Here is a 56827-nt window from a genome sequence, read left to right on the forward strand (position 1 = left end):
GCAGGAAGACCGCGCCCCACCAGAAGTGCGCGATCAGCACGCCGCCGAGCACCGGCCCGCCGATCAGGCCGACCATGGCCACCGCGCTCCAGGCGGCGATGGCCTTCGGCCGCTCGTCGGCGTCGAAGACGGTGATCAGGATGGACAGCGTGCTCGGCATGACCAGTGCGCCGCCGACGCCCATCAGGACGCGCCCGGCGATCAACTGACCGGGACTGTCGGCGACGGCCGCGACCAGCGAGGCCGCGCCGAACAGTGCCAGTCCGACGATCATCACCTTCCGCCGCCCGTAGCGGTCGGAGAGGCTGCCCGAGGTGAGCAGCAGGCCGGCGAAGACCAGGATGTACGAGTCGATGATCCACTGGATGTCCTGCGCCCGGGCCTTGAGGTCCTCCGCGATCGGCGGGATGGAGACCGTGAGGACCATGTTGTCGATCACCAGCACCAGGCTGCTGAGACAGAGCACGACCAGGATGAGCCAGCGCCGCGGATTCCGTTCCACCGCGTTTCCCCCTTCGAACTTCACGTACGGCGCGTGCGCCACGTACGTCACGAACTCCTCGGGCCTCGCGGGCATCGCGAACCCCGGGATCTGCATCGGCGCGCAGGCCGTGGCCGCGCGGGTGGTCGTCCGCCGTTCGGCCGGAGCCGTGCGGAAGTCGGCGCGGGCACACCGTCCGCCGTCCCCACAGGTTCGGTGTGCGCCGCTCCGAACACTGTACGGAGCCCGCACAGTGTTCGCAACGCCGTACAGTGTGCGGAGCCACTTATGCTGAACCCGACGGAGCCCGGACGGGCGATCGCAGGTGAGCACCAGTGACGAGGAGGGCCGGATGGCGGCCAAGCCGGAGGACGGTACGTCGGGCATCCCGACGCTGTGGACCCGACCGCAGCGACCCCGCCGGGACCAGCCGGCCCTCAGCCGCGAGCAGATCGTGACCGCGGCCCTCACCCTCCTGGACAGCGACGGCATCGAAGCGCTGAGCATGCGCAAGCTCGGTGCCCGCCTCAACGCCGGCGCCACCTCGCTGTACACCTACGTCGCCAACAAGGACGAGCTGCTCGCGCTCGCCGTCGACCAGGTCTTCGCCGAACTCCCTCTACCGGAGCCGACCGGCGCCGACCGCATCGGCGACGCCGGCGGTGACCCGAAGGTCTGGCGCACGGCCATCGAGGAGGTCGCCGAGGGAGTGCGCGCGGCCATCCTGTGCCACCCCTGGATGGTGTCGGTGATCGGCGACGTCGGGATGGTCTACTTCGGCCCCAGCTGGATGCGGCTGTCCGAGGCGTTCCTGGCGCTGCTGGAGGACTCAGGACTCGACCTCGTCGACGCCAACGAGGCGATGGGCGTCGTCATCGGCTACACCATCGGCGCGGCCACCGTCGAGGCCGCCTGGCTGAGCGCGCTGGCCAAGCGGGGTCGGGAGGAGCAGGAGTGGATGGACCAGCTCCTGCCCGCCGTCATCGAGGCCACCAAGGACCACCCACGACTGCACCGGCTGTACACCACGCAGGTCGACCAGGAGATCGAGGCGGGCCGGGACTCCTCCTTCCTCAGCGGCGTCCGGCTGATCCTGGACGGGATCGAGGCCGCGTGGGCGGCCCGGTCCACCGACCGCGAGGGCCGGGCCTGACAGCCGGAGCCCGAGGAGAAGAACCCGGGAAAGGGCCGGGAAGGACCGGAAACAAGACCCGGGCGTCGAACCCGGCCACCGGAGGCGATCCCCAACCCCCTCCGGATCACCGCTCGTTGAGCGCCTGCACCTCCGCGTACCCCGGCACCGCCCCGACCGGCCCGCCCGAGGCGACCGCGCCGGCCGCCGCCACCGCCGCCGCCAGCGCGGCGCGGTACAGCAGCGACCCGAGGCTGACCCGGGCCACCCCGAGCGAGGCCAGCTCGGCGAGGCCCGGACCGGCCGGCGTCCAGAGGATGTTCAGCGGGACGGCGAGGGCGCCGACCACGCGGCCGATCACCGCCGGATCGGCCAGCCCGGGGACGAACACGCCGTCCGCGCCCGCTCGCCGGTACGCCTCCAGACGCCGGAGGGTTTCCGGCTCGGGGTCGTCCTGCGCACACCAGTAGGTGTCCGTACGGGCGTTCACGAACAGCTCCGGCACGGCCGCCTTCACCGCCGCGACCTTCGCCGCGTGGACGGCGGCCGGCGCCAGGGTGCCGTCCGCCCGGCCGTCCTCCAGGTTGATCCCGACCGCCCCGGCCTTGGCCAACTCCACTGCCAGTGCGGCGACTTCGTCCGGGTCGTCACTGAAGCCGGACTCCGCGTCGACGCTGAGCAGGAAGCCGCCGCGGCCGAGCCGCCGCGCCAGCCGTACGGTCTCCGCCCGGGTGGCTGCCGCGCCGTCGGGCAGCCCCGCCGCGGCCGCCACGCCCAGGCTGGTGGTGCCGATCGCGGCGTGGCCGGCCTCGGCGAGGGCGGCGGCCGAGGCGTGGTCCCAGGCGTTGGGGAGCAGCAGCGGCCGTCCGGGGCGGTGGTGCAGAGCGGCGAAGGGGGTCATGGTGGGGCCTCCGTGATTCATCTGTCCTCCGGGGTTCGTCTGCTCGTACGGGCCGCACAGGCTCCTGCGCGATCCGCGATCCGCCATCCCGTGCTCACGCACTCACATGCTCATGCACTGCTTCTGCGCCACCGGCGCCGGCGGCCGGAGGTCCCCCACCGAGTCCGCGTAGTACCCGGACCCCGCGACGTGGCGGACGATCCGCCGGAAGCTCCAGCCCGTACCCGGCGAGTCGTCCAGGTACGCCTCCGGCAGCGCGGCCACCCGACGGGACCAGATCCCGGCCAGCCGGGTCAGCCGGCTGCGGGCCTCGTCCAGGTCGGCGGCGGTGAACGGGGCGAGGTCGGCCGGGGTGGTGACGCTTGAGGCGTGCCAGTGGTCGGGGTCGGTCGGCTCGCCGGACAGCCTGGCGTCCCACTCCGCGAGGTGGTCGAGGAGGTGGTCGGTGACCCGCCGAACCGCCTTGTGCGGCGTGTAGGTGCGTCCGTCGGCGTTGACGACCGGACGGCCGTCCCAGGCGGTCCAGGTGGCTGCCAGGGCGAGTACGTGGTCGACCATCTCCGGTACCAGTACGGCGAGTTCGGCCTTCCCGGCGCCCCTCCCGGCCTCCGCGCCGCGGTCCGCCGGCTCCACGGCCACCGCATCGCGGTCCACCGGCTCCGGCTCCGGCGCGGGGTCCGCGGGATCGGAGGCCCCGAACAGGATGCCCTCGGCGATGACCAGCGCGTGCGAACGCCCCGGGCAGAGGCGGGGCGGCGCGCCGAACCCGAGCGCGACGCCCTCCGGCGCCTGCGCCTGTGCGGCCGCGATGTCCAGCACGACGTGCGTCCCCGCCGGTACGGCGGCCCCGCCGACCTCGGTCGCCCGGGCGGCGAGGCGGCGCATCACCCGCACCGGCGGGTCCTCGCGCAGCGCGCCGGTCGGTCCGAGCCCGTTCCGGCGGGCGTGCTCGACCAGCGCGGCGGTGGCGTCGCAGGCCTGGACGAGCAGGCCGATCCGGTTGGCGGCCGTCTCTTCGTCCGGGTCGCCCATCGCGGGCAGCAGCCGGGCCACCGCCGCGTCCGCCGCCGGGTCGTCCTGCGCGTCCGCGAAGTACGACCGGGCGACCGTCGCGACGTCCCGCGCCACGGCCTCCGGGTCCGCCAGGCCGAGCGCCGCCGCCAGCACCCGGACCACCCGCAGCCGCACGTCGGGCTCGAAGCCGGCCGCTGCGGCCACCCGCAGCGCGGCGGGGTCCAGCCGCTCCAGGTCGGCCAGCACCAGCGCCCGGCGCCGGGCGTGCGTCCCGCCCGAGCTGAACCGGGCGACGGCGGCCCGCAGCCGGGCCACCCCGGCCGGCCCGCCGGGGGCGACGGGCGCGGCCGGCAGCGGCACCAGCGCCGGGTCGGCCAGGGCCGCCGTGACGTCGTCGTAGCGGGAGAAGGTCGTGGTCGCGCGGTCGGAGACGGCTGTCGGTTCGCTCATGCCGTCATCGTGGCCCCGGGTCGTTTCGGCCCCGGCCGAAACGTGCCGGAGCGACCATGGAGCCATGCCCCCGCAACCGCAAGCACGACCGCACCCTCAGCCGCACCCGCAGCCACAGCCAGAACCGCGCCCCGCCCGTTCCCCGGCTCCCCGCCCGGCCCGGCGCGCCGACCACGGCGGCGCGGCGATCTCGGCCCTCGCGGCCCTGCTCGCCGACCCCACCCGCGCCGCCTTCTGCTCCGCACTCCTCGACGGGCGCGCCTGGACGTCCGGCGAACTGGCCCGGCACGCGCGCGTCGCGCCGTCCACGGCCAGCGAGCACCTGTCCCGGCTGATCGCGGGCGGCCTGCTGGCCGAGGAGCGGCAGGGCCGGCACCGCTACGTCCGGCTGGCCACGCCCGCCGTGGCCACCCTGATCGAGGACCTGACCTCCTTCGCCGAGGGGGCCGGCGGCAACGGCTCGCCCGCGCCCCGCACCCTGGGCGAGGCGACCCGACTCAGCGCCGAGGCCCGCGCCCGGACCTGCTACGACCACCTGGCCGGCCGCCTCGGCGTGGCCGTCGCCGACGCCCTGCTCACCCGCGGCCTGGTCGCCGACGAGTCCGGCCTCGCCGTCACCGAGCGCGGCCGGGACTGGCTGGCCGCGCAGGCGATCGAGCTGCCGCCGCGCGCGGGCCGGCGCGGCGGACGCCCGGTGGTGCGTGGCTGCCTGGACTGGACGGAGCGCCGCAGCCACCTCGGCGGGGCTCTGGGCGCGGCGCTCTGCCGGACCGCCCTGGACCGGGCCTGGGTGGAGCGGATCGGCTCCGGCCGGGCCCTGCGGGTCACCCCGGACGGCAGCCGGGCACTGCGCGACCTGCTCGGCGTGGAGATGCCCTGACGGCCTTCCGAGCGGCGGCCCCGCGCGCGGCCCGGGCCGTCTCCGGCGGCCTCGCCCGGCCTGCCCTCACCCCATCGACTTCGCCCCGTCCAACGACTCCCGGATGATGTCCGCGTGCCCGGCGTGCTGGGAGGTCTCGGCGATCAGGTGCAGCAGCACCCGCCGGACCGACCAGGTCGCGCCCGGCTCGAACCACGGCGCCGGCGGCAGCGGGTGGGCCAGGTCGAGGTCGGGCAGGGTCCTGACCAGTTCGTCCGTCCCGCGCGCCACCCGCTCGTACTCGGCGAGCAGCCCGGCCAGCGTCTCGCCCTCCACCATCCGGAACTGGGCTGCCCACTCCTCGGCGGCGCCGGACCCGCCCGGGTCCCCGTCCCCGGCCCGCATCGCCTCCGCGCCGCCGGTCATGAACCGCACCCAGCGCGCCTCGACCGCCGCCACGTGCTTGATCAGGCCGCCGAGGCACAGTGCGCTGACCGTGGTCCGCTCGGCCGCCTGCGCGTCGGTGAGGTCGCGGACGGTGCGCCGCAGCAGACCGCGGTGCTTGTCGAGCGTCTCGACGAGTTCCTCGCGCTCGCTCATCGGACGCACCCCGACGGCCGCGCGCCCCACGGGCGCTGCCCGGACCGGCGCGTCCCCATCAGGCCTCCACCGTGCCGGGCGTCTCGCCGACGGTCCGTCCGAGGTCGATCAGCCCGAAGGCCGCGCCTTGCGGGTCACCGACCGCCGAGAACCGGCCGAACGGGCTGTCCATCGGCCCGAAGTACACCTTGCCGCCGCGCGCCGTCAGCCGCTCGATCGCGGCGTCGACGTCGTCCACGGCGAAGTAGACGCTGACGTACGAGGGGGCCTCGGGCGGCAGGAAGTCGCCTTCCGCTCCCATCCGGCCCAGTACCGGCCGGTCGCCGACCTGGAACATCCGGTAGTCGAACTCCTCGGAGTCCATCTTCCGCACACCGTACGGAAAGACCGCCGGGAAGAAGGCGTCCGCCTTCGCGGGCTCGCGGGTCACCACTTCGGCCCAGCTGTACGCGCCGGGCTCGCCCTGCTTCTCGAAGCCCTCGTGCCGCCCGGCCTGCCAGACGCCGAACACGACTCCGCCCGGGTCCTTGGCGATCACCATCGTGCCGAAGTCGCCGACCTGCATCGGCCCCATGACCACCTCGCCGCCGTTGGCGCGGATCCGCGCGGCGGTCGCGCCGGCGTCCGGCGAGGCGAGGTACAGGCACCAGGCGGACTGCGCCTGCTGGCCGGGCATCGGCGGAACGACCGCGGCGACCGCCTTGCCGTCCGAGTACGCCTGTGTGTAGTTCCCGAACTCCGACGAGCTCTCGCCGAAGGTCCAGCCCAGCACGTCGCCGTAGAAGGCCTTCGCGCCCTCCAGGTCGGTGAACATCGCGTCGGCCCAACAGGGTGTGCCCTCAGGTAGCGCAGCCATGTCTCTGCCCTCGTGTGCGGCGAATGCGCGCACCGGAAGGCGCACGCCGGCCCCCGACTCGCCAGCCTAGCCACGACGCGGCGCACCCGCGCGGGATGGCCCGCACGGGTGCGCCGGACGCCCACCGTCAGCCGCGACGACCCCGACCGCCGCGACTGCGACCGCACCGACCGCCGCGACCGCCCCGACCGCCCTGACCGCTCAGTGCTCCGTCACCGCCCCGCTCAGCGGCGGCCGCAGCGAGGCCGTGCCCAGGCCGGTCGGCCCGAGCGGCACCGGTACCGACGGCACTGCGGCCGCCCGCCGCGCCCGCGTCGCAGCGGCCAGGTCCCGCTCCGCGCCGTAGTGCCGGCGCAGGTCGTCCTCGCCGTACCGGCGGCAGCCCTCGTGCCAGTTCAGGACGCCGGCGAGCCAGTTCTCCAGTTCCTTCACGTATCCGTCGAGGACCTCGCGCACCTCTCCGTCCAGCCCGAAGTCCTCGTACATGACCGGGAGTTCCTTCTGCGCGACGTGCTGGAACTGACTCAGGCGCGAGTGCATGAGGTCGTCGACGATCCGGACCGCCGCCGCGTAGTCGCAGGCGAAGAAGTTCTGCACCACCAGGACGACGTTGTGCAGCTCGCCCTCGTACTCGATCTCCTTCTGGTACGAGAACACGTCGTTCACCATGGCCCCGTAGTCCATGGCGGAGTTCTCCAGCGCCCGCATCGAGCCGTGCCGGTACACCTCCGGCGGCACCTTCCGGCCGTGGCCGAGCCGGCACAGGCTCGCGGTGAGGTCGGAGCCGAAGGTCGCGCGGCGCATCTCCAGGTAGTCCACCGGGTCCGGGACGCGGTTCTGGATCAGGTTGGCGATCTCCCAGACCCAACTCGCCGTCATGACCTCGACGGACGAGCGGAACCGGCTCCTCGCCTCGACGCTCATCGGTGCGGCGGTGCGCTCCCAGATGTCGGCGAGGCCGCGCTCCAGCGCGTTGGCCGGCTCCGGCGCCGGGCTGCCGTCCACCGGCATGAACAGCCCCAGCCGCTCGGTGGCGCGCTTGGCGCCGGCCAGGTCGCGGGTGCGGCCGAAGACCGCCGGGTAGTAGTCGTCGGCCCAGGTGCCCCAAGCCAACCAGGCCGAGCCGATGTCGAGTTGTTCGGCGGTGGCGTCCGGGTGGAGGCCGGCCGCGCAGAGCGCGAGGTCGTAGTCGCGCATCGACGCGGCGTCCCAAATGCCCGATCCGGGCACCACCGGGTCCGCCGCCAACAGGCCCATCCGCTCGGCCCACTCGACCACGCGTTCCCGGGCGCCGTCCAGGTGCGGGCTCAGCGACAGGGTGAACGGCAGCTTGAAATCGGGCAGTCGGGACGGGCCGACGGCCCGGAACGGCACGTGCCCGTGCGAGCGCGCCCGCCGTCCGGCCGGGCCGGCCGCGTCCTTCGCCGCGCGCGCCGCCGTGTCGCCGCCCGCACCGCCCCCGGCCTCCACGGCCTCCACGGCCCTCACGGCCCCGCTGCGCAGGACGTCCAGCGCCGAGGTGCCGATCCCGCCGATCGCGTACTGGTCCCACCGGTTGCCGGAGCCCGGCAGCCCGGGCAGGCCCGGCAACGCACCGCCCGACCCCGGCGCCACCTCGCCGGCCGAACCGGCCGACGCCCCACCGCCGTTCATGTAGCGACTGGAACGCATGTGCCACTCGTGCCCGCCGGACTGCCAGTCCTGCAGGCCCTTGACGTACGCCAAGACCTTCGCTTCACCCTCCGGGTCCAGCCCGGTCTCCGCGAACAGCACCGGCAGTTCGGTGAACACGGTGTTCTCGAACTGCTGGAGCCGGGAGGTGAGCAGGTCGTTGACGGCCTCGGCGGCTTCCTGCGTGGTGCACTCCAGGAAGCGTTCCAGCACCAGGATGCCGTTGCTCAGCTCGCCCTCGTCCTCCACCTCGCGCTGGTACGAGAAGATGTCGTTGCGCAGGTGCACGCCGTCGGAGAAGGCGTCCATCAGCACCCGCAGCGCGCGCGAGCCGGAGACCTCCTTCGGCACCTCGGCGTCGGCGGCGTACTCGACCAGTTGCGCGGACCAGGGCGCCCCGCCGACCTTGCGGCGCATCTCGATGTACTCGACCGGGTTGGCCACCCGACCCGCGTCGATGTTGGAGAGCTCCCAGAGCGACTCGTCGAGCAGGTTGCGGGTGCTCTCGGCGAACCGGGCCCGCCAGTCCTCGCCCATCGCCGGCACGGTGCGCCGCCACAGGTCGGCCAGGCCCGCCTCGACCGGGTTCTCCGGCTCGGGCACCGCGGCGGCCGGGTCGGCCGGCATGAACAACGGCAGCCGGTCCAGGTGCGCCTTGCCCGCCTCCCGGTCGTTGGTGCGCTTGTACATGTCCAGGAAGTGGTCGTCGAAGAAGAAGACCCAGACGTACCAGTCGGTGACCAGCGACAGCACCTCGGCGGAGGCGTCCGGGTGGGTGTAGGCACAGAGCAGCCCGTAGTCGTGGGCCTCCAGGTCGGCCTGGTCCCAGATGCCGGAACCCTCCAACATGCCCATCTCCCGGGCCCAGCCGGTGGAATGGGTCCGCGCCTCGTCCAGGTGTGGGTTGAGGCGTGCCGGGTGCGGCACGTAGAAGGACGGCAGTTCGAACGGCTGGGTCACGGCGGGCGAGCCTTTCTGGACGCGTCGGTTGGACCAAGAATGACCCGCGACCCGGACGCCACACCGGCACAACAGGAACAGTCATATGAGATGACCAAACCGCTCGAACCCAAGCTCGAACCACCGCCCGAGCGACCGGCCAGCCCTGGATCGTACGTACGGTCTGACCCCCACCGCCCCACCCACCCCACCGGAACCACCCGCCCGGCCGAGCGCGCCCACGCCTTCGCGCGCACCCCGCCCCGCCGCGCACCACCCTTCACCACCCCAACCAACACAACACCCGGCCGCCCACCGCTCCGCCCTACTCCCCAGCCTCGTGCTCACCCCTCACCGTCGTTCCGTTCACAGCAGAGCCGTTCACTGGACCGTCGGGCTTCGTGAAGCGCATGCCCGGCCCGCCGGCACGTTCCTCCTCCGGTCCCGGCTGATCGGGCACAACCCCGTCCTCACTCAACAACTTCTCCCGGATCAACCGGGCGTACGCCGGCCGGTCCGCCGCCTCGGTAACGGACGCCACCCGATGCGTGTAGACCTCCCTCGCATCGGAACCCAGCTCCAACCCGACATCGTCCAGCAGCTGCTCCAGCGGTCCGATCACCGACGGGCCCTTGATCGGCCCGGCCGGCCCAGGCGGCGTCCTGGGTCCGAACGGCCCCTCACCGAACCCACCGTTCTCTTCATCGTCGTCCGGGGCCGGGCCCACCCCCGGTACCAGGTGCTCGTACAGGTCGCTGACGGGCACGTCATTGGCCGCCGCAGAGAGCTGGGCAAGCGGCCCGATCATGTCGACGGCCGCCTCGACCTGCTCGTCGTGGCGAGCCAGCCACCAAACGACTGCGCTGCCGGTCGATTTCAGGACATCGTCGCCCAGGTACGCCCGCTTGCTCTGCTCATAGCGCCGCTCGTGTTCCCAGACCTCCTCGGTCTTCCGAACCTCGGACAGCTTGCCCAGCCGGTTGCGATCGTCCTCCGACAGCCTGAGTTCGACCCGCCCGCCCATGGCCTCCACCAGCCCGGACCGGTCCTGGGCCTGCGTCCCGAGCACACCGTTCAAGCGGTGCTGGACCAGGTCGAGCCGCCCCGGCACCTCCCGCTCGGTCACCGACCGGGCACGGTCCAGCACCGTCTCGACCGCCAGGCCGGCCGGATCTGCGTGCACCAGTCCGGTCGCGTTTCGGATCGGACGCCACCACACCGTCGCCGAGAAGTGGAAGTCGTAGTCCGGCACCAGGCTCGGCAACGCCACACCGCTCACCCGGGTCTTCTCCCACGGCGGCTCGTCCGACGGCATCGCCGGAGCCCTCATTGATGCCAGGAGGAGGGCCAGCGACACGGCAACCGCCGTCGGAACCGCCCACAGCCAGACCGGCCACCTGGCGGAGACCCCGAGCAACACGGTCGCCAACCCGGCTGCCAGGGCCAAGCCGACCAGTGGCAGCTTTCCTGTGCCCTTCACAGTCCTCTCCCCCCAATCGCACCAATGAGCGGTTCGACTGCCTGTGCGCGGTCGATCTCCCGGCAGAAACGCGTCGCGACCTCGGCCCGACTCGTGCACCCCGGGCGATCGTCAGAGTCCTTCGCCCACGCGTGAGCAAGCAGGTAGTAGCGATTGAGAGCACCGGTGCAGCCGTCGGCAGCGTCGGTGAGGATCCTCATCAGCCGTTCACCCCCGTCCGGCTTCCAGCGCGCGGCCGACAGCCAGCTCCTGACCCCCGGCTCCCAGTCCTTGGACGATGCGGCTGCTGCCAGCACCCCTCGCCAACCCCGGACGGCCTCCGTGCTCGGCACCCAGTCGGGCAACGGATCGACCAGCTGCAGCAGGATGCCGATGTCGGATCGCACCGGCACTCTCCGCTCCAGCCCGTTGCACAGTCGGTCAAGCAGCCTCAGGTAGAGCCGCTTGTCCCTGCCGACCAGTTCGAGCAATGCGTCCCAGGCGTAGCGCGCGCCCTCTTCGAAGGGCCTCCGGCCGAGGTGGTGCAAGCGAACGAGTGCCTGGTCAGGGTGGTGCGGGGCCATGGCGTCAGCACAGGTGCGCGCCAGGACCTGCACCAGATTCGGCGTCAGCTTCGGCCCGGTCGACCAGTCATAGATCCTCCTTCGAAGCGCCGCACCATGCTCCTCACTCGTGAGCCCGTGCCCCAACACCTGAATCGCATCGGGCAACAACCTGGCTTCCTGCGTCCACGCCTCCACCAACTCTGACAGCACGTGGACATCGCCCACCTTCAGAGCCTGTTCAGTGAACCGGCCGACCAGTCGTCGGCGATCGAGTGCGCCCAGCCACGCCGGCTCCGTGATCACATCTCTGACCCAGTCTCCGAACGCCCTTCTCAGGTCCGGGTAATAGAGCCAGAAGTGGGCACGGACGGCGGCGCCGTACGAGAAGGCCTCGAAGCGGATCTTCTCGTTCCTCACGTCCACCCGGATGTCGCGGAGGCGGTGGGTCAGGTCATCGCGGTCGAGTCGAGGCCGTTCGTCCTCCGGGTGCCCGAGTGTCGCCAACAGCAGATCGCAGGTCTGGGAGACCGCCGGAGCCGACGCCTCCTCCAGCATTGCTGCGGCGAACAACAGCGCCCGCTGGCGTCCATCGGTGATCCCGGCAATCTGCTCAGCAACCTCCGCACCGCGCTTCCGCAAGGCCGCAAGCGCCTTCTCCGCCCAGGTGCCGAAGTCGCCGCCTTCCGGCCGGGCCTCGACAACCAGCTCCGACAGTTGCTGCAACTCCCGCATGGGGGAGCCGTCGAAGAACTGGCTGAGGACCGATTGGCGCAGCTCCGTGCGCGTGGTGTAGATGCCCGCAATCCTCAAGTGCCTGGTCAGCACGCCTGCACCGTCGGGGCGCCCGATCGACACCAGGAGCTGACGGAAGTCCGACCGCAGAAGGTGCCTGTGCTCCCAGGGAAGAACGACAACAAGCCGGGCACGGGAGATCCTCACCTTCTCCCAGAATGTCGCGAGGAAGGCCTGGACCTCGGCGAAATCCCGCTCCGAGGCCGCGGACAGATCGAAGAGGACCCGCTCACCGCCCACCAGCCTGGCCGGCTCGTACTTCACGTCGTCGAGCGAGACCTCGCGAAACCCATCGGTTCTGCCACCTGAGTGGTGCAGCAAGGCGAAGGCAGCGGCACGCCGTCCGGATCCCGAAGATCCCGAGATCAGAACGACTGAGCCAGGATCGTCGAGTCGCTCCGCCGCGTCGCCGTAGCCAGGCGGGCCGACGAACCTCCGCTTCAGCCAAAGTCGCTGGTCAAGCGCAACCCTTTGCGGGTCGCCGCCCGCACGGACCAGCCGCTCGCCTTCGCCCATGTGGTAGTTGATGTTGTACTGCGGACCGCTACCGGTGTGCATCTGCCCCTGAGCGTTACCGACCCATGTCGCATCTCCGTGGTCGCTCACGGTCGCCGACTCTCGCTCTCACCGCGTCCGCCGAAGTCGTTGTTGACGGTTCCGCGTTCGACGTAACTGTTGCCGTCCCCGTGAAACTCGACACCACCGCTGCGGACAGTGGTGTTCTGGGTACCGCTGCCGGTGTGCACTGGTCCGCTCGCGTTGTTGATGAACGTTCCGACATCGCGCCCGACGTTGCCGATTCCTCCGCTCTGGTCGTGCCGGTAGTCCCCGGCCTGCACCACGCTGCCGTTCACCCGCCCGACCTCGTTGTGCGTCTCACGCACTCCCTGCTCCTTCGTGATTCGCCGCTCCGCCTCGGCAAGTCGGGGAATCGCTTCGGCCAAGTCGTCACCGAGGCGCTGGAGACCGGATTCCGCGTCGCGGCTGTCATAGCGTCGGTACTGGCAGTCCGCCAGCTCGGCGATCTCGGAGGGGAGGTCGCGCCGGTCCAACCGCGTCATACGACCGACGAGGACGGGGACGACCAGAGCACCACCCTCGAAGGCCTCCGCGATCTCCCTTCGGGTCCAGTCCTCCGGGTCGTCCAGGGCGCGGCGTCCATCCGCGGTTCGGGCGTCAGCCCACCGCGAACCGATCACGGCGAGGAGCACGCTGCTGCGGCGGACGGCGGTGAGCAGTTCCTGCGGGAAGGGACGACCGATCGGAATCGACTTACTGGCTCGGAATACCTGCTCGGTGCCGAAGCGGCGGGAGAGCTCCCGCTCGATCAGAGTGGCACTCGCTTCCTCGTCGCTGGTTCGGTAGTTGACGAAGATCTCGGGCATGACGAAATCACCTCTCCGGTTCATGTGGGACGACGGAAACCAAGGACAGGCCGAGGCATCGGATGGTCTACGGGTGCAGTGCCCTGGCCAGGAGGGGCTGAAGGTCATTCACGGGCTTGCCGGCACGGAACCGGTGCAGCTCACGGGCGAGCCTCCGAACATCAGATCGGATGGTGGCCGACCGTAGGACAGGGAGCGTCGGCAGTAGCTCTGCGGCGAGTTCGCAGGCGTACTCCGGCTCGCCTGCAGCCGCGTGTGCGAGAGCACGCCGGAAGCCGTAACGGGCCCGGCTACGGACGGCCCGAACAGGGATCCGCAGATACTCGCGGTCGAGCACCTCGGCGGCCTCCGCCGGACGTCCGAGGTCGTAGAGGCACCACCCGGTGACCACGGCCACCGGGTCGGTCAGGTTGGTCGTGCCGAGAACGGGGGCACCGCCACCGTTCTCGGCATCGGCCCTGGCCAGAAGCCCCCGGGCGCGGTCAAGGCTGCGGAGGCACGCAGCACGGTCTCCGGCGAGTGCGTGCCCCTGCGCTTCCCGCTGTGCCGCGAGTCCCCGGATTCGCGGCGGCAATGAACCGTCCTGGGCCGGCTCGACCAGTTGCACGGTTTGGGTCGCGTCACCCGCGTACAAGGCGATCAGGGCCCGCCTGACCAGTGCGTACGAGGCCAGGTCGCGATCTTCTCCGGCCTGCGCGAGCTCGACCGCGCGGGCGGTCCACGAGAGGGCCGAGGAGTTGTCGTCGGCCTCCTGAGCCATCCAGCCCGCGTACTCCGCGTACCGGGCTGCCAATGCGAGCAATCGGCCGCGGTTCACCACGTCTGCCTGGACTGCGAGCTCGCAGAGGGTGTGGGTCTGGACCGAGAGCAACGGAAGCAACGCGGCCGGATCGGCGATCTGGCCGAGCTGCCGCATCTGGTCGAACTGGCCCCGGAAGATCTCGACCGGAGTGCCCCCCGCTACAGCTGCCGCCGGGACGGCCGACGGCAGGGCAACCGCGAGACTTCCGCTGAGCAGGGACGTGGCCCCGGCAGCGAGCAGCTGTCTCCGACCCATGGCCTCGGACGGACGGGCGGTCCCGCCGTCGGCCGGGAGCAGTGGCGTTTCATCGCCGCTGGTATCGCTCTCCGCAGGGCAGCCACCTCGTAGCAAGGCAGTCGGAGTTCGATTCGGCAGGAACCGTTCCAGTTCGCCCTCGGCGCCGAGCTGGGCGTCGCAACGTCGGGCCAGCTCGGCCGGAGGCGCCTTGTGCCCACGTTCGATCTTGCTCAAGTGCCCCTTGCTGTAGCTGAGCAGCTCGGCGAGCCGCGTGAGGGTCAAGCCGGCGGCAATCCGCCGCCTGCGAAGCTCCGGCCCGAACTCGCCTGGCCACATTTCGGACGTGCCCATGCCAACCCCCGTCTGGATTCGGCCACCCAAGCGCCTGCCGCGTCGCGATCCGGAAGCGGTCACCCCGCGCTTCCGCCTGGAATCTTGGCATGCGATCAAGCCGACCAAACGAGGTTCCACCGGGTTTCCCGTTTCCTCTTTTCGCCTCGAATGACCATGCGGACAAAACGAGTTGGCGACATGTCCACGCATTGGAACGACACGAACGAACGCCCAGACACCGGGGGCAACCCGCGATCGGTCCGCCCGCGCGACCCTCCGCGACCTCAGGCGGCCAGTCCCAGGGCCAGCGACGCCGCCGCCGGGGCCAGGTAGACCAGGGGGAAGGGGATGTGGGCGTACGCCCGCGCACGGACGACGGTGACGACGGCGCCGAGGAAGTAGAGGATCACGCCGACGGCGGCCGCGTAGCCGACGGCGGGGACGGCGAGGCCGACCAGGAGGCCGAGGGCGCCGGCCGCCTTGGCGACGCCCAGCCAGGTCCACCAGGCGCGCGGGACGCCGTAGTCGGCGAGGGGCTTGACCACGTACTCGGCGCCGGCGAAGACCGAGTAGGCCGAGAAGCCGACCATGAGGGCGGCGAGGACGGTGACGACGGTGTGGGCGACGGACATTGAAGTGCTCCCCATTCGAAGGCTGTTCGGTTCGACACCTCTCCGACCCGGCGCCCGCGACGGATGTGACACTCGCGGGCAAAAAATATCCCGCGCCACGCCCGGAATGCCCAACAACCGCTCCGCCAACGAACAAAGCAGCTGCGGCAAGGCCTGGCACACCAAGACTTCCACCGCTACGGGCGTGTTGACTGCCTCCCCCCAGGTCGCGTCCACCAGACTGGGCGCCGACCCGACGTCAACTCCGAGGAGGGCAAGCCCATGAACGTCACCGTGCGGCTCGCACAGCAGCCCGAGGCCGACGAACTGCTCGGACGGAGTGCGCTGGCCGCGCTCGTCGGCATGCTGCTGGACCAACAGGTGCCGATGGAGTGGGCGTTCACCGGCCCGCTGACCATCGCCCAGCGCCTCGACCGGGACGACCTGGACGCCCACGAGATCGCCACCTACAACCCGGAGGAGTTCGTCGCGCTCCTCTCCGTCAAGCCCGCCGTCCACCGCTACCCCGCGGCGATGGCCAAACGGGTCCAGCAGCTCTGCCAGTTCCTCGTCGCGCAGTACGACGGCGACGCCGCCGCACTGTGGAAGAACGTCCGCACCGGCAAGGAACTGCTCAGCCGCCTCAACGCCCTGCCCGGCTTCGGCAAGCAGAAGTCGCAGATCTTCCTCGCCCTGCTCGGGAAGCAGTACGGCGTCCGCCCCGAGGGCTGGCGCGAGGCCGCCGGCGCGTACGGCGAGGAGGGTGCGCACCGCTCGGTCGCCGACATCACGGGCCCCGAATCCCTGACCCTGGTGAGGGAGTTCAAGCAGGAGGTGAAGCGCGCCGCGAAGGAGGCCAAGGCCGCCGCCAAGCCCCGCACCACCACTCGGACGACGGTCGCACCGGCCCCGACCGGCGCCCGCTGAGAACCGGTCGTCCCGCCCCGCGAGGCGGCGCTCCCCGGCACGACCGCAACCGCCCCGGCCCCGCCGAGCGTGTCCGCCCGGTTCGCCCCCGACGGGCGCCTGATCACCGTGCCCCGCACGGCGGCCCGCCGGGAGAGCTCCTGGCCCACCGCGCCGACACCCTCGTCGAACCCGGCCGCGGCTCCACCGGGGCCGAGGTCACCGCCGTGCTGCACACCGGGCACGACGACGCCCCGCCCTGCACCGCTCCCCGGTCGAGGCCGGCCACCTCGCAAGTCCCCGGGACGGCGGCGGCTACCGGCCGGTCCCCGAGCGCCGGTACGCGTACCGCCCGCGGATCCGCCGGACGAAGTACCGCCCGTGGCTCTCCGCGGCCAACAGCTCGCGGTGCACCCGGGCCGGTACGTCCGCGTACACGTACAGCCGTCCACCGGCGAACTCCAGCTCCAGGAGCCGCGCCGCCCGGTCGTAGCCGACCGAGCGCAGCACCGAGGAGTCCACCGCCGTACGGTCCATCGCCCTCCAGTGTGCGGCGGGGGCCCCGGTCGCGCAGTGCGACCGGGGCCCCCGCCGGGCACCCTGCGTCCGACCGGTCCGTACGAGCCGGCCCGGTCGGACCCGTCCCGTCAGACCAGGACGGACTCCGGCTCCGGCGCCGCGTCCTCGGTGGCGGCCCCGACCGCCGCGCCGCGCTTCCGCGGCAGCGCGAACATCAGCAGGAACACCGCCAGCAGCACCCCCGCAACCCACCACAGCGCGTGCACGAAGGCCCCGCCGAACGCCGTCCCGACCGCCTCGGGCGCGACCACGTCGTCCATCGCCCCGAAGAAGGCCACCGAGACCAGCCCGAGTCCGAGCGCGTTCCCCACCTGCTGCACGGTGTTGATCAGCCCGGAGGCCGAACCGGCGTGCTCGCGCGGCACCTCCGCCAGCACCGCGTCCGTGATCGGCGCGACGATCAGTCCCATCCCGAGGCCCATCACGACCAGCGGCAGCGCCATCTGCCAGGGCGAGATCGCCGTCCCGTACCGGTCGGCCTCCCAGACGTAGGTGAGCACGCCCGCCGCCATCACCAGCGCGCCGGTCTGCAGCACCTTGCGCCCGAACCGCGGCACCAGCTTCTGCACCGAGAGCCCGGCCGCCGTGGAGACCGCGATCGAGAACGGGATGCCGGTCGCGCCGGCCTTGAGCGGGCTCCAGCCCAGGCCCACCTGCATGTAGAGCGTCCAGACCAGGAAGAAGATGCCGAGCGCCACGCCGAAGGCCAGCTGCACGCAGATGCCGGCCGCGAATGACTTCACCCGGAACAGCGCCAGCTCGACCAGCGGCGAGCCGTCCCGCCGCGTCTTGACCTTCTCGTAGGCCACGAACAGGGCGAACACCGGCAGGCTCCCGGCCATCGACAGGTACCCCCAGAGCGGCCAGCCGGCCTCCCGCCCGTGCGTCAGCGGGTAGATCAGCATCAGCAGGCCGAGGCTGGCCAGGAGCACGCCCACCAGGTCGAGCTTCAGGGCCTGGTCGGCCTTCGACTCGTCGATGAAGCGGCGGCCGAGCAGCAGGCCGGCGATGCCGACCGGCAGGTTGATCAGGAAGATCGGCCGCCAGGCCAGGCCGAACACGTCCCACTCGGTCAGCAGCGCACCGATCATCGGACCGGAGACGGCGCCCAGGCCGACCACCGCGCCGAACATGCCGAACACCTTGCCGCGCTCCTCCGCCGGGAAGGTCGCGTGGATGATCGACAGCACCTGCGGCACCATCAGGGCCGCCGTCCCGCCCTGCAGCAGCCGGGTCGCGACCAGCATCTCCGGCCCGGAGGCCAGCCCGCAGAGCGCGGACGCCACGGTGAAGCCGCCGATCCCGATCAGGAACAGCCGCTTGCGGCCGTGGATGTCGCCCAGCCGCCCGCCGGTGATCAGCCCGATCGCGAAGGCCAGCGCGTACCCGCCGGTGACCCACTGCACGGCGCTGAAGGACGCGCCGGTGTCCGCCTGGATGCTGGGGATGGCGATGTTGACGATGGTGACGTCCACCAGGTCCATGAAGGAGGCCACCATCACGATCGCCAGCGCGATCCACCTCCGCCGGTCGGCTCCTGCCGCGCTCATTCCGTACTCCTCGACTGCTCGCACTTCCCGCTTCTCGACGTCCCCGACGGTAAGGGGCATGTAGGTCAGATACTGTCCCAGTTCATCCGGCATGCTGGTCGGCATGACCGACACCCCCGCCCGCCTGCTCGGCCTGCTGTCCCTGCTCCAGACCCCGCGGGAGTGGCCCGGCAGCGAGCTCGCCGAGCGACTGGGCGTCAGCCCCCGGACGATCCGGCGCGACATCGACCGGCTGCGCGACCTCGGCTACCCGGTGCAGGCCACCATGGGCGCGGTCGGCGGCTACCGGCTGGTCGCGGGCACCGCGATGCCACCGCTGCTGCTGGACGACGAGGAGGCCGTGGCCATCGCGGTCGGGCTGCGGGCGGGCGCCGGGCACGCGGTGGTCGGCATCGAGGAGGCCTCGGTCCGGGCCCTCGGCAAACTGCTCCAGGTACTGCCCGGCCGGCTCCGGCACCGGGTCGGCGCGCTCAACACCGCGACCGTGCCGCTGCTCACCGGGGACGGCCCGACCGTCGACCCGGAGGACCTCACCCTGCTCGCCGGCGCCGTCACCAACCACGAACGGGTGCGCTTCGCCTACCGCTCCTACGACGGCACCGGCACCAGGCGACTCGTCGAACCCGAGCGGCTGGTCTCGGTCGGCCGCCGCTGGTACCTCGTCGGCTACGACCTGGACCGCGCGGACTGGCGGCTGTTCCGGGTCGACCGGCTGAGTGAGCCCTTCGCCACCGGCGCCCGCTTCACCCCGCGCCCGCTGCCCGCCGAGGACGCCGCCGCGTACGTGGCGGGCAAGCTGCGCCGCCCCTCGCCGAGCGGCACCGTGGTCGCCACCGTGCACGCCCCGGCCGAACTGGTCCGGCAGCGCTTCAAACCGGGCGACTCCGAGATCGAACCGCTCGACGAACACAGCTGCCGGCTGCGCTCGCGCTCCGACTCGCTGGAGTGGACGGCGATGCGGCTGCTGTCACTGGACCGCGCCTTCGAGGTGCACGAGCCGCCGCAGCTGCGCGAGCACCTCCGGCGGCTGGCCGCGCGCGCCGCCCACGCGGCGGGCCCGGCCGACTGACCCCCGGCCCCGGCCGGCAGCCCCGCCCCGGCCGCCCCGAACCCGGACCCGGACCCGGCCCCGGCCCCATGCCCCGACCGGGTACCGGCCGCTGCCCGGCCGAAAACCGCAGCACGCCGTCCCGGCCGTACGCCCGCCCTCGGTCGAGCTCCCCGAGGGCGCTGACCCGCTCCCGGCGGACCACCCGGCAACCGTCGCCGCCCTCCCGCTCGCACCGGACCGCACCGGACCGGACCGGACCGGCTCGCCGTCGGGCTACCGGAGGACGGCCGGTTCCCCGTCCGGCCCGATGCCGGTACCGGACCTCAGACCCCGTACTCGGCGGTCAGCAGCGCGCGGCCGAGGGTGTGGAAGGTGAGGTGGAAGCCGATCTGCGCCGCCGGGGTGTCGGCGGTGACGTCCAGCTTCTCCACGTCCAGGGCGTGCACGGCGAAGACGTAGCGGTGCGGGGCACCGGGCGGCGGGGCGGCGCCGTCGTACTTGGTGCCCGGGAAGTCGTTGCGGCCGTGGAAGGAGGCCGCGCCCGGCAGGTCGTCGTCCGAGGAGCCGGCGCCGCGCGGCAGTCCGGCGGTGTCGGCGGGCAGGCCGAGGGCGAGCCAGTGCCACCAGCCGGAGCCGGTGGGCGCGTCCGGGTCGTAGCAGGTCACGGCGATGCTCCTGGTGCCCTCCGGCAGGCCCGACCAGGCCAGCTGCGGCGAGAGGTTGCCGCCGGCGTGGATGAACTCCGCGGCCAGCGTGCCGCCTTCGGCGATGTCCTGGCTGCTCAGTTCGAAGGACGGCACCTGCGGCAGGAACTCGTACGGCAGCGGCGGACGCTTGCTCATGGGTGGTCACCTCTCGCGACGGGAATGACACCGGTCACTGTAATGGGGTGCACGTCCGATCCCGGCGCCCCTACAGTCGTGGTCATGGCCTCGAACGACCGCAGCCCCGCGACGACCGCGCTCGACCCCGCCACGATGATCGCGGACGCCCGTCGCGCGCTCTTCACCATGGTCGGGGTCCTGGCGGCGATCTGGCTGATCCAGCTGGTGAACTGGATGGACGACTACGACCTCGGCCGGCGGTTCGGGGTCGTCCCGCAGGACGTGAGCCGGCTGCCGAACATCGTCACCGCGCCCTTCCTGCACTGGAACTGGGCCCACCTGGAGGCCAACTCGGGCCCGCTGTTCGTCTTCGGCTTCCTGGCGGCCTACCGCGGCGTCAGGAAGTTCCTCGGTCTGACCCTGCTGGTCGCACTGACCAGCGAGCTGACGGCCTGGGTCTTCGACAGCCCGCACTCGGTCGGCGCCGGGGCCAGCGGCGTGGTGTTCGGCTACTTCGGCTACGTGGTGCTGCGCGGGGTCTTCGACCGCAACCTGATCGACACCCTGATCGGCGTCGTCCTCGGCGCCTCCTTCGCCTACATGGTCACCGCCGCGCTGCCGGGCGTCGCCCCGGGGATCAGCTGGTCCGCGCACCTCGGCGGTCTGATCGGCGGCCTGGCCGGCGCCTGGATCTTCCGCAGCCGCACCCCGCGCCCGGGCGCCCCGGCCGAGCGGGGGGCGGTGCCCGCGCCCTCCGCCGGGCCGAGGGCCGCCGCCGGTAGCACCGCCAAAACGGCCACTGCCGACCCGGGCAGCCCCAACGCCGCCCTGCTCAAGGAGCTGGACGACCTGGGCCTGTAGCCCGCTCGGACCGCCAGGTATAGACCAATCCCACCCCTGCGGCTAGCGTGAACGGCGCACCAGCCCCCAGCCCCGGAGCCGCACCGTGGAGTCGTCCGTCCTCGCCTTCGCCACCGACCTGCTCGACGAGGGCCCCGACACCTTCTTCGGCAACCTCACCGACCGCGCCGGGGTCGGCGGCGTCACCCTCGCCTCCGTCTACCACGAGGCCCGCGACGTCTTCCCGCACAACCCCCACCGGGTGGTCCGCCATCTGGAGCCGGGCGCGGCGTACTTCCGCCCCGACCCGGCGGCCTGGCGGGGCCGGCGCCTGGTGCCCGCGCCGTCCACCGCCATCGGCGACCGCGACCCCTTCGCCGAGGCCGCCGACGAGGCCCGCCGCCGCGGCCTGAAGCTGCACGCCTGGACGGTGTTCTGCCACAACGACCGGCTGGGCTTCGTCCACCCCGACTGTGCCCCGGCCAACGCCTTCGGCGACCGCCACCTCACCGAGCTCTGCCCGGCGAACCCCGAGGTCCGGGCGTACGCGCTGACCCTGGTCGCCGAACTGGCCCGGTACGGCGTGGACGCCGTCCGCGCCGAGTCGCTGCACTTCCACGGACTGCGCCACGGCCACCACCACGAGCGCTACTTCGAGGAGCTGGGCCCGGTCACCGAGGCGCTGCTCGGGGTCTGCTTCTGTCCGCACTGCCGCGCCGCCGCCACCGCCGCGGGCGTCCCCGCCGAGGAGGTGTCCGGGGCCGTCCGCACCGAAGTGCGCCACCGCCTGGCCGACGAGTCCGCCGCCGCCGAGCCCGCCGACCTGACCGCCCTCGCCGACGGCGCCTTCGCCGCGTACGTGGACGCCTCCGCCGCCACCGTTACCTCGCTGGCCGCCGAGCTGTCCGAGCAGGCCCGCCGCCACGGCATGCGGCTGAGCTTCATGGACGGCGGCGGCCCCGGCAAGGGTTGGCTCTCCGGGATCGACCTGCCCGCCCTCGCGAAGGCCGCCGACGGGATCGAGACGCTCGGCTACGCCCGGACCCCGGAGGGGGTCCGGGAGAAGATCGCCGCCTTCGCCCTGCACGGCGTCCACCCGCAGGACCTGGCGGTGATCCTGCGCCCGATGTCCTCCGACTGCGACGGCCCGGAGAACCTCGCCGCCAAGATCACCGTCCTGCGCGAACTCGGCGTCCCCGAGGTCGAGTTCTACCACTACGGCCTGATGCGCCTGTCCTCCCTCGACCGGATCGGCGCGGCCCTCTCCGGCTGAGCCTCACCGCCGCCGCTTGGACGTCCCGAACAGGCTGCGGGAGATCTCCTGCCCGAGCTGCCGCCCGGCCGAGCGCGCGAAGGTCTTCACCGTCGGATTGCTCAGCAGCGACCCGAGCAGACCGCCGACGCCCTCCTTCTCCGCCGGCCGGGGCTCCCGCCGCTCCGGGGCCGGCTCCGACCCCTGCCCCGGGGCCGACGGACCGGGTGCCGGGGTGCCCGGCTCCGTCGACACCGCCTCCGGCCGGGGCGCCCGCGCCGCCAGCTTCTCGTACGCCGAATCCCGGTCGATCGCGTCCCGGTAGCGCGCCGTCAGCGCGGAGGCGTCCACGACCTCCCGCAGCGCCCCCGCCTCGATCGGCCCCATCAGCGACTGCGGTGCCCGCAGCCTGGTCGCCGCGACGGGCGTCGGCGCGCCCTTCTCGGACAGGACGGTCACCACCGCCTCTCCGGTGCCGAGCGAGGTCAGCACCGCACCGAGGTCGTACGAGGAGCGCGGGAAGGTCGAGACGGTGGCCTTGAGCGCCTTGGCGTCGTCCGGCGTGAAGGCGCGCAGCGCGTGCTGCACCCGGTTGCCCAACTGTGCCAGCACGTCGGACGGGACGTCCCGCGGCGTCTGGGTCACGAAGAAGATGCCGATGCCCTTGGACCGGATCAGCCGCACGGTCTGGGTGATCGCCTCCAGGAAGGCCTTGGAGGCGCCCTTGAACAGCAGGTGCGCCTCGTCGAAGAAGAACACCAGCTTGGGCTTGTCGAGGTCACCGACCTCGGGCAGCTCCTGGTAGAGGTCGGCGAGCAGCCACATCAGGAAGGTAGAGAACAGCCGCGGCCGGTCCTGCACCGCGGGCAGCTCCAGCACCGAGACCACGCCCCCGCCCTCCGGCGTGGTCCGCAGCAGTTCGGCGGTGTCGAACTCGGGCTCGCCGAAGAACGCCCCGGCGCCCTCGTTCTCCAGCACGGTGAGCGCGCGCAGGATCACCCCGGCGGTGGCCGCCGAGAGCCCGCCGATGGTCCTCAGCTCCTCCTTGCCCTCGGGCGAGGCGAGGAAGGCGATCACCGCGGTCAGGTCCTTGAGGTCGTAGAGCTCCAGGCCCTTGCCGTCGGCGTAGTGGAACACCAGGCCGAGCGAGGACTCCTGGGTCTCGTTCAGATCGAGGACTTTGGACAGCAGCAGCGGCCCGAAGCTGGTGACGGTGGCCCGGACCGGGATGCCCTCGCCCTGTCCGCCGAGCGAGTAGAACTCGGCGGGGCAGCCCCGGGCCGTCCACTGCTGCCCGACCTCGGCGGCCCGGGCGCCGGTGCGCTCGCTCGGCACGCCGGGCGCGGCGACACCGGAGACATCCCCCTTGATGTCGGCCAGGAAGACCGGCACGCCCTGCCCGGAGAGCTGTTCGGCGATCAGCTGGAGGGTCTTGGTCTTGCCGGTGCCGGTGGCCCCGGCGACCAGTCCGTGCCGGTTGAGCACGCCCAGCGGGATGCGCACCTGGGCGTCCGGGTAGGCAGTGCCGTCCAGCAGCACCGCACCGAGGTCGAGGGCGGGCCCGGTGAAGGCGTACCCGTCGGCGATCTCCCGGACGGCCTGCGGGGTGGGGGCGGAGGACATCGGTGCACACTCCTGGGCGGATCGGAACGCTTCAGAACGCTTCGGAACGCATCGGCATCGGAATCGGAGCCACATCGCTCTCCGGGCGATGTTCGCGACATTTCCCATCAAACAACCGCATTCGTCCACACGCAGTTCACGCCGACGCGCGTGGCGGCGTCGCGGCTGCTGCGCCATTCGCCGCCCAAACGGTAGGCTTTCCGTGTGATCTTCAAGCGCATCGGCAATGGGCGGCCGTACCCGGATCACGGCCGGACGAGCACCCGACAGTGGGCTGACGTCGCCCCGCGTCCGGTGCGGCTCGACCAGCTGGTGACCACCAAGGGCCAACTCGACCTCGAAACCCTGCTGGCCGAGGACTCGACCTTCTACGGGGACCTCTTCGCCCACGTGGTGAAGTGGCACGGCGACCTCTACCTGGAGGACGGACTGCACCGGGCCGTGCGGGCCGCGCTGCAGCAGCGCCAGGTGCTGCACGCCCGTGTCCTCGAAATGGAGTGACGGACCGAAACGGAGCGACGGACCGCCCGCACCGGGCGGGTCGCACCCCCGCGGACTTCCGGACCGCCCCCTCGCCGAGCCCGGCGGCGGGCGGTCCACGCGTACCCCGGTACCCCCGTTCGGGTACCGGGGTACTCCAAATGATGATCGTTTAGTACCTTCACAGCTGTACGGCACTACGCTGCTGACTACGGCTGCGACCAGGGGATCCACCCGCACCGGGGGACGCCCCTGCCCGGCCGACCCGTCATCCCGACCCCGCCCCGGTACGAGGGGGAGACAAACCATGAGCATGTTGACTCCCCAAGGCCTCAAGGGGAAGCAGTACCGCATCACCGGCAACTCCTACCCACGGCTGGGCCGGCCCCCGAAGAAGAGCCGCAAGGTGATCGCCGCGCTCGTCGGCCTGCTCACCCTGGCCCTGATCGCCCTCGGCGGCGTCCAGCTGTACGACATCTTCACGGGCAAGAACAAGAACTCCTCCGCCCAGGCCTGCGCGGCCCCGTCCGGCAAGCCGCTGGCCGCCCCGACGGCGGGCGCCACCCCGGGCGCCCCCGCCGCCTCCGGCGCACCCGCCGCCCAGGGCGACCCGCACGCCGTCCCGCAGGCCGCCGCGGTCACGGTGAACATCTACAACGCCACCACCAAGGCCGGCCTGGCCGGGCGGACGGCCGAGGAGTTCAAGAAGCGCGGCTTCACCATCGGCAAGGTCGGCAACGCCCCGGCCGAGCTGGACAAGAAGGTGCCCGGCACCGCCCAGGTGATCGCCGGCCCGACCGGCGCCGGAGCCGGCACCCTGGTCGGCTCGCAGATCGCCGGGGCCACCGTCACCGCCGACGCCCGGACCGACGCCAGCGTGGACTTCGTGATCGGCGACAGCTACAACGCCCTGCTGGACGAGACCCAGGCGGCCGCCGCGCTCGCCCTCGCCACCAAGCCCTCCCCCACCCCGACCGCGAGCGGCAGCTGCTGACACCCCGGACGACGGAACCCCGGACGACGGAACACCCGGGACGAACGGAAGGGCCCTCCGGCAACGCGCCGGAGGGCCCTCTGTCGTTCTCCGCGGGTTCTCAGCCCGCGGTGCCGTACAGCCGGTCGCCCGCGTCGCCGAGGCCGGGGACGATGTAGCCGTTCTCGTTGAGCCGCTCGTCCAGCGCGGCGGTGACCACGGTGACCGGCAGGTCCGCCAGCTCCCGCCGCATCACCTCGACGCCCTCGGGGGCGGCCAGCAGCACCACGGCGGTGACGTCGGTGGCGCCGCGCTCGATCAGCATCTTGATCGCGGCGACCAGGGTGCCGCCGGTGGCCAGCATCGGGTCGAGCACGTAGACCTGGCGGCCGGAGAGGTCGTCCGGCATCCGGGTCGCGTACGTGGAGGCCTCCAGGGTCTCCTCGTTGCGGACCATGCCGAGGAAGCCCACCTCGGCGGTCGGCAGCAGCCGGGTCATCCCGTCCAGCATGCCGAGGCCGGCCCGCAGGATCGGGACGACCAGCGGGCGCGGGTAGCTGAGCCGGGTACCGAGCGTGACCGCCACGGGCGTGGTGATCTCCACCTCGTCGGTGCGGACGTCCCGGGTGGCCTCGTAGGCGAGGAGGGTCACCAGCTCGTCGGTCAGGCGACGGAAGGTCGGCGAGTCGGTGCGCTCGTCGCGCAGGGTGGAGAGCTTGTGGGCGACCAGGGGGTGGTCGACGACGTGGAGACGCATGTACCGAGGTTAGCCCGGGTCTGGACGCCTGTACGACACGCCGTGCCCGACCCGGGCGCCGGACCGGGTGACACCACTGTGACACGCCGTGACAACGGGTGAATGTCCGGACGGAAGCGTCTGCTGTGGTATCAACCGGGCCGTTCTGGGAATGTCACGTCTTATGACGAGCAACCCGAAGGCCGGGGACGGCTCGGCGGACGAGCCCGGCGGCGGGGCGGGCCCGCGCCCGGGCCCGCCGGACGACCCTCCGGAGACCGAGGCGGAGCGCCGCAAGCGGCGGGCCGTCTTCCTGCGCGAACTCACCGAGGCGCGCGAACTCCGGGAGCGGGTCCAGCCGCGACGGACCAAGGAACGGCGGATGCGCGAGGCGATGCGGATGCGAACCTTCCGGATCTGACGGGCCCCCGGCCGGGGTCCGGAGCGGGCCGCCGCCGGTCCCGACGGGCGCTCGGAGCAAATTTCGACCGCCTTCGGACCGTCCCCGCGCGGGTTCGCCCTCCGCCGCCCGGCCCTTCCGACACGACCTGCAAAGACGCGCTGCCGAACACCCCCCGCAAGGGCGGGCTTTCTGTCACGATTCCGATGGGACGGTCCGAAGAGCGGACCGCCTCTGGCGCGGGGGCGGCCAGATTTCCGCGTTGCCCGAGCGCGCCGACAGCCGAGACCGATGATCTTGGGAGTGTCCCTGGTGGCGTACTTCGCTGCAGTGCTTGCTCGCACCGAGGACGGGTGGGATGTGAGCGAGACGGAACTCGACGACGTCGAAACCCTGGCCGATCTGACCGACCTGGCCCGTGACTCCGCGCAGGACGACGACAGCGTCCTGATCTTCATCGAACAGGAGGACTCCTGGTTCGCCGTCGTCCGCGTGGACGGCGAGGACGACCCCCGGATCTTCGTGTCGGACGGCGCCGCCGCCGCCCGCAGCTCCTACGGCTCCGTCCTCACCGACGAGCTGGTCGACCAGGCCGGCGAGAGCGAGTTCGGCGACCTGGACCACCTGCTGGACGAGGACGAGGAGACGCAGGACCAGGACAACGAGGACGCCGCGCCGAACGGCGGGGTCCCGGTCGGCCCGCTCGGCGACGCGCACCTGCTCACCGAGTTCGGCCTGGCCTCCGACGCGCTGCTCGCCCTCAGCGGCGAGGGCGCGGTGCCGGGCGACGCCCTGGAGGAGATCGCGGAGGCCCTGGGCTGCGGCGAGGTCCTGGAGGCCGTCCGGTAGGACCGCCGGATACCCGACACTGGATGCCATGCAGCCCGCATCCACCGCGCAGACCGTCCCGCTCGTCCCCCCGCTGCCCGCCCCCGTCCGCCCCGACCCGGTCCGCGACCGCTGGGCGGCGCCGATGCGCCTCGCCATCGCCGAGGCCGCCCTGGCGCCGGCCACCGGGGACGTCCCGGTCGGGGCGCTCGTCCTGGGCCCGGACGGCGAAGTGATCGGGCGCGGCCACAACGAGCGCGAGGCGGTGGGCGACCCGACCGCGCACGCCGAGGTGGTGGCGATCCGACAGGCGGCCGCGGCGGTCGGGGAGTGGCGGCTCTCCGGCTGCACCCTGGTCGTCACGCTGGAGCCGTGCACGATGTGCGCCGGCGCCATCGTGCTCTCCCGGATCGACCGGGTGGTCTACGGCGCCCTCGACGAGAAGGCCGGCGCGGCCGGCTCGCTCTTCGACGTGATGCGCGACCGCCGGCTCAACCACCGCCCCGAGGTGATCTGGGGCGTCCTCGCCGAGGAGTGCGGCGCGCAGTTGCGGGCGTTCTTCGACACCCACCGCTGAACCCCGCCCGCCGCCCCGCCGCCCGCAGCCCCGCCGACGGCCGTCCCGATACGGATTTCGTCCCCGAGCCACCCGTCCGGTAGAGTTCCCCTCGGTAGCGTGTCCGAGCGGCCAAAGGAGCACGCCTCGAAAGCGTGTGTGGGGGCAACTCCACCGTGGGTTCGAATCCCACCGCTACCGCCAGAAAGCCCGAGGGCCCGTCCGATCCGGACGGGCCCTCGGCGTTTCCGCGCACCCTCGGACGCGGAAAGGGCTCCGCACCCCGGGCCGATGACCACCGGTGCCCGGTCCGTACGGAGCCTGGAGGGGGGAGCGGCTCGGGGGGACTGACCGCTCCCCCTGCGGAGTCCCACAACCGGCGCCGCGCCGGGGGGAAGCCGCGGCGGCCGGTCCCACAGCGGGGAGCTCCGGATCCACGCACCGGGGATTCCTGCCAGATCCTCGGTACGTCATCCATCCTGCCGCCCGGTTCCCGGCCGGGCACCCGGAGAAAGGCCCCACTCGCGGGGACCTTCGTCCCGCCGGCCGAACGCGTCGCACACTTGATAGCCCGTCCGGGTGGATAAGCTGCCCCCTGCAGGCCGCTCGGGGACCGGATGACGGCGGCCCACCGCTGGGAGGAAGGTCACCCGATGGCGCAGGCGAAGAAGATCGGCATGGTCCTCCTGCTCGTCTTCGTGCTCTACTCGATCATCACGTCGCCGGCCCGGTCCGCCGAGCTCGTCCAGCTGGGGTTCGAGGGCATCTCGAACGCGGCCAAGGCGGTCGGCACCTTCATGACCGGGCTGATCAAGTAGTCCGGCCCGGCCGGGTGGCCACCGCCCGGCCGGCGGACGGCCGTCCGCCGGCGCCGGCCCACCGGCTACGGTGGGCGGGACCCCCAGCCCCCGTCCGCGAGGAGCGGCAATCGTGATCCGGCACCTGGTCCTGTTCAAGCTCAACGAAGGCGTCAGCAAGGACGACGAGCGCGCGCTCGCCGGCGCCAAGGCGTTCTCCGAACTCGGCGCGGTCATCCCCGAGCTTCGCGAGTGGGAGTGCGGCTGGAACACCACCGAGCGCGACATCGCCCACGACTACGCCATCAACAGCCTGGTCGAGGACCGCGACGCCCTGCAGGCCTACCTGACCCACCCGGCCCACCAGGCCGCGGCCGGCCAGTGGCGCGAGTTCGCGACCTGGGTGATCGCCGACATCGAGGTCTGAGCCCCCGTCCGGCCCGGTCACGCCCGGCCGGACCCGGCAGACCACCCGGCCGGACCCCCGTCCGCCCCGAGTCCGTCCCGCGGCTTTCCCCCGGACGGACCGCAGCGCCCCGTCCGGCCTCCGGACGGGGCGCCTTGCTCCGTCCCGGAACGACCCGTGCCACAGCTCACCGGCGGCCCCCGCGAAGGTTGAACGCCCCACCAACACACCTCCACCGGGTGCTTGCCCGACCTGTGCCCACCTTGTGATGCTATGACCGGTTTTGCCGGACATGGCCAGGTGATGAACCAGCCGCGACACCCGATCCGCAGGGCCCGCCGTTGTCGACTTTGGGAGGGGTGACGTGTCCGTGGACGAGGTGCTGGCTGCGATCATCAGCCCGGCCGGCGAGCTCCGCCCGGACGGCCTGCGCGGCCCCGGCGGAAGGCCCGTCGTGGACGTCCGGACGCTGACCCGAGTGCTGTTCGAGCGGCTCGCCGAGCTGCCCCCGGACGCCCCCGAGCGGGAGCGGGTCCGGGCCGCCCTGATCGAGGTGAACATCCCGCTGGTCCGCTACGCGGCCACCCGCTTCCGCAGCCGCAGCGAGCCGATGGAGGACGTCGTCCAGGTCGGCACCATCGGCCTGATCAACGCGATCGACCGCTTCGACCCCGGCCGCGGCGTCCAGTTCCCCACCTACGCGCTGCCGACCATCCTGGGCGAGATCAAGCGCTACTTCCGGGACAACGTCCGCACCATGCACGTGCCGCGCCGGCTCCAGGAGCTGTGGGTCCAGGTCAGCGGCGCCATGGAGGAGCTGACGGTGCTGCACGGACGGGTGCCCAAGGTCCCCGAGATCGCCGCCAGCCTGCGGATCCCCGAGGAGGACGTCCGGGCCTGCCTGGACGCCGGGCGGGCGTACAACGCGGCCTCCCTGGAGGCCGCCCAGGAGCACGAGGGCGGGCTCGCCCTGCTCGACCGGCTCGGCTACGAGGACTCCGCGCTGGCCGAGGTCGAGCACCGCGACATGGTCCGCCACCTGCTGGTCCAACTCCCCGAGCGGGAGCGCCGGATCGTGATGCTGCGGTTCTTCGCCAACCTCACCCAGTCCCAGATCAGCACCGAACTGGGGATGTCCCAGATGCACGTCTCACGGCTGCTCTCGCGGATCCTCACCCGGCTCCGGACCGGCAACTCATGGGAAGAGTGAGATTGCAGCGCGTTACCCCCGCGTGACATCTTGCGACGTTCGGGTTTGCCGTGCACCGTGTTCCGGTATGGAGGGGGAGGGCCCTGCCGGGAACCTCCGCGCGAGGGCCCCCGTTCAAGTGTCAGTCACGAGGGGGTGGGTGCATGTCCGGAGAGCTGGGCACTGCGGAGATCCACGCTGGTCAGGCCCGCGGCACGGCCGTCGCCGAGGACCTGGTCCCGCGGCAGCGGATCGAACCGGCCGGGCCGCCCGGCCCCGACGCGGCGCCGGTGGCACCGCCCGGTCCGGACACGGCACCGGTGACGCAGCCCGGCGCCGGGCTGGACACCCGGACGCTCTCCCGCTCGCTGTTCCTGCGGCTGGCCGCGCTGGAGCCCGGCAGCGACGAGCACACCTACGTCCGCGACACCCTGATCGAGCTCAACCTGCCGCTGGTCCGGTACGCCTCGGCGCGTTTCCGCAGCCGCAACGAGCCGATGGAGGACATCGTCCAGGTCGGCACCATCGGCCTGATCAAGGCGATCGACCGCTTCGACCCGGAGCGCGGGGTGGAGTTCCCCACCTTCGCGATGCCGACCGTGGTCGGCGAGATCAAGCGCTTCTTCCGGGACACCAGCTGGTCGGTCCGGGTGCCGCGGCGGCTCCAGGAGCTGCGGCTGGCCCTCACCAAGGCCGGCGACGAGCTGTCCCAGCGGCTGGACCGCTCCCCCACCGTCGCCGAGCTGGCCGTCTGCCTGGGCGTCAGCGAGGAGGACGTGGTCGAGGGCCTCGCGGTCGGCAACGCGTACACCGCCAGCTCGCTCGACTCCGGCTCCGGCGAGGAGGACAGCGACGGACCGCTGGCCGACCGGCTGGGCTACGAGGACCTCGCGCTGGAGGGCGTGGAGTACCGGGAGTCGCTGAAGCCGCTGCTGGCCAAGCTGCCGCCGCGCGAGCGCCGGATCATCATGCTGCGCTTCTTCGGCAACCTCACCCAGTCGCAGATCGGCGAGGAGATCGGGATCTCGCAGATGCACGTCTCCCGGCTGCTCACCCGCACGCTCACCCAGCTCCGCGAGGGGCTGATCAGCGAGGGCTGAGCCGCCCGGTCAGCGTCCTCCGCCGTCCAGCAGGTTGACGCGCAGTCCGGTCAGCACGTCGTCGTCCAGCCCGAGCCCCTCCCGCCAGAACGGGTCGAAGCCGCCCCATCCGGCCTCGACCTCCGCGAAGGCCGCGTCCAGGTAGTCGCGGTCGGCCCGGAAGACCGGCAGGAGCAGCTCGGGCTCGCGCATCAGGCCGCGGGCGGCGAGGTCGGCCAGGACCCGGTCGACGACCGGGGCCGAGCGCTCGTTGGTGAGCAGGTAGTCGGCGAGGACGGTGTCGCGGTCCACCCCGAGGGCGGTCAGCAGGAGCGCGGCGGCCCAGCCCGTGCGGTCCTTGCCGGCCGAGCAGTGGAACAGCAGCGGCGTGCCCTCCGGGGCGGCCAGCAGGCGCAGCAGGGCGGCGAAGCGCTCGCGCGCCACCGGGTCCGTGACGAACCAGCGGTAGAGGCCGGTCATCATCGCGCCCGCCCGGCCCTCGCCGAGCAGGGCGCGCTGCCGCTGCGGGCTGCTGTCGCCCAGCACGCCCCTGATCATCAGATATATGTCGAAGTCCGTTGCCAGCAAAGGAAGATGGTGCATCGTCACGCCACCGGGCAGCCGGTCCGGACCGGCGTCGCGGACCTCGTCCGCGCTGCGCAGGTCCACCACCCGGCGCAGCCCCAGCGCGCCGAGCGGGCCCAGGTCCTCGGCGGTGACATGGTTCAGGCCATCGCTGCGCAGAGCCACTCCGCGTCGCAACTTCCGCCCGTCAGCGGCCCGATAACCGCCCAGATCACGGGCATTGACGGCCCCTCGTAGGCCGAGACTGCGCCCGACCAGCTCCGTTCCTTCCGGTTCCGGCGCCCAATTCCGAGGGCCCCCGATTCCACCGGACTCCACCTGCTGATCGGTCACGCGGACGCCTCCATTGCATATTCGGACTGTCACATGGCACAGCGGTGCCCGATATTGCATGAACCTGCCCAATGGACCGGCGAGATGTGCGAGAGTGTCATGCGCAACGACGACAGTGTAGGTGTCCCGCCCGCCCCACAGGGCCATACCGTCGGTAACCAGGTGTAGCGCTCAGCTTCCGGTTTTTCATTTTCAATTCATTATTTGCGCCACCGGTACAGTTCCGGTCACAATCAGCGCCTTCATGGCATCGCCATGAACGTTGGTAACAGGTTCGCTGCACTCTCGCCCTTTTGGTCCCTCGCACGGCCGACCCTCGACCAGGATGGGCCCCGGGCAGCCTGCTGCCCGCGAACAGCTACACGGGTAGGCGAGCGCCGAGCAGCGCGGCGCCTGTCCCAAGGGGAGGATCACCATGGGTCGAGCGACCCGAAGAGTCGCCGCGTGTGCGGCGGCAGTTCTGCTGGCCAGCGGCCTGCAGTCCGCCCTGGCCTACGGCGACACCACGCCGCCCAGGATCGACCTCACCATCCTGGTCGTCGACGACGGTGGCCCCTCGGTCGCCGCCATCACCGCCGAACTGAAGAGCCAGGGCACCCCGTACAAGGTCGTCAGCCTCAATGACCCCAACCGTCCCGTCATCAACTCGGCTTTCCTGAGCGACACGGTGAACGGGCAGCCCCGGGGGAAGTTCCAGGGCATCGTGCTGCCCAACGAAAACCCCTTCCCCAACAGCGCCGCCGAGATGACGGCCATCGCGAGCTACGAAGCCGCTTTCAACGTCCGCCAGATCGACGCGTACACGTGGGCCAGTCCGGCGGTGGGGCTGAACTACGCCCAGAATCCCGGATTCGTCGGCACTCTCGACGGATTCCAGGGAGCCACCACCGCGGCCGGAACTTCGGGCCCGTTCGGGTACCTCAAGGGCAGCGTCCCGTTCGAGGACAACGACCCGAACGTCAGCGAGAGCTACGGCTACCTGGCCACCCCGCTCGCGAGCCTCCCGGCCGGCGCCTCCTTCGTCCCGCTGGTCGACGCCGCGATACCCAGCACCACCTCGCGCGGGTCGCTGGTCGGCGAGTACACCCACGACAGCCGCAAGGAACTGGTCGTCACCTTCGTCTACAACCAGTACCAGCAGCAGTACCGCCTGCTGGCCCGCGGCATGGTCGACTGGATCACCCAGGGCGTCCACCTCGGCTACGACCGCAACTACTTCGCGGCGCACGTGGACGACGTCTTCCTGGCCGACGACCGCTGGGACACCGCGCTGAAGTGCACGCCCGGTGACGTCACCTGCCCGCCCGGCACCCCGGACACCGCCAACCCGATCCGGATGACCCAGGCGGACGCGCAGTACCTCAAGCAGTGGCAGACCGCCAACAACTTCACCCTGGACATGGTGTTCAACGGTGGCGGCAGCGAGGACTGGAAGGCCGACCACGAGACCACCGTGGACCCCACGGCGACTCAGATGATCGCCGACCAGAACAGCTACCGCTGGGTCAACCACACCTACACCCACCCGTACCTGGGCTGCGTCCAGGACGTCTCGGTGGTGCCGTGGGTCTGCACCAAGAACGCCTCCGGCGGCACGGTCTGGACCGACCAGAACACCATCTCCACCCAGATCAAGAACAACTTCGACTGGGCCACCGCGAACGGCCTGAAGGTCGACCCGCAGGTCCTGGTCACCGGTGAGCACTCCGGTCTGCTGACCGCCCCGCAGGAGACCAGCGACAACCCGTACCTGGCCCCGGCGCTGGCCGCCAACGGGATCAAGTTCACCGGCAGCGACGCCTCCCGCGAGCCCGCCCAGCGGGCCGTCGGCTCGTCCACGCTGACCGTGCCGCGGTACCCGATGAACGTCTTCTACAACGCCGGGACGGCGAAGGAGGAGGCCGACGAGTACAACTGGATCTACACCAGCAAGGCCAACGGCGGCAGCGGCGTCTGCGAGAACAACGCCAACTCGACCTGCCTGCCGGCGCCGCTGGACGTCAACACCGGTTTCCAGTCGTACATCGTGCCGCTGGAGGCCCGGATCGACCTCGGCCACGTGCTGAGCAACGACCCGCGGCCGCACTTCATCCACCAGTCGAACCTGTCCGAGGACAAGATCCTCTACCCGGTCCTGGAGAAGATCCTCGGCACCTACCGGTCGCTGCACGCCGACAACGCCCCGATCGTCAACCTCGGCGAGAAGGAGATCGGCCAGGAGTTCCAGAAGCGCGCGGCCTGGAACGCGGCCGTCGCCGCCGGCAAGGTCACCGCCTACCGGGTCGGCAACACCGTGACGGTCAGCGCGCCGTCCGGCGTTCAGGTCCAGGCCACCATGCCGACCGGCACTTCTCAGAAGCTGGTCATCGGATCGACCGCGTTCGGTTCGTCCTACGCCGGTACGCTCTCCGGCTGGGTGTCCCCGGGCACCCTGCAGAGCAACGTCACCCTGCAGCTCCCGTCCGCGCCGGCCGCCCCGGCCGCCGTGGCGCCGAGCGTCGCGGCCAAGTCCGTCCCGGCCGCGGTGCCGGCGGACAAGAAGGTCGTCCCGCAGGGCGTCGCCACCCCGGTGCCGGTGGGCCCGAGCGACACCACCCGCAAGCCGGCGCCGTCCCTGGTGCCCGGTAGCGGGACCCCGGTGCCCGGCAAGGGCGTGACCGCTGATAACAAGGGCACGGCGAAGAACGGCAAGGCCTCTGGGGGGACGGCCACGCCGAGCAGCACCACCGGACGCTCCGGCAACCGGTAACCCGAACCACCCGCTGGCGGGGTCGGACCGGGCGAACCGGCCCGACCCCGCCACGGCTCCCGTTCCGGCCACCCAGGCCGGAACCGACGCAAGAACAGGAGGGGGGACAGGAATGCGCGTCACCCTGCTCACCGAGGGGACGTATCCGCACCAGCACGGCGGCGTGAGTGTCTGGTGCGACCAGCTCGTTCAAGGCATGCCGGACGTCGACTTCGACGTCATCGCCGTCACCGGGACCGGCCACGAAGCACTGGCCTGGGAGTTGCCCGCCAACGTACGGTCGGTCACGACCGCTCCGCTGTGGGGACCGGCCTCCGAGGCCGGGCCGCCCCGCGGCAAGGAGATGCGGCGCTTCCTCAACGCGTACGAGCGCTTCCTGCACTCCATCCTCGACCCGGTCTACACCACGCACTTCGGCACAGAGCTGTACGGCTTCGCCGACCTCGGCCGGCGCGGGCTGCTCAGCCCCGCGCTGCGCAGCGAGAGAGCGCTCCGCACCCTCCAGCACGTGTGGACGCGGGACTACCTGCCCACCGCCGTCTCCCGGCCCACCCTGCACGACGCGCTGAACGCGACCGACCTGCTGGAGCACGCCCTGCGGCCGCTCTCGGTCGAGCCGCCGAAGGACGGCGTCGCGCACGCGGCCAGCGGCGGCCTCGCCACCCTGCCCGGGCTGATCGCCGCCCAGCAGTACGGCGTACCGTTTCTGCTCACCGAGCACGGCATCTACCTGCGCGAGCGCTACCTCGGCTACCGCACCGGACCGTACCGCTGGCCGGTCAAGGCCCTCCTGCTCGGCTTCTACCGGATGCTCGCCGAGGAGAGCTACCGGGTGGCCGCGCTGGTCACCCCCGGCAACCGGTACAACCGGCGCTGGGAGGAACGCGGCGGCACCCCGTCCGCGCACATCCGCACCGTCTACAACGGAGTGGACCCGGCGGCCTTCCCGCCGGCCGGGCCCGAACCCGAGACCCCGACCCTCAGCTGGGCCGGCCGGGTCGACCCGATCAAGGACCTGGAAACGCTGATCCGGGCCTTCGCCATCGTCCACCGAGAGATCCCCGAGGCGCGGCTGCGGCTCTTCGGGGGCACCCCCAAGGGCGGCGAGGCGTACCGGGACGGCTGCATAGCCCTGGCCGCCGAACTCGGCGTGTCCGAGTCGGTGGCCTTCGAGGGCCGCGTCGCCGACATCACCGACGCGTACGCGGCGGGCAACGTGGTCATGCTCTCCAGCATCAGCGAGGGCTTCCCGTTCACCCTGATCGAGGCGATGTCCTGCGGCCGCGCGACCGTCTCCACCGACGTGGGCGGCGTCCGCGAGGCCGTCGGCGACACCGGCCTGGTCGTCCCGCCGCGCGAGCCCGAACCGATGGCGGCCGCCGCGATCGAGCTGCTGCGCGACGCCGAACGGCGCGCCCGGCTCGGCGAGGGGGCCCGGCTGCGGGTGATCGAGCAGTTCACCCTCCGCCAGAACATCGACGGCTTCCGCGGCATCTACACCGAACTCCTGGGCACCTCGCGCTGGATGCCCGGCGGCATGGTGGCCGTCACCGACCAGGTCCCCAGCCCCGACTGGGACCAGCAGCTCGCCGCCGCCCGGCCCGAGCCGAGCGAGGTGGGCGCATGAGCGGTCCCCTGCGTCTCGTTCCCGACGAGGGCGGCGCCGAGCGGACGATGCAGCTGCGCACGCTGCCGCTCAAGCTCCGCCGGCCCGCCGCGCCGGAGCCGGAGCCCGGTCCCGAGGAGCAGCTCGGTCTCTCCGCGGACCCGTTGGACGAGCTCGCCGAGCGCCTGCAGGACATCTGCGCCGACGCCGTCCACCCGTACGAGATCGCGGCCTTCCTGGAGTCCGACGGCCTGTCGGACGAGCAGGCGGCCCTGCTGTACGGCCGGCCCGACGCGTTCACCGTCGCCGAGGAGCTGTTCGAGAAGGTCCAGCGCCGCTACCCCGGCCCGAGTTCGGAGTTCGCCAACCCCTGGCGGGCCGACCCCTGGCGCTGCGTGGTGCGGGGGCTGGTGTTCGCCCTGCCCGGCTTGGGCTACCTGCTCGGTGCCAACCTGTTCGCGACGGCCCGGATGCGGTTCGGCCTGCCCTCGGGCATGCTCGCGCTGTCCATCGCGACACTGGTCAGCTGGGGCTTCAACCAGGCCCTGGCGCACCGCGCGTACCGCTGGCTGGGCCGGCTCCGCCGCCGCGAGGCAGCGGTCTGCCTGGCCGTCGGCGCCCCGCTCGGCGCGCTGATCGCGGCCGCCGCCGCGTACGTGGTGGGCGGGCCGCTCGGGGCGCTGTGCTTCGCCGCCGGGCAGTCCTGCTACCTGGCGGCGGCCACCGTGCTGCTGGTGCTCGGGCGGGAGAAGTTCCTGCTGCTGTCGCTGGCACCGGCGTCGGTCGGTGCGGGCGTGGTGCTGGCTGCGGACGTCCCGCAGGTGGTCCGCACGGTCGTGCTGCTCACCTCGGTGCTGCTGGCGGTCGGACTCTCCGTCCGGGAGCTGCTGGCCTGTGTCCGCGGTGGCGAGCGCGAGTCCGTCGAGCTGAAGCTGCCGCTGCGCCAGGAGGTCCCGCACCTGTTGTTCGGCCTGGCCTGCGGCGCGCTCACGCTGATCGCCGGCCTGGGCGCGACCATCCACCAGGCGGTGCAGACCGGCGGCCACGCCATCCAGGGGACGCCGACCACGCCGACCGGACCGGCCATGATCGCGCTGACGCTCAGTCTCGGCCTCGCCGAGTGGTTGCTGTTCCGCTACCGGGCGATGGCGGTGGCCGCGCTGCGCACCAGCCACACCACCGGGCAGTTCACCCGCCGCACCGGCGGGATCCTGCTCGGCTGCCTGTTCATCTACCTCACCACCGTGGCCGCGCTGGACGCCGCCGCGACCGTGCTGTGGCCGGGCGCCCCGACGCTCGGCGTGCCGCAGCTCGGCGCGATGCTGCTCCTGGGCGGCTCGCTCTGGCTGGCGCTGCTGCTGAACGCCTTCGGGTTCAGCTGGAGCACCGCCCTCATCTGTCTGGCCGCCGCGGGTGCCGAGAGCACCGGGCTGCTGACCGGTGCGGACCCGATCGTCCTGCAGCTCATCGGCTGCGGGGCGGCCGCCGTCGTCCTCACCGCCATCGCCGGGCCCGTGCTCGGCCGCACCACCCAGCACCGCTGAACCACCCGCACCACGCCGGAACCACGTCGGCACCATCTCCGCACCACTTCGAATATCCCGCACGCCCACTTCGCGTGCACCGCCGTACCCGTTCCACCCGAGTCACCAACCGAACCGGCGGCGGCCGACCACCACAGAGCGTCCGGCCGCCCCGACAGATCGAGAAAGCGATTTCCGCATGAGCAGCGTCGCGGTTACCGGAGCCGAGGGCTTCATCGGCTCACACCTCGTCGAGACCCTGGTCGCCGACGGGCACCACGTCCGCGCGATGGTCCAGTACAACTCCTTCTCCTCCTTCGGGTGGCTGGAGACCCTGTCCGAGGAGGTGCTGGACTCGGTCGAGATCGTCCTCGGCGACGTCCGCGACCCGGGCTCGGTCAACGGCCTGGTCAAGGGCACCGAGGCGGTCTACCACCTGGCCGCCCTGATCGCGATCCCGTACTCCTACCGCGCCCCCCACTCGTACGTGGACACCAACGTCACCGGCACCCTGAACGTGCTGGAGGCGGTGCGTCACCTGGAGATCCCCCGTCTGGTGCACACCTCCACCAGCGAGACCTACGGGACCGCGCAGACCGTGCCGATCACCGAGGACCACCCGATCAACACCCAGTCCCCGTACGCCGCCTCGAAGGCCGGCGGGGACCGGCTGGCCGACAGCTACCACGCCAGCTTCGAGACCCCGGTCGTCACCCTGCGCCCGTTCAACACCTTCGGGCCGCGCCAGTCGATGCGCGCCGTCATCCCGACCGTGATCGCCCAGGTCGCGGCCGGCCAGACCGAGATCACCCTCGGCGACCTGCGTCCGACCCGCGACTTCACGTTCGTCAAGGACACCGCCAACGCCTTCCGCACGGTGGGCACCGCGCCCGCCGAGTCGGTGGTCGGCCGGACCTTCAACGCCGGTACCGGCGGCGAGATCTCGGTCGGCGACCTGGTCACCCTGGTCGGCAAGCTGATGGGCGTCGACCTGGTGGTGAAGGAGGACGAGCAGCGCATCCGTCCGACCAACTCCGAGGTCATGCGCCTGGTCGCGGACGCGTCGCGGCTGCGCGCGGCCACCGGCTGGGCCCCGCAGTTCAGCCTGGAGCAGGGCCTGGAGCAGACCATCGAGTTCTTCCGCGACCCGGCCAACCTGGCCCGCTACAAGACCGACATCTACAACGTCTGACCGCCTTCGCGATCTCGCTCGTCCTGGTAACCAAGGTTCGTGTCCTGCACATCCTTTCCGTGGGGGAAACAACATGCATGCAGTGATCCTGGCCGGCGGCAAGGGCGTTCGTCTGCGCCCGTACACCACCGCGCTCCCCAAGCCGCTCGTTCCGATCGGCGACCAGCACGCGATCCTGGAGATCGTGATGCGCCAGCTCGCAGCCGCGGGCTTCCAGTCCGTCACCCTGGCCATCGGCCACCTCGGCCACATCATCCGCGCCTACGTCGGCAACGGCTCCCAGTGGGGCCTGCGGGTCGGCTACGCCGTCGAGGACAGCCCGCTCGGCACCATGGGCCCGCTGCTCACCATGCAGGACCGCCTGCCCGAGCACTTCCTGGTGATGAACGGCGACATCCTGACCGACCTGGACTTCGCCGGGGTGCTCAAGCACCACGAGTCGTCCGGTGCCCCGCTGACCATCGCCACCTACGCCCGCCAGGTCAAGATCGACTTCGGCGTGCTGACCAGCGACTCCGGCAGCATCACCGGCTTCCAGGAGAAGCCCAGCATCGACTACCGCGTCTCGATGGGCGTGTACGGCGTCTCGCGCTCGGCGCTCGCCAAGTACACCCCGGGCCTGCCGCTGGGCTTCGACGAGCTGGTGCTGGACCTGCTGGCCGCCAAGACCCCGCCGTCCGCGTACGAGTTCGGCGGCTACTGGCTCGACATCGGCCGGCCGGACGACTACGACCGGGCCAACGCCGAGTTCTCGACCATCCGCCCGGTCCTGATGCCCTTCGAGTCGGCCGTCGTCACGGCGAGCGTCGCGGAGCTGCCGGTCCCGGCCGCCCGCACCGCCCCGGACGACACCGCCGACGAGCCCGCCGCCGCGGGCGCCGAGAACGACGGACGGGCCGCGTGAGAATTCTGCTCCTCGGCGGCGACGGCTTCCTGGGCCGTCACGCCGCCGCCGTCCTGCGGTCGCTGCCCGGTGCCACCGTGCTGACCGCGGGCCGGCGGCCCGCCCACGACCTGCGGCTCGACCTGGCCACCGCCCAGGCCGGCCCGCTCGGTGAGGAACTGGCCGCGCTGGCCCCCGACGCGGTGGTCAACTTCGCCGGCGCGGTGGCCGGCAGCGCGGTCAAGCTCGCCGAGGTGAACGCGCGCGGCCCGGCGGTCCTCTGCGAGGCGCTGCAGCTCGGCGCCCCCAAGGCCCGTCTGGTGCACATCGGTTCGGCCGGCGAGTACGGCGTCTGCGCACAGGGCAGCTCGCTGTCCGAGGACGCCGACGCCCGCCCGGTCGGCGTGTACGGCGCGACCAAGCTGGCCGGCTCCCTCGCGGTGACCGGCTCGCCGTTGGACGCCGTGGTGCTGCGGGTGTTCAACCCGGTCGGCCCCGGCGCACCGGCGGGCTCGCTGCCCGGCCGGCTGGCCGCCGAGCTGCGCAGGGTGGCGCCCGAGGGCGCCGACGGCGTGGTGACGGTCGGCGACCTCTCCGCCTACCGCGACTTCGTCGACGCCCGCGACGTCGCCGAAGCCGTCGGTCTGGCGGTCGCGGCCGACCGTCCGCTCCCCCGGGTGCTCAACCTCGCCTCCGGGCGGGCCAAGCAGGTCCGGGCGATAGCCGACGGGCTGGTCGCCGCGGCAGGCTTCACCGGCCGGATCGACGAGAGCGGGGCGGGCTCCGAGCGCTCGGCCGCGGTCTCCTGGCAGCAGGCCGACGTGTCGGCCGCCGCCCGGGAGCTCGGCTGGCGCCCGGAGACGGACCTCGCCGACACCCTGCGCGACCTGTGGCTCGGCGCCGGCGGGCCCACGCCGACCCCGGTGGTCGCATGACCACCGGGCACGTCCCCGACGGCCGCCTGCTGGTGCCGCTGTACGTCCACCCCGCGGTGGACCCGGCGGCCTGGCGGGCGGTCGCCGCCGCCGATCCCGACCGGATCGCCGCCGTCGTGCTCAACCTCGCCGACGGTCCGGGCGAGGTCCCGGACAACGTCTTCGCCGAGGCCGCCGACGAACTGCGCGCGGCCGGGCTGCCGCTGGTCGGGTACGCCGACACCGACTACGGCCGCAGGCCCCACGCGGCCGTGGTCGCGGACATCCTGACGTACCGCCAGCGGCACGGCATCACCGGCGTGTACCTCGACCAGGTGACGACCCATCCGGGCGCGCTGGCGCACTACCGGCGGCTGGCCACGGCGGCCCGCGCGGCCGGCTGCGGCACCGTGATCTTCGGTCACGGCGAGCACCCGGACCCGGGCTACGCCGAGGTGGGCCTGGCCGACCTGCTGGTCACCTTCGAGGGGGACTGGGACACCTACCGCGCGATGACACAACCGCTGTGGACCGGCCGGCACGCGGCCTCCCGCTTCTGCCACCTGGTCTACGACGTCCCGCCCGAGCACGCCCAGGACGCGAGCGCCCTGATCACCGCCCGTCGGGCCGGCGTCGGCTGCGCCGTGCCCGGCGCCGGGGACAATCCGTGGCGCACCCTGCCGTACGGTCTGACCGCCGCTGAACTGACCTGACCCGATCCGGAGTTCGACTACCGTGAACCGCCGCAACCGGCTCCTGCCGGCCGCTCTGGCCCTCGCCACCGCCACCGCCCTGCTGGCCACCTCGTGCAGCAGCTCCGGTTCCGATGACGACGACTCGGCCGACGGCTCCCCCAGCACCCCGCCCGCGGCCACCGCCCCGGGCACGCCCGGCACCACCGACCCGGGCACCCCCGACGGCACGCCGCCCCCCACTCCGCCCGGCGACCCCGCCACGAGCACGGCTCCGGGCACGCCGAGCGGCACCACTCCCCCGGGCACCACCCCGCCGGGCACCACCGCCCCGCAGCCGACCGGCGCCCGCTGGCAGCCCACCCCGGGCCTGGCCTGGCAGTGGCAGCTCGGCGGCGGCCCCGTGGACCAGTCGGTGGACGTCCCGGTCTACGACATCGACGGCTTCGAGAACGACGCCTCGGTGGTGGCCGCGCTGCACGCCAAGGGCCGCAAGGTGATCTGCTACATCAACGCCGGTTCCTGGGAGGACTTCCGCCCCGACTCCGCCACCTTCGCCAAGGCCCTGCAGGGTTCGGACACCGGCTGGAAGGGCGAGAAGTGGTTCGACATCCGCAAGCTCGACCAGCTGAAGCCGCTGATGGCCGCCCGCTTCGACATGTGCAAGGGCAAGGGCTTCGACGCCATCGAGCCGGACACCATCGAGGCCTACAACCAGAACAGCGGATTCCCGCTGACCCCCGACGACCAGCTCAAGTACAACCGGATGCTGGCGCAGCTCGCGCACGAACGCGGCCTGGCCATCGGCCTGAAGAACGACCTGGACCAGATCACCGCACTGCTGCCGGACTTCGACTTCGCGGTCAACGAGGAGTGCTCGCAGTTCGACGAGTGCGACCGCGTCGCGCCGTTCGTCAAGGCGGGCAAGGCGGTCTTCCACGTCGAGTACAAGCTCGACACGGGTCAGTTCTGCGCCAAGGCCAAGTCGCTGGGCTTCAGTTCGATGCAGAAGAAGCTCGACCTGAACGCCTGGCGCAAGCCCTGTTGAGGTGTTCCACTCCCGTCGCGCGGGTGACCCGGACGAGGGTCACCCGCGCGAAGGTCACTTGACCGCCAGCCAGATGACGGCACCGAGGACGGCCACCGCGACGACGGCGATCAGCGTGACCACGCCGGTCCGGCTGCCGCCGCCGCTGCTGCGGCCGTAGGTGGAAACGTTGCCCGGCTCCTGGCGTGCCGGGGTCTCGTCGACGAACGCCCGGAACATCTGAGTGCTGCCGGCGGGGTCGTAGTCGTTGTCAGCCATGGCAGGGACTCTAACGAATCGGCCCACCTCAGGCACAGCCCGGACCCCCTTCCCGGCCGACGCACCACCCCGGCGTGCGACGGTGGTGCGACGGGCTCGTGAACACCCGGCGGCGCACGGAATGCCCCACCACGGGATCGGGTTGACTGCGATCACCCCGATCGCCAGCGCCCGCACCGTCGAGCAGCTCCCGCCGCTGCTGGCCGGCGCCACGCTGCAGCTCACCCCGGAGCAGACCGCCCTCCTGGACGCCGCCTCCCTCGCCTGAGCACCGTCACCGGACACCACCGGGCCCCCGACCGCGAGCTGCGGTCGGGGGCCCGGTGGTGTCGGCGGGGGAGTGGTGTCCGCGGGGTCACGGCCGCCCGAAGTGGGTCGGGTAGTAGCCGGCGACGAGGGTCGAGACCCGGACGGTCTTGCCCGGCCGGGGCGCCTCCACGAACGTGCCGCCGCCCAGGTATATCCCCACGTGGTGGATCCCCGAGGCGCGGCCGCTGTCCGACCAGAACACCAGGTCGCCCCGGCGCAGCTGCCCGGCGGTGATCGGCGTAGTCGCCGCGTACTGGTCGTCGGCCACCCGCGGCAGGCTTATCCCCGCGCGCCGGAAGGCCTGCTGCACCAGCCCCGAGCAGTCGTAGCCGGACGGGCCGTCACCGCCCCAGACGTACGGCTTGCCCAGCTGGGCGAGCGCGTAGTCGACGGCCGTCTCCCGGCTCCCGGGGGCCGGCGCGGTGTCCGAGGACGGACGGCCGACGGGCTGGGCGGGGGCCGGGGCCGAACCGCCGCCGGACTGCCCGGTGCGGTCCAGGTAGACGTCGTAGTGGCTGGTCCAGCGCCACTCGCCGCTGCCGTTCTTGAACCAGTACTTCGACCCGTCCCAGCCCTGGCGCGGGCCCGCGGAGGAAGCCGGTCCGTTGGAGACGGCCTTGGCGCCTGACCCGCCCGACCCGGCCGAGCCGCCGGTCCGGCCCGTGCGGTCGGCGTAAACCTCGTAGTGGCCGGTCCAGCGCCACTCGCCGGCGCCGTTCTTGAACCAGTACTTCGACCCGTCCCAGCCCTGCTTCCCGGCGGCGGCGTGCGCGGACCCGGCTCCGGCCGTCAGCCCGACCACGCCGGCGCCCGCCAGCACGGTGGTCGCCAGGCAGGTGCTCCGCACGGCACGGTGTATTCGGCTGCCGCCTGCCGCCACCCCGGTGCGGGCGGTGCGCGGCCGGGGCGCGCAGTTCGGGCAACCGCAACCGGCGATCGCGGGGACGCTGCCGAGAAGCTCCTCGAAGCCGATCAGGCCTGGATCCTCCTCCGGACCGACCGAGCCGGCCGGACCGGCCGTGACGGCGGGTCCGGCGTACGAGCCGGTGGCTATCCTCATGCGGGTCGTCCTTCCTTCCGCCCGGCACGGACGGCCGGGGGCGGTACCGAGGCGGCCACTCCGGCCGGGGCGACGAAGGCGACCAGCAGCTGCTCCATCAGCGCGCTGCGGGCGGCCTCGTCCAGTTCGTGCGCGGTCGCTCGCTCCAGACGGCGGACGGCGAGCGCCGCCGCCTCCACCGCGTCGTCCACCAGCACCGTCCGCAGGCCCGCGTCCAGTTCGGCCAGCCGTCGGCGGCGCATCGACTCGGCGACCTCGGGCGCGTAGTCCAGCCCCAACGGCTGCACCGAGTAGACCTCCAGGCCCGCCGGGGCGACCTCGGCGGCCAGCGCCCTGGTCAGCTCGTCGGCGAACCACTGCCCGTCGCGCAGCGCGGGGCCGGGCGCCGCGTTGCTGTCGCAGGGCAGCGTGGACGCGGTGCGGGTGAGCACCGCCTGGACCTGCTCGCGCAGGTAGCCCTCGTGGTCCTCGATCGCCAGCAACGCCCGCGCGGTGTCCTTGACCCGCCAGACGATCAGCAGCCGAACCACGATCGGCGTGCCGGTCCGGTCGACCACCTTCACCGGCTCGCTGCGCCAGTGCCGCAGCCGCACGTCCACCCGACGGCGGCGCAGCAGCGGGTTGACCCAGGCCAGGCCGGTCCGGCGGACGGTGCCCCGGTAGCGGCCCCAGCGGGTCAGCACCCGGGTCTCGCCGCCCGCGTTGACCAGCAGCCCGGCGAACGCGAGCACCACCAGCAGGCCGGCCGTGCCGACCCCGGCGATCGCCGCGGTGTCCACCTCGGCCCGTCCGCTCGCCCGCGCGGCGGGGCCGCGCAGGTCCGCGAGACGGTCCCAGTGCGGGACGACGCCGGTGCGCAGCAGCAGGAACACGACCCCGACCAGCCCGAGCAGCACCACCAGCAGGGCGGTCCAGCCGGGCAGCGCGGTGGCGCCGTGCTCGCGCAGCGCCTGGTCGGCGCGCGGCGGACGCCGGGACGTGGCGGCGGGGGCCCCGGCCGAGGCGGCGTCCAGCAGCTCGACGGTCTCCGGGGCGGCCCTCTCCAGCGGGTCCCGCAGGTCCGCCGGGCCGGCGGAGGACGGCCCGGGGACGATCGCCAGCGGGGTGGTCGCCGGTCCGCCGTCGGCCGGGCCGACCGGCTTGGCGGCCTCCGCCGTTCTGACCGCCGTGACCCTGGCCAGCGGGCTGGCCCCGGAGGCGGAACGTTCCGGCAGCGCCGGCGGGAGGCTCTGGGTCAGGTCTTCGGGTCGCTGCGAAGAATCGCGGGTGACGTCCATGCACGGGTCCTCTGGGTCGGTGTGTCGCGCAACGGGCGGCCCGGATCTGACGGGCAGTGCCAGGGTCAGGCTAAGTTCATACGTCATCAAATGCGACATTTGAGTCGAGGTGTGTCGACATTTACTGACGAATCGTCCAAAGCCGACCTGACGCGCAGGCACATGAATGGATGGTCGGACGGTTCGGCGCAGGTCAGCGCCGTCGAGCACCGGGCCCACGGGCGAACACCCGACGGGTGATCAGCCCGATTCCGGCGAGCACCAGCAGGATCCCGGCGAGTCCGGCGTGCCGGCCGACCTCCCCGGACCCCGCGGCCGCGCTCTGCGAACGCTCCACCGGTGGCACGGCCAACGGCCGGGCCGCGCCCTTCCCTGATGCGGCGGAACCGGCGGAATCGGCGGCGGAGCCGGCCTGCTCCGCCGACCCGGCCGGCGAAGACCCGCCGGGCGTCACGGCGCCGGCTCGGGACGCGCTGACGGCAGAGGTCGGAGTCGGACTCGGGCTCGGACTCGGACTCGGGATCGCGGTCGGCGAGGCGGTCGCGCCGCTCACCGTGGTCGCAGCGGCCGAGGGATTCGGAACGGCGGGCACGGCAGGACCGGACGGATCAGCGGACACCGGCGGAACGACGATCGGCAGCACCCCCGGCCGCACCGGTACCTCGGGCACCGCCGCGACGGACGGACCGGGACTCGCCGCGACCGGGGCGGAGGCCGAGGGGGAACCCGTGGCCGTGCCCGACGCGACCGGCACCGTCGTGCTCGACACCACCGGGCTCGGCGGGACCGAAGCCGACGGCGACACCGACGGCGACGGGCTCACAGCCGACGGGCTCGGAGCGACCGGAGTCGGCACCACCGCCCCGGCGGCGACCCGCACCCGCACCGCGTCCGCCGACGTCCCGTTCCCCGCCTGGTCGGTGACCGTGACGGTCAGCCACTGCTCCCCGTCCGTCAGGTCCCGGTCGGCGGTGCAGGTCCAGCTCCCGTCGAGCGCCGCCGTCGCCCCGCACAACACGGCCCGCTGCTCGGAGCCCGCGCTCGACCCGGCCGTGACCAGCACGTTCACACCCGGTTCCGCCCGCCCGACGAGCGTCGGGCGGCTGGTTCGCAGGGTCTCCCCCGGAGCCGGCGAGCGGAGCACCGGCCGGTCCGGCGCGACGGTGTCGACCACCAGCGTGACCGGCTGCCCGGCCGTCCGGTTCCCCGCCGCGTCGACGGCGACGGGGGCCAGCTGGTGCTTCCCCTCCGTCAGGCCCTCGACCGGCAGGCAGGACCACCGGCCGGCCGACCTCACCGCCGTGCTGCACAGTTCGCCGCCGGCGGTGCGGTCGGTGACCGAGACGGTGCTGCCCGCGTCGCCGGTGCCGGTGAGCTGCAGCTCGGGGTCGTTGGTGTACGCGGGGAGGGTGAGCGCGGGGGCGTTCGGCGGGGCGGTCTTCACCGCGACCTTGACCGGTTCACCGCGCAACACCACGCCGCCGCTGGTGGTCTCCACCGGGGTGAGGCCGTGGGTGCCCGCGGCCAGTGCCGCGGCGGGGTGGCAGGACCAGTCGCCGCCACGCCCGACCTTGGCCCGGCAGAGCGCCGTGTCGCCTTCCCTGACCTCGACCGTGGCGCCGGCCACCGCGCCGTCGCCGCTGATCTCCGGGCGGGCGTCGGCGAGGACGGTGCCGTCGACCGGTTCGGCGATCTCGGGCCTGGCGGCTCCGACGGTCAACTTGATCCGCTGGTCGGAGACCTGCCCGGAGTCGGCGAAGCCGCCGGAGGAGACCAGCTGGCTGGTGTCCCGGGCGATCCGCAGCCGGGCCCAGGTCTCGCCGGACGCCGCGCCGGACGGGACGGTCCACTCCAGGGTCGCGGTGTCGGCGCCGGGCTGGACCTCGGTCTGCACCCGCTCGGCGGGCTCGAAGCGACCGGTGTGCCCGAAGTCGATCCAGCCGGCGAGGGTGGCGGGCTGGTCGCCGACCTCGACCAGGACGGTCAGCCGGTAGTAGCGGCCGATCGCGGCCTCGGCGGGGAAGCTGATCGACGGGTCGGCTCCCGGGTACTCGCCGCGGCCGGGTTGCAGCCTGGGCGGCGGGCCGGCGAAGGGGCTGCGCAGCGAGGCGCCGTGGTCGAGCCGGACCAGCGGCTCGTCGCCCGCGGCCCCGGCGGACCGCTCCCCGGCGCGCCGCGTCGGGTTGGTGGCGTCGGCGCCGAGGAAGAGGTCGGAGACCACGTGCGAGGCGTTGCCGTAGGCCTGCGGCGCGGTGCCCACGCCCTCGTCGACGGTGACGGTGTACGCCTGGCGCAGGACGGGCGGGGCGGTGGTGCTGCCGGCCCGGGCGGTGGAGCGCTGCTCGACCCGGAACGCCGCGGTGCGGACGGTCCCGGCGAGTTCCAGGGAGCCCTCGGCCGCGGAGCCGGGCGCGCCGTCGGAGGTGCCGTCCCGCCCCGCGGGGGCGAGGGTGCTGCCGTCGACCGTCCAGCCGGTCCAGTCGGTGCGGCCGACCAGGGCGGGGACGGCGGGCGAGCCGTCGGTGAGGCTGAGCCGGGTCTCGGTGCCGGTGGTGCCGGATTTCCCGGTGGCGGTCGCGGCGAGGCCGCTCAGGTGCAGCCGGGGATTGCGGACCGGCCGGGAGAATGTCAGCCGGAGCGTTCCGGCGGTGTGCCAGGAACCGTCCGGCTGCGGACCGGCCGGAGTGATTTCGAAGGTCTGCGCGGGATCTCCGGGGTGCATTCCGTCCGCATAACGGGTTCCGGCTCGCCCCCCTCCCGGCCGTTCCGCCAATTCTCCCGCTCCGGCGACGGAACCAACTCCGGGAGAGGCGTCGAAATCGATCCGGACGGAAAGTCCAGAGGGCAGCACCGCGCGGTGTTCCCCCGACCAGGCGTCAGGGGATTGCCGGGCCGCCGAGAGCGGAGCGTCCCAACCGGTCAGCAGCCCGGCCGTGAGGACGGCCAGGGCGGCAGCGGCACGGGGGAACTGTCGGCTCATCCGGCTCTCCTTCACGGTCGGCTGCCGGGAGGCAGGCGTGGACACAAGACCCGACAAAAAGGAATCACGATCCCGGAGCGGCCGAACAACGACACCTGCGCTCTCAGCCGTGTCCCACCCGTTCGGCGGTCATCCGGGCGGCAGGACGGGATTTACCCGAAACGGCTGCATTTCATCCATTGGGAGGCGCTCGATACCACCCGGACGGACGCGGGAATGGGAATTCCCGGCCTATCCGACGGACACCGGCGTCCGGCACCTGACCATTCATCGGGGAACTCCGTACGAATGGCTCGCCGCACCGGGGGGAGCGCCCCGGAACGGGTGGCCGCCGCACCCGTCGGGAACGGTCCGGGCCCCGCCGCTCGCCCGTCACCTCGACCGCGAGTGTCCCGGTCCCTCCGGCGGACTCACGGGACCACCGGGACGCACCACGGACCGGGCACCACGAACGGGCACGGCGGGCCGGCGCGGACCGGCCGGCCGGGCGGACCCGAAAGGAGGAACCGGAAAACGGAGAAGCCCCCGGCCGGTGGCCGGGGGCTTCTCGTTGGTGCGCTCAGCAGGATTCGAACCTGCAACCTCTTGATCCGTAGTCAAGTGCTCTATCCGTTGAGCTATGAGCGCAAGGAACGGGCGAACCCGATCTTGCAGTGGTTGGTGCGCTCAGCAGGATTCGAACCTGCAACCTCTTGATCCGTAGTCAAGTGCTCTATCCGTTGAGCTATGAGCGCTCGCCCCGGTGAACCGTGTCCTCGGGGCGTTGCGGGGACAACATTACATGACCTGCGACGTGGGGCGAAATCGATTACCCCGGGACCGCTCCTGGCCTGCTCCCGCCCGGTCCGCGACCGGTCCGCGACGGGGCCGCGACCGGTCCGCGACGGGGCCCGGGAGAAGCGGGAACGGGGCGCGGGAGCAGGCACGGGCCGGACCCGACCTGCCCCGGAAATGCGAAGAGCCCCCGCCGACGTGATCGTCGACGGGGGCTCCCGACTGGCGGAGGCTGAGGGATTTGAACCCTCGATCAGGAATAACCCCGAAACCGCATTAGCAGTGCGGCGCCATAGACCGGACTAGGCGAAGCCTCCCCACATGGACCGCACCCGCGCGAAGCGGACCCGTTCCGTGTGTCAGTGATGATGCCACAACCCTGGGGCCCGGCACCAACCACCGCCAACGTTACTAGGCGGGTCGTCCCCGCCGCAAAGAAGAATGAGATACTGCCGTCTCCGGAGGAGCTGCCCCGAGCCGAGGAGACCTGTCGACGTGAGCAGCAGGCCGATCCGAGGCGCTGCTCGCCTCGCCGCCATACTCGACGCCCTGCCCGACGCGTTGTTGCTGGTGAACAGCAACGGCACCGTCGTGGACGCCAACAGCGCGGCCGTGCAGGCCCTGCAGGCGCCCGGCACCTCACTCGTGGGCATGGGCGTGCTGGGCCTGCTGCCCGAGTTCGACCCCAGTCGGATCCCCGGCTCGATGCGCCCGGCCACCCGCGACGGCGACGCCCTCGACCGCCCGGTCCGGATGACCGCCCACCGCACCGACGGCACCACCTTCCCGGTCGAGGTCTCCGGCAACGACTTCGCCGACGACAACGACAACAGCCGCGGCTACGCGCTTTCCCCGCTCGTCCCGTACGACCCGTACCGCGAGGGCTCCCGTTCGCCGTCCTCCTCCGACCTGCTCCTGCTGCTGGTCCGCGACCTCTCCGGCCGGCTCGGCGTCGAGGCCGAACTGCGCCGCCAGCACAAGCAGACCGAGATGATCCTGCGCGCCGCCGCCGAGGGCGTGCTCGGCGTGGACCTCGAAGGGCGCTGCGTGCTGGTCAACCCGGCCGCCGCGCACATCCTGGAGTACCGGGCGAGCGAACTGGGCGGGCGTGAGCTGCACCCGCTGATCCAGCACTCCCGGGCCGACGGCAGCCCGCTGGCGCTGGAGGAGTCCGCGCTGCTGGACACCCTGACCTCCGGGCGCAAGCACCGGGTGCGCGGCACGGTGCTGTGGCGCAAGGACGGCCGTCCGGTCACCGTCGACCTCACCACCGCCCCGGTCCGGGACGGCGACCAGTTGGTCGGCGCGGTGATGACCTTCACCGACCGCAGCCGCGAACTCGCCCTGGTCGCCCGCAACGAGCACCTCACCGCCGTCCTGGAGAGCGAACTGGGCGGCGCGCTGACCGCGCTGAACCAGCGGCTGGACGCGCTCGCCGCCGACCCGGCCGGACAGCTCTGGCCGGAGGCCAACTGGACGCTGCGCCGGCTCGCCGCCGAGTGCCGCCGCTTCGGGAAGCTGATCGACGGCGTCCTCGACCACCAGCGCTCCGAGGCCGGCGAGGGCGGCACGGCGGAGGCCAAGGACGGCAAGGAGTCCGGGGACGGCAAGGAGTCCGGGGCCGCCGAGCCGGGCAAGGACGGCAAGAGCCGGCGCAAGGCCGCCGCCCGGGTGCCGGTCGCCCTGGACAAGGTGGTCCGCCGGGCCGTCGAGGAGGCCGGCGAGCTGGTCGGCCCCGGCCGGGTCCGCTTCTCGGTGCACGCCGCCGCAGTCGAGGTGATCGCCGACGAGCGCCGGCTCGCCCAGGCCCTGGCCCACCTGGTCGCCGACGTCAGCGGCGCCCGCCTCGACCTGGACCCGCCCGCCGCCCCCTCCCCCGGGCTGACCGTGCCCGGCCTGGCCGGCGGCGCCCCCGCGCTGCCGCCGGCCCCCGAGGTGCCGACCGTCGTCCTGGCCGCCGCCCAGCGCGGCGAGGTCGCCCGGGTCGAGATCCGCGGCCCCGGCGTGGGCGGCAGCCCCGTCCACCTGCCGATAGCCCGCTCGGTGGTCGAGCGGCACGGCGGCGTGCTCCAGCCGCACGAGCTGCCCGGCAAGGCCGGCACCACCTACGTCGTCGAACTGCCGCTGGACCCGGCCGCCGCGAAGGCCGCCGCCGAACGCGCCACCGCCGAGGGCCGCTCCGACCGGCCCAAGGAGAGCGACAGCGCCGTCCTGCCCGAACTGCCGGGCATCCCGCAGCTGCCCAGCAGCGGCGAGACCGCCGACACCGCCGAGTCCGGCCGACAGCCGGGCCGCGAAGCCCCGGCCGCCGAGCGGACGCCCGCCGAGGAACCCCCGGCCACCGAGCGCCGCGGCCGCCGCGGCCGCCCCGCCGGCGAGACCCCGGCGCCCACCCCGCCCGCCGCTCCCGACATCCCCGCCGACCAGTGGCCGAACGCCCCCGCCCGGGTCGAGCGGGCCGTCCCCGAGCAGTGGAACGGCACCGGCAACGACCCCGCGTACGGCCGCCAGGGCCTGGCCGGTCCGGACGGCGCGCAGAGCGACCCGTGGGGCAAGGACGACGGCCGCTCCGGCCCCGCCTACGCCGTGCCCGTCCAGGGCGAGCGGGCCCAGCAGAACCGCTCCGGCGGCCGTGAGCCGCTGGCCCTCGGCCCGGGCCCGACCGCGTCCCAGCCGGCCACCCCGGCCGCCGCTCCGGCCGACGCCCCCGCCGCCGACGGCACCCCACCGGGCGGCACCCCCACCGACGGGACCGCCCCGGACGGGTCCGCCGGCGAGCCCAAGCCCCGCCGCCGACGCGCCCTCCCCTCCACCGAGGACTCCTCCGGCGGCTTCGCCCTGCCCGGCGTGACCGACACCCCGGTGTACCCCGGCCTGGAACACGCCCTGCCGGCCGGCCCCGCACCCGCACCGCCCGAGCAGGCCGCCGCCGCGCCCACCGGCCGCCGCCGCCGGCTGGCCGTCCCGCCGGGCCCCGGCCCGGACGCGTCGACGGGCGCCACCGCCCCGTCCGCGCCCCCCGTACTGCCCGCGCCCTCCGGCCAGCCCGCGCCCTCCGGCCAGCCCGCACCGTCCGGTCCGTCCGGCCAGGAGACGGGTGCGCCCGGCACCGCGCTGGAGCCCGCCCGGCCCGCGCTGCCCGCCGCCGAGGAACCGCAGGCCCCGCGCCCGGTCGGCACCGGCCTGGGCGAACTCACCCCGCCGCGACCGCTCGGCGCCCCGCCACTGCCCGCCGTGCCTGCCGAGGCCCGGACCGCCCCGCGCGCGATGGCCGAACTCCCGGCCGCCGACGAGCGGCCCGCCCCCGAGCAGTCACCGACCGGCGGCGGCGAGCTGGCCAACACCCGGCGGCTGCTGGTCTGGCCCGAGCCCGACCCGGCGACCAGGCAGGCCCTCCAAGCGCGCGGCTACCTCCCGGTGATCGTCAGCTCCCGCGAGGAGGTCGACGCCCAGGTCTCCGGCTTCCCCGCCGCCCTCTTCGTCGACCCGCTCACCGGCCCGATCACCCGCACCGCACTGCAGTCGCTGCGCACCGCCGCGCTCAACCGCCGCGTCCCGGTGCTGGTCACCGCCGGCCTCGGCCAGTCCACCCGGGACGCCGTGTACGGCGCCGACCCGGCCGTGCTGCTGCGCGCCCTCGCCCCGCGCGACGGCGAGCACCACGCCCCGCGGGTCCTGCTGGTCGAGGGCGACCCGGACATCGCCGCCGCCATGATCAGCAGCCTGGAACGGCGCGGCATGCACGTCGAGCACGCCGTGGACGAGAACGACGCCGTGGCCCGCGCCAGCAGCGTGCAGCCCAACCTGGTGGTGATGGACCTGCTGCAGATCCGCCGCCGCCGGGTCGGCCTGCTGGACTGGCTGCGCGCCAACGACCGGCTGCACCGCACCCCGCTCGTCGTCTACACCTCGGTCGACCTCGACCCGCGCGAACTGCCCCGGCTGCGCACCGGCGAGACGGTCCTGTTCCTCGCCGAGCGCTCGACCAGCGAGGACGTCCAGGGCCGGATCGTCGACCTGCTCGGACGCATCGGCGCGATGGGCGAGGCAGGGGTCGCCGCCGCGGGCTGAGCCGCGCCGGGACGCGCCGCGCCCCCGGGAAGCGTCGAAGGGCCGGTCACCCCCGTTCCGTACGGGAGTGACCGGCCCTCCTCACGGGCCCGCGACTACTCCTTGCCGAGCACCGTGACGTCCAGCTCGTCCGCCGCGTAGCCGGCCCGGATCACCTTCTTGTCGAACTTGCCGACCGAGGTCTTCGGCACCGACTCCACGATCGACCAGCGCTCGGGCAGCTGCCAGGCCGCGATCCGCTCGGCCAGGAAGGCCCGCAGCTCCCTCAGCCCGACGGTCGCGCCCGGACGCAGCACCACCGTGGCCAGCGGGCGCTCGCCCCACTTCTCGTCCGGGACGGCGACCACGGCCGCCTCGGCCACCTCGGGGTGCGCCATCAGCTGGTTCTCCAGCTCGACCGAGGAGATCCACTCGCCACCGGACTTGATGACGTCCTTGGCCCGGTCGGTCAGGGTCAGGTAGCCGTCCGCGGTGATCGTGCCGACGTCACCGGTGCGCAGCCAGCCGTCCTCGGAGAACTTGTCGTCCGGGCGCACCGGGTCCTGCCCGGCGCCGCCGTAGTACGCCCCCGCGATCCACGGTCCGCGCACCTCCAGCTCGCCCGCCGAGACGCCGTCGTGCGGCATCCGCTCACCGCCCGGGCCGATCAGCCGGGCCTCGACGGAAGCCGGGAAGATGCCCTGGGTGACCCGGTACGGCCACTCCTCCTCGGGGGTGAGACCGCCCGGCGGCTGGGCGAACGAGCCCAGCGGCGAGGTCTCGGTCATGCCCCAGGCGTGGATGACCCGGATGCCGTGGCGCTCCTCGAAGCCCTTCATCAGCGACGGCGGACAGGCACTGCCGCCGATGACCACCATGCGCAGGCTGGAGGTGTCGTAGTCGCCCGCGTCGAGTTCGTCCAGCAGGCCGCTCCAGATGGTGGGGACGGCGGCGCTGACGGTGGGGCGGACGGCGGCGATCATCTCGGCCATCGGCTTGGGCTGGAGGAAGCGGTCCGGCATCAGCAGGCCGGCGCCGGACATGAAGGCGGCGTGCGGGATGCCCCAGGCGTTCACGTGGAACATCGGGACCACCGGCAGCGCGATGTCGCGCGGGGTGAAGGCGAAGTTGTCGCCGGTGTTGACCTGCAGGCAGTGCAGGTACACCGAGCGGTGGCTGTAGAGCACGCCCTTGGGGTCACCGGTGGTTCCGGAGGTGTAGCAGAGCACCGCGGCCTGCCGCTCGTCGAGGTCGCCCCGCCACGGGAACGCGGTGGGCCGGCCCGCGATCAGCTCCTCGTAGTCGTGCACGCCGCCCGCGAAGCCGGCCAACAGCGACCGGTCACCGGGACCGCTCACCACGATGTGCCTGAGCGTGGGCGCGAGGTCCGGCAGGACGGCGGCGAGCAGCGGGAGGACCGTGCCGTTGACGATGATCACGCGGTCGGCGGCGTGGTTGACGATGAACGACAGCTGCTGGGCGGGCAGCCGCAGGTTCAGCGTGTGCAGCACGGACCCCATGGCGGGGACGGCGAGGTACGCCTCCAGGTGCTCGGCGTTGTTCCACATCAGGGTGGCGACCCGGTCGTCCCCGGTGACCCCGAGCTCGTCGCGCAGCGCGCACGCCAGCTGCGCGGCCCGCGCGCCCACCTCGGCGTACGTGCGGACGACCGGTCCGGTGCCGTCCCAGGTGGTCACGGTCGAGCGGCCGTGGATCGTGGACCCGTGCTCCAGGATTCGGGCGACGGTGAGCGGGACGTCCTGCATCGTGCTGAACACGGGTCCTCCTTGACCTGGCGGCACTGGCGGCTTCGCCTGCGGCACCTACCGGGCGGTAATGCGCGCCGACCTGCCCGATTTTGCCGCCCCGCGCCACCCCTGTCAGCATCCCGGCCCCGTTGCACGGATCACGGATTCGCGCCGGACCCGCCCTCCGCCCGCCGTCGCAGGAGCTCCGGGAGCCGGGAACGCACGTCGGCGGGGATCTCGCCGTACCGCGTCAGCACCGGATCGTCAGAAGAACGCAAGGCGGGTTCCGGTGCGGCCGGGGTCAGCGGTGGTCGCGGCGGCAGAGGCGGAGGGAGTTGGCGGGGTCGGGGGTGTAGGCGGGGTCGAGGGTCCAGCCCTGTTCGGCGGCGAGGCGCAGGGCCCGGTGGGCGCCGGCGCCGCGGTAGGTGGCGCGGTGGAGCCGGATGCGGCGGTGGAAGGTGCCGTCGGGGGCGGTGACCGTGCGGTAGGTGTCGGCGGCGCGGGAGAGTTCGCGCTTGGTGTCGCGGTCGAGGATGCGGCGGATGTGGCGGTCCCAGGCGGCGGGGCTGTCGGTGAACTCGGCGCGGAAGGCGCGCGGGCCGACCGTCCAGCGGGCGCCCCAGCGCTCCCAGTAGTCGGGCTCGGGGCGGTCCACCCAGAAGGTCGCCAGGCCGTACACCGGGACGTAGAGGACCTGGAGCACGAAGACGAACGGCAGCAGCAGGGCGGAGCGGGTCGGCTGCGGGCCCCACGGGGTGCCGGGGGCGGCGGGCGGGTCCTGCGGGGCGGGGGCGTTCAGGCCGGTCGGGGCGGGGAAGTGGCGGACCAGCCGGACGTGCTCGCTGCCGGTGCCGGAGGGCCGTGCCCCCCGCCAGCCGTACCGCTCGCCGATCCGGACCACGCCGGCCGCGCCGAGGCCCCGGTAGAGGCGGTCGGCGAGCCCGAACGACACCTCCCGGCCGAGGTCGGCCCGTACCTCGCCGCCGCCGGCCGCGTGCTTGGCCTCGGCGGCGGCGATCCGGCGCTCGATGACCGGGGTGACGTAGCGCTCCCAGTCCTCCGGGCGGCCGGTGAGCTCGGCGCGCAGGCGGCGCGGCGGGATGAAGCTGCGGTTGACCCTCAGCCAGCCGTCGGAGTCGGGACCGCCGCCGTTGTAGTCCGAGAGGATCAGGACGGCGAAGAGGATGACCAGTCCGACGATCCAGAGCGGGGCGTAGATCCACTGCAGCAGGAACTGCAGCAGCACCGCGAAGCGGTTGCGGCGGGGCAGCGGGCCGGGGAAGCCGCCGGGCTGCGACGGCACGCCCAACTGTTGTGCAGGGACGGGCTGTTGGGCGGCTTCCGGGCGGGCGACGGACGGCTCCCGGGTGCCGTACGGCGACGTGGCGACGGGCGGCTGGGCGCCGTACGGCTGCGGCGGGACGGGCTGGGCCGGGTACGGCTGCGGGGGCGGGACGGGCTGGGCGTACGGGTTGTGTCCGTACGGCGCCGGCTGTCCGTACGGGTTCTGCGGCGGCACCGCGCCCTGGTCGCCCGCGGCGCCGTGGCCGTAACCGTTCGCGGCGCCGTGGCCGTAACCGTTCGCGGCACCGTGGCCGTAGCCGTTCGGGCCGCCGTGTTCCTGGTCGTTCGCCATTTCCGCCCCCCTGTGCCGGATCGGGGGCCACCCTACCGGCGGGGTCAGCCGGC

General features: G+C 72.9%; 47 protein-coding genes, 4 tRNA genes and 2 pseudogenes (2 of these 53 only partly in view). 26 read left to right on the forward strand and 27 right to left on the reverse strand.

Annotated elements, in window-relative coordinates; all coding sequences use genetic code 11:
* On the reverse strand, positions 1-577 hold the 5' end (the start) of the coding sequence (locus AB0D10_RS09695) for an MFS transporter (protein ID WP_360253721.1). The gene continues 1067 nt to the left of window position 1, outside the view; 577 of the gene's 1644 nt are visible here — the first part of the coding sequence; its start codon is at positions 575-577; its stop codon lies beyond the left edge, outside the window.
* Positions 578-806: 229 nt separating this feature from the next.
* On the opposite strand from AB0D10_RS09695, the gene AB0D10_RS09700 reads away from it, so the two are divergent.
* The gene (locus tag AB0D10_RS09700; protein ID WP_360253723.1) at positions 807-1634 is read left to right on the forward strand and encodes a TetR/AcrR family transcriptional regulator; all 828 of its coding nucleotides are present in this window, start codon (positions 807-809) and stop codon (positions 1632-1634) included.
* A 106-nt stretch (positions 1635-1740) separates the two neighbouring features.
* Here the strand turns inward: AB0D10_RS09700 and AB0D10_RS09705 are convergent.
* Together AB0D10_RS09705 and AB0D10_RS09710 are read right to left on the reverse strand one after the other, a co-directional pair.
* Positions 1741-2511: pseudogene (locus AB0D10_RS09705) on the reverse strand (isocitrate lyase/phosphoenolpyruvate mutase family protein); the annotation flags it as partial.
* A 105-nt stretch (positions 2512-2616) separates the two neighbouring features.
* Entirely contained in the window at positions 2617-3978 is a 1362-nt protein-coding gene (locus AB0D10_RS09710; protein ID WP_360253725.1) for a hypothetical protein, read from the reverse strand.
* Positions 3979-4042: 64 nt separating this feature from the next.
* Between AB0D10_RS09710 and AB0D10_RS09715 the strand changes: the two genes are divergently transcribed.
* Positions 4043-4858, forward strand: a complete 816-nt coding sequence (locus AB0D10_RS09715; protein WP_360253727.1) for a winged helix-turn-helix domain-containing protein — start codon at positions 4043-4045, stop codon at positions 4856-4858.
* Positions 4859-4924: 66 nt separating this feature from the next.
* Here AB0D10_RS09715 and AB0D10_RS09720 read toward each other — a convergent pair whose 3' ends face one another.
* The 8 genes from AB0D10_RS09720 to AB0D10_RS09755 form a co-directional block, all read right to left on the reverse strand.
* Positions 4925-5437: a DinB family protein gene (locus AB0D10_RS09720; RefSeq protein ID WP_360253729.1), complete on the reverse strand. Its 513-nt coding sequence runs from the start codon at positions 5435-5437 to the stop codon at positions 4925-4927.
* Positions 5438-5495: 58 nt separating this feature from the next.
* The gene (locus tag AB0D10_RS09725) at positions 5496-6293 is read right to left on the reverse strand and encodes a VOC family protein (RefSeq protein ID WP_360253731.1); all 798 of its coding nucleotides are present in this window, start codon (positions 6291-6293) and stop codon (positions 5496-5498) included.
* A gap of 201 nt (positions 6294-6494) precedes the next feature.
* Positions 6495-8924, reverse strand: coding sequence for a terpene synthase family protein (locus tag AB0D10_RS09730; protein ID WP_360253733.1), 2430 nt, complete (start codon positions 8922-8924; stop codon positions 6495-6497).
* 304 nt (positions 8925-9228) lie between these two features.
* A complete protein-coding gene (locus tag AB0D10_RS09735; protein ID WP_360253735.1) occupies positions 9229-10218 on the reverse strand; it encodes a hypothetical protein in 990 nt (329 codons plus the stop codon).
* Between the two features lie 161 nt (positions 10219-10379).
* Complete coding sequence (locus AB0D10_RS09740; RefSeq protein ID WP_360253737.1) at positions 10380-12326, reverse strand: hypothetical protein; 1947 nt, start codon at positions 12324-12326, stop codon at positions 10380-10382.
* Entirely contained in the window at positions 12323-13105 is a 783-nt protein-coding gene (locus AB0D10_RS09745) for a toll/interleukin-1 receptor domain-containing protein (protein WP_360253739.1), read from the reverse strand. Before AB0D10_RS09745 ends, AB0D10_RS09740 begins: the two co-directional genes overlap by 4 nt.
* Before the next feature lie 67 nt (positions 13106-13172).
* Complete coding sequence (locus tag AB0D10_RS09750) at positions 13173-14495, reverse strand: helix-turn-helix transcriptional regulator (protein WP_360253741.1); 1323 nt, start codon at positions 14493-14495, stop codon at positions 13173-13175.
* A 266-nt stretch (positions 14496-14761) separates the two neighbouring features.
* Complete coding sequence (locus AB0D10_RS09755; protein WP_360253743.1) at positions 14762-15109, reverse strand: DoxX family protein; 348 nt, start codon at positions 15107-15109, stop codon at positions 14762-14764.
* Positions 15110-15370: 261 nt separating this feature from the next.
* Between AB0D10_RS09755 and AB0D10_RS09760 the strand changes: the two genes are divergently transcribed.
* On the forward strand, positions 15371-16015 hold the full coding sequence (locus AB0D10_RS09760; protein ID WP_360253745.1) for an HhH-GPD-type base excision DNA repair protein: 645 nt from the start codon (positions 15371-15373) through the stop codon (positions 16013-16015).
* 294 nt (positions 16016-16309) lie between these two features.
* On the opposite strand, the gene AB0D10_RS09765 is transcribed toward AB0D10_RS09760, so the two are convergent.
* Both AB0D10_RS09765 and AB0D10_RS09770 read right to left on the reverse strand, forming a co-directional pair.
* Positions 16310-16531 carry a KTSC domain-containing protein gene (locus AB0D10_RS09765; RefSeq protein ID WP_360253747.1) on the reverse strand — a complete coding sequence of 74 codons (222 nt, stop codon included), beginning with the start codon at positions 16529-16531 and terminating at the stop codon, positions 16310-16312.
* Positions 16532-16641: 110 nt separating this feature from the next.
* On the reverse strand, positions 16642-18123 hold the full coding sequence (locus AB0D10_RS09770; RefSeq protein WP_360253749.1) for an MFS transporter: 1482 nt from the start codon (positions 18121-18123) through the stop codon (positions 16642-16644).
* A gap of 103 nt (positions 18124-18226) precedes the next feature.
* On the opposite strand from AB0D10_RS09770, the gene AB0D10_RS09775 reads away from it, so the two are divergent.
* Positions 18227-19192 (forward strand): YafY family protein, encoded by a 966-nt coding sequence (locus tag AB0D10_RS09775; protein WP_360253751.1) that lies wholly within the window; start codon positions 18227-18229, stop codon positions 19190-19192.
* 305 nt (positions 19193-19497) lie between these two features.
* Here the strand turns inward: AB0D10_RS09775 and AB0D10_RS09780 are convergent, their stop codons facing one another.
* Positions 19498-20016, reverse strand: coding sequence for a YbhB/YbcL family Raf kinase inhibitor-like protein (locus tag AB0D10_RS09780; protein ID WP_360253753.1), 519 nt, complete (start codon positions 20014-20016; stop codon positions 19498-19500).
* Between the two features lie 84 nt (positions 20017-20100).
* Here AB0D10_RS09780 and AB0D10_RS09785 point away from each other — a divergent pair, with 84 nt between their 5' ends.
* Both AB0D10_RS09785 and AB0D10_RS09790 read left to right on the forward strand, forming a co-directional pair.
* Complete coding sequence (locus AB0D10_RS09785; protein WP_360253755.1) at positions 20101-20859, forward strand: rhomboid family intramembrane serine protease; 759 nt, start codon at positions 20101-20103, stop codon at positions 20857-20859.
* A gap of 85 nt (positions 20860-20944) precedes the next feature.
* Positions 20945-22111, forward strand: coding sequence for a hypothetical protein (locus tag AB0D10_RS09790; protein WP_360253757.1), 1167 nt, complete (start codon positions 20945-20947; stop codon positions 22109-22111).
* A 3-nt stretch (positions 22112-22114) separates the two neighbouring features.
* Here the strand turns inward: AB0D10_RS09790 and AB0D10_RS09795 are convergent, their stop codons facing one another.
* Entirely contained in the window at positions 22115-23713 is a 1599-nt protein-coding gene (locus AB0D10_RS09795; protein WP_360253759.1) for a helicase HerA-like domain-containing protein, read from the reverse strand.
* Between the two features lie 204 nt (positions 23714-23917).
* Between AB0D10_RS09795 and AB0D10_RS09800 the strand changes: the two genes are divergently transcribed.
* Both AB0D10_RS09800 and AB0D10_RS09805 read left to right on the forward strand, forming a co-directional pair.
* Complete coding sequence (locus AB0D10_RS09800) at positions 23918-24214, forward strand: type II toxin-antitoxin system VapB family antitoxin (protein ID WP_030061387.1); 297 nt, start codon at positions 23918-23920, stop codon at positions 24212-24214.
* Between the two features lie 286 nt (positions 24215-24500).
* Positions 24501-25187 carry a LytR C-terminal domain-containing protein gene (locus tag AB0D10_RS09805; RefSeq protein ID WP_360253761.1) on the forward strand — a complete coding sequence of 229 codons (687 nt, stop codon included), beginning with the start codon at positions 24501-24503 and terminating at the stop codon, positions 25185-25187.
* 100 nt (positions 25188-25287) lie between these two features.
* On the opposite strand, the gene upp is transcribed toward AB0D10_RS09805, so the two are convergent.
* On the reverse strand, positions 25288-25923 hold the full coding sequence (upp, locus tag AB0D10_RS09810; protein ID WP_350506235.1) for a uracil phosphoribosyltransferase: 636 nt from the start codon (positions 25921-25923) through the stop codon (positions 25288-25290).
* 163 nt (positions 25924-26086) lie between these two features.
* On the opposite strand from upp, the gene AB0D10_RS09815 reads away from it, so the two are divergent.
* The 8 genes from AB0D10_RS09815 to AB0D10_RS09850 all read left to right on the forward strand — a co-directional run bounded on the left by AB0D10_RS09815 (position 26087) and on the right by AB0D10_RS09850 (position 31178).
* Positions 26087-26323 carry a hypothetical protein gene (locus AB0D10_RS09815; protein ID WP_360253763.1) on the forward strand — a complete coding sequence of 79 codons (237 nt, stop codon included), beginning with the start codon at positions 26087-26089 and terminating at the stop codon, positions 26321-26323.
* Between the two features lie 270 nt (positions 26324-26593).
* On the forward strand, positions 26594-27151 hold the full coding sequence (locus AB0D10_RS09820) for a tRNA adenosine deaminase-associated protein (protein ID WP_360253765.1): 558 nt from the start codon (positions 26594-26596) through the stop codon (positions 27149-27151).
* 28 nt (positions 27152-27179) lie between these two features.
* A complete protein-coding gene (tadA, locus tag AB0D10_RS09825; protein WP_360253767.1) occupies positions 27180-27707 on the forward strand; it encodes a tRNA adenosine(34) deaminase TadA in 528 nt (175 codons plus the stop codon).
* Between the two features lie 93 nt (positions 27708-27800).
* Positions 27801-27890 (forward strand) — tRNA-Ser (locus AB0D10_RS09830).
* Positions 27891-28339: 449 nt separating this feature from the next.
* Positions 28340-28504, forward strand: coding sequence for a hypothetical protein (locus tag AB0D10_RS09835; RefSeq protein WP_350519723.1), 165 nt, complete (start codon positions 28340-28342; stop codon positions 28502-28504).
* Between the two features lie 112 nt (positions 28505-28616).
* Positions 28617-28910, forward strand: coding sequence for a Dabb family protein (locus AB0D10_RS09840; RefSeq protein ID WP_360253769.1), 294 nt, complete (start codon positions 28617-28619; stop codon positions 28908-28910).
* A gap of 406 nt (positions 28911-29316) precedes the next feature.
* Positions 29317-30099, forward strand: coding sequence for an RNA polymerase sigma factor SigF (locus AB0D10_RS09845; protein WP_360253894.1), 783 nt, complete (start codon positions 29317-29319; stop codon positions 30097-30099).
* Between the two features lie 143 nt (positions 30100-30242).
* Positions 30243-31178: an RNA polymerase sigma factor SigF gene (locus AB0D10_RS09850; protein ID WP_360253771.1), complete on the forward strand. Its 936-nt coding sequence runs from the start codon at positions 30243-30245 to the stop codon at positions 31176-31178.
* Positions 31179-31187: 9 nt separating this feature from the next.
* Here the strand turns inward: AB0D10_RS09850 and AB0D10_RS09855 are convergent, their stop codons facing one another.
* On the reverse strand, positions 31188-32222 hold the full coding sequence (locus AB0D10_RS09855) for a tyrosine-protein phosphatase (RefSeq protein ID WP_360253773.1): 1035 nt from the start codon (positions 32220-32222) through the stop codon (positions 31188-31190).
* Positions 32223-32490: 268 nt separating this feature from the next.
* Here AB0D10_RS09855 and AB0D10_RS09860 point away from each other — a divergent pair, with 268 nt between their 5' ends.
* The 8 genes and pseudogenes from AB0D10_RS09860 (at position 32491) to AB0D10_RS09895 (ending at position 42682) form a co-directional block, all read left to right on the forward strand.
* Positions 32491-34824: a hypothetical protein gene (locus tag AB0D10_RS09860; RefSeq protein WP_360253775.1), complete on the forward strand. Its 2334-nt coding sequence runs from the start codon at positions 32491-32493 to the stop codon at positions 34822-34824.
* Between the two features lie 112 nt (positions 34825-34936).
* Positions 34937-36451 (forward strand): GT4 family glycosyltransferase PelF, encoded by a 1515-nt coding sequence (gene pelF / locus AB0D10_RS09865; protein WP_360253777.1) that lies wholly within the window; start codon positions 34937-34939, stop codon positions 36449-36451.
* The gene (locus AB0D10_RS09870) at positions 36448-37974 is read left to right on the forward strand and encodes a hypothetical protein (protein ID WP_360253779.1); all 1527 of its coding nucleotides are present in this window, start codon (positions 36448-36450) and stop codon (positions 37972-37974) included. Before pelF ends, AB0D10_RS09870 begins: the two co-directional genes overlap by 4 nt.
* A gap of 178 nt (positions 37975-38152) precedes the next feature.
* A complete protein-coding gene (locus AB0D10_RS09875) occupies positions 38153-39145 on the forward strand; it encodes an SDR family NAD(P)-dependent oxidoreductase (RefSeq protein ID WP_360253781.1) in 993 nt (330 codons plus the stop codon).
* 73 nt (positions 39146-39218) lie between these two features.
* Positions 39219-39920 (forward strand): annotated as a pseudogene (locus AB0D10_RS09880) (nucleotidyltransferase family protein); the annotation flags it as partial.
* A 125-nt stretch (positions 39921-40045) separates the two neighbouring features.
* Positions 40046-40963: an NAD(P)-dependent oxidoreductase gene (locus AB0D10_RS09885; RefSeq protein WP_360253783.1), complete on the forward strand. Its 918-nt coding sequence runs from the start codon at positions 40046-40048 to the stop codon at positions 40961-40963.
* A complete protein-coding gene (locus AB0D10_RS09890; protein WP_360253785.1) occupies positions 40960-41655 on the forward strand; it encodes a spherulation-specific family 4 protein in 696 nt (231 codons plus the stop codon). Before AB0D10_RS09885 ends, AB0D10_RS09890 begins: the two co-directional genes overlap by 4 nt.
* Before the next feature lie 22 nt (positions 41656-41677).
* Entirely contained in the window at positions 41678-42682 is a 1005-nt protein-coding gene (locus AB0D10_RS09895) for an endo alpha-1,4 polygalactosaminidase (protein ID WP_360253787.1), read from the forward strand.
* A 54-nt stretch (positions 42683-42736) separates the two neighbouring features.
* Here the strand turns inward: AB0D10_RS09895 and AB0D10_RS09900 are convergent, their stop codons facing one another.
* The gene (locus AB0D10_RS09900; protein ID WP_360253789.1) at positions 42737-42940 is read right to left on the reverse strand and encodes a hypothetical protein; all 204 of its coding nucleotides are present in this window, start codon (positions 42938-42940) and stop codon (positions 42737-42739) included.
* Positions 42941-43082: 142 nt separating this feature from the next.
* Here AB0D10_RS09900 and AB0D10_RS09905 point away from each other — a divergent pair, with 142 nt between their 5' ends.
* Positions 43083-43208, forward strand: coding sequence for a hypothetical protein (locus tag AB0D10_RS09905; protein ID WP_360253791.1), 126 nt, complete (start codon positions 43083-43085; stop codon positions 43206-43208).
* A gap of 87 nt (positions 43209-43295) precedes the next feature.
* Here the strand turns inward: AB0D10_RS09905 and AB0D10_RS09910 are convergent, their stop codons facing one another.
* The 6 genes from AB0D10_RS09910 to AB0D10_RS09935 all read right to left on the reverse strand — a co-directional run bounded on the left by AB0D10_RS09910 (position 43296) and on the right by AB0D10_RS09935 (position 49657).
* Positions 43296-44309: a C40 family peptidase gene (locus AB0D10_RS09910; RefSeq protein WP_360253793.1), complete on the reverse strand. Its 1014-nt coding sequence runs from the start codon at positions 44307-44309 to the stop codon at positions 43296-43298.
* The gene (locus AB0D10_RS09915) at positions 44306-45586 is read right to left on the reverse strand and encodes an SPFH domain-containing protein (RefSeq protein ID WP_360253795.1); all 1281 of its coding nucleotides are present in this window, start codon (positions 45584-45586) and stop codon (positions 44306-44308) included. The genes AB0D10_RS09910 and AB0D10_RS09915 overlap by 4 nt, the downstream gene beginning before the upstream one ends.
* Positions 45587-45779: 193 nt before the next feature.
* Positions 45780-48308 carry an Ig-like domain-containing protein gene (locus tag AB0D10_RS09920; protein ID WP_360253797.1) on the reverse strand — a complete coding sequence of 843 codons (2529 nt, stop codon included), beginning with the start codon at positions 48306-48308 and terminating at the stop codon, positions 45780-45782.
* An 809-nt stretch (positions 48309-49117) separates the two neighbouring features.
* Positions 49118-49193: transfer RNA gene (locus tag AB0D10_RS09925), tRNA-Arg, on the reverse strand.
* A gap of 31 nt (positions 49194-49224) precedes the next feature.
* Positions 49225-49300, reverse strand: a tRNA-Arg gene (locus AB0D10_RS09930).
* Positions 49301-49563: 263 nt separating this feature from the next.
* Positions 49564-49657: transfer RNA gene (locus AB0D10_RS09935), tRNA-Ser, on the reverse strand.
* A 178-nt stretch (positions 49658-49835) separates the two neighbouring features.
* Between AB0D10_RS09935 and AB0D10_RS09940 the strand changes: the two genes are divergently transcribed.
* Entirely contained in the window at positions 49836-53411 is a 3576-nt protein-coding gene (locus tag AB0D10_RS09940; protein ID WP_360253799.1) for a PAS domain-containing protein, read from the forward strand.
* Between the two features lie 95 nt (positions 53412-53506).
* Here the strand turns inward: AB0D10_RS09940 and AB0D10_RS09945 are convergent, their stop codons facing one another.
* From AB0D10_RS09945 to AB0D10_RS09955, 3 genes are all read right to left on the reverse strand, one after another.
* Entirely contained in the window at positions 53507-55168 is a 1662-nt protein-coding gene (locus AB0D10_RS09945) for a long-chain fatty acid--CoA ligase (RefSeq protein ID WP_360253801.1), read from the reverse strand.
* 271 nt (positions 55169-55439) lie between these two features.
* Positions 55440-56774, reverse strand: coding sequence for a hypothetical protein (locus AB0D10_RS09950; protein WP_360253803.1), 1335 nt, complete (start codon positions 56772-56774; stop codon positions 55440-55442).
* A gap of 44 nt (positions 56775-56818) precedes the next feature.
* On the reverse strand, positions 56819-56827 hold the 3' portion of the coding sequence (locus tag AB0D10_RS09955; protein WP_360253805.1) for a DUF1906 domain-containing protein. Its footprint extends 852 nt past the window's final position; 9 of the gene's 861 nt are visible here — the last part of the coding sequence; the start codon falls outside the window, past its right edge; the stop codon is at positions 56819-56821.

The sequence above is a fragment of the Kitasatospora sp. NPDC048545 genome (genome assembly GCF_040651155.1).
GTDB lineage: Bacteria > Actinomycetota > Actinomycetes > Streptomycetales > Streptomycetaceae > Kitasatospora.

Coding starts and splice junctions, on each gene's coding strand:
- AB0D10_RS09870 (WP_360253779.1), top strand. CDS start 36,448: ATGAGCGGTCCCCTGCGTCTCGTTCCCGACGAGGGCGGCGCCGAGCGG.
- AB0D10_RS09855 (WP_360253773.1), bottom strand. CDS start 32,222: ATGGCCCTGTGGGGCGGGCGGGACACCTACACTGTCGTCGTTGCGCAT.
- AB0D10_RS09755 (WP_360253743.1), bottom strand. CDS start 15,109: ATGTCCGTCGCCCACACCGTCGTCACCGTCCTCGCCGCCCTCATGGTC.
- AB0D10_RS09795 (WP_360253759.1), bottom strand. CDS start 23,713: ATGTCCTCCGCCCCCACCCCGCAGGCCGTCCGGGAGATCGCCGACGGG.
- AB0D10_RS09785 (WP_360253755.1), top strand. CDS start 20,101: ATGGCCTCGAACGACCGCAGCCCCGCGACGACCGCGCTCGACCCCGCC.
- AB0D10_RS09920 (WP_360253797.1), bottom strand. CDS start 48,308: ATGCACCCCGGAGATCCCGCGCAGACCTTCGAAATCACTCCGGCCGGT.
- AB0D10_RS09820 (WP_360253765.1), top strand. CDS start 26,594: ATGATCTTGGGAGTGTCCCTGGTGGCGTACTTCGCTGCAGTGCTTGCT.
- AB0D10_RS09890 (WP_360253785.1), top strand. CDS start 40,960: ATGACCACCGGGCACGTCCCCGACGGCCGCCTGCTGGTGCCGCTGTAC.
- AB0D10_RS09725 (WP_360253731.1), bottom strand. CDS start 6,293: ATGGCTGCGCTACCTGAGGGCACACCCTGTTGGGCCGACGCGATGTTC.
- AB0D10_RS09805 (WP_360253761.1), top strand. CDS start 24,501: ATGAGCATGTTGACTCCCCAAGGCCTCAAGGGGAAGCAGTACCGCATC.
- AB0D10_RS09770 (WP_360253749.1), bottom strand. CDS start 18,123: ATGAGCGCGGCAGGAGCCGACCGGCGGAGGTGGATCGCGCTGGCGATC.
- tadA (WP_360253767.1), top strand. CDS start 27,180: ATGCAGCCCGCATCCACCGCGCAGACCGTCCCGCTCGTCCCCCCGCTG.
- AB0D10_RS09765 (WP_360253747.1), bottom strand. CDS start 16,531: ATGGACCGTACGGCGGTGGACTCCTCGGTGCTGCGCTCGGTCGGCTAC.
- AB0D10_RS09850 (WP_360253771.1), top strand. CDS start 30,243: ATGTCCGGAGAGCTGGGCACTGCGGAGATCCACGCTGGTCAGGCCCGC.
- AB0D10_RS09835 (WP_350519723.1), top strand. CDS start 28,340: ATGGCGCAGGCGAAGAAGATCGGCATGGTCCTCCTGCTCGTCTTCGTG.
- AB0D10_RS09720 (WP_360253729.1), bottom strand. CDS start 5,437: ATGAGCGAGCGCGAGGAACTCGTCGAGACGCTCGACAAGCACCGCGGT.
- AB0D10_RS09875 (WP_360253781.1), top strand. CDS start 38,153: ATGAGCAGCGTCGCGGTTACCGGAGCCGAGGGCTTCATCGGCTCACAC.
- AB0D10_RS09860 (WP_360253775.1), top strand. CDS start 32,491: ATGGGTCGAGCGACCCGAAGAGTCGCCGCGTGTGCGGCGGCAGTTCTG.
- AB0D10_RS09710 (WP_360253725.1), bottom strand. CDS start 3,978: ATGAGCGAACCGACAGCCGTCTCCGACCGCGCGACCACGACCTTCTCC.
- pelF (WP_360253777.1), top strand. CDS start 34,937: ATGCGCGTCACCCTGCTCACCGAGGGGACGTATCCGCACCAGCACGGC.
- AB0D10_RS09745 (WP_360253739.1), bottom strand. CDS start 13,105: ATGCCCGAGATCTTCGTCAACTACCGAACCAGCGACGAGGAAGCGAGT.
- AB0D10_RS09900 (WP_360253789.1), bottom strand. CDS start 42,940: ATGGCTGACAACGACTACGACCCCGCCGGCAGCACTCAGATGTTCCGG.
- AB0D10_RS09735 (WP_360253735.1), bottom strand. CDS start 10,218: ATGCCGTCGGACGAGCCGCCGTGGGAGAAGACCCGGGTGAGCGGTGTG.
- upp (WP_350506235.1), bottom strand. CDS start 25,923: ATGCGTCTCCACGTCGTCGACCACCCCCTGGTCGCCCACAAGCTCTCC.
- AB0D10_RS09750 (WP_360253741.1), bottom strand. CDS start 14,495: ATGGGCACGTCCGAAATGTGGCCAGGCGAGTTCGGGCCGGAGCTTCGC.
- AB0D10_RS09775 (WP_360253751.1), top strand. CDS start 18,227: ATGACCGACACCCCCGCCCGCCTGCTCGGCCTGCTGTCCCTGCTCCAG.
- AB0D10_RS09815 (WP_360253763.1), top strand. CDS start 26,087: ATGACGAGCAACCCGAAGGCCGGGGACGGCTCGGCGGACGAGCCCGGC.
- AB0D10_RS09760 (WP_360253745.1), top strand. CDS start 15,371: ATGAACGTCACCGTGCGGCTCGCACAGCAGCCCGAGGCCGACGAACTG.
- AB0D10_RS09715 (WP_360253727.1), top strand. CDS start 4,043: ATGCCCCCGCAACCGCAAGCACGACCGCACCCTCAGCCGCACCCGCAG.
- AB0D10_RS09915 (WP_360253795.1), bottom strand. CDS start 45,586: ATGGACGTCACCCGCGATTCTTCGCAGCGACCCGAAGACCTGACCCAG.
- AB0D10_RS09910 (WP_360253793.1), bottom strand. CDS start 44,309: ATGAGGATAGCCACCGGCTCGTACGCCGGACCCGCCGTCACGGCCGGT.
- AB0D10_RS09950 (WP_360253803.1), bottom strand. CDS start 56,774: ATGGCGAACGACCAGGAACACGGCGGCCCGAACGGCTACGGCCACGGT.
- AB0D10_RS09780 (WP_360253753.1), bottom strand. CDS start 20,016: ATGAGCAAGCGTCCGCCGCTGCCGTACGAGTTCCTGCCGCAGGTGCCG.